This window comes from Streptomyces sp. ISL-36 (assembly GCF_018614205.1).
GTDB lineage: Bacteria > Actinomycetota > Actinomycetes > Streptomycetales > Streptomycetaceae > Streptomyces.
Map to the genome: position 1 here is coordinate 1 of NZ_JAGGOS010000138.1, position 53,987 is coordinate 53,987.

49 protein-coding genes and 1 pseudogene are annotated in these 53,987 nt (G+C 71.1%); 32 read left to right on the forward strand and 18 right to left on the reverse strand.

What is annotated here, in order from left to right:
- The 5 genes and pseudogenes from J7E93_RS30695 to J7E93_RS30715 form a co-directional block, all read left to right on the forward strand.
- Nucleotides 1-649 (forward strand): annotated as a pseudogene (locus J7E93_RS30695) (serine/threonine protein kinase); the annotation flags it as partial.
- Between the two features lie 111 nt (nt 650-760).
- Entirely contained in the window at nt 761-1,960 is a 1,200-nt protein-coding gene (mqnC, locus tag J7E93_RS30700; protein ID WP_215073288.1) for a cyclic dehypoxanthinyl futalosine synthase, read from the forward strand.
- A gap of 7 nt (nt 1,961-1,967) precedes the next feature.
- The gene (locus J7E93_RS30705; RefSeq protein ID WP_215073289.1) at nt 1,968-2,621 is read left to right on the forward strand and encodes a hypothetical protein; all 654 of its coding nucleotides are present in this window, start codon (nt 1,968-1,970) and stop codon (nt 2,619-2,621) included.
- Between the two features lie 18 nt (nt 2,622-2,639).
- On the forward strand, nt 2,640-2,975 hold the full coding sequence (locus tag J7E93_RS30710; protein ID WP_215073290.1) for a hypothetical protein: 336 nt from the start codon (nt 2,640-2,642) through the stop codon (nt 2,973-2,975).
- A gap of 57 nt (nt 2,976-3,032) precedes the next feature.
- Complete coding sequence (locus J7E93_RS30715; RefSeq protein WP_215073291.1) at nt 3,033-3,728, forward strand: demethylmenaquinone methyltransferase; 696 nt, start codon at nt 3,033-3,035, stop codon at nt 3,726-3,728.
- Between the two features lie 11 nt (nt 3,729-3,739).
- Here the strand turns inward: J7E93_RS30715 and J7E93_RS30720 are convergent, their stop codons facing one another.
- Together J7E93_RS30720 and J7E93_RS30725 are read right to left on the reverse strand one after the other, a co-directional pair.
- Nucleotides 3,740-5,236: a phosphodiester glycosidase family protein gene (locus tag J7E93_RS30720; RefSeq protein ID WP_215073292.1), complete on the reverse strand. Its 1,497-nt coding sequence runs from the start codon at nt 5,234-5,236 to the stop codon at nt 3,740-3,742.
- A complete protein-coding gene (locus tag J7E93_RS30725; RefSeq protein WP_215073293.1) occupies nt 5,233-5,955 on the reverse strand; it encodes a peptidase inhibitor family I36 protein in 723 nt (240 codons plus the stop codon). Before J7E93_RS30725 ends, J7E93_RS30720 begins: the two co-directional genes overlap by 4 nt.
- Before the next feature lie 116 nt (nt 5,956-6,071).
- Here J7E93_RS30725 and J7E93_RS30730 point away from each other — a divergent pair, with 116 nt between their 5' ends.
- Nucleotides 6,072-7,358, forward strand: coding sequence for a geranylgeranyl reductase family protein (locus J7E93_RS30730; RefSeq protein ID WP_215073294.1), 1,287 nt, complete (start codon nt 6,072-6,074; stop codon nt 7,356-7,358).
- On the opposite strand, the gene J7E93_RS30735 is transcribed toward J7E93_RS30730, so the two are convergent.
- Nucleotides 7,324-8,316 carry a helix-turn-helix domain-containing protein gene (locus J7E93_RS30735; RefSeq protein WP_215073295.1) on the reverse strand — a complete coding sequence of 331 codons (993 nt, stop codon included), beginning with the start codon at nt 8,314-8,316 and terminating at the stop codon, nt 7,324-7,326. The genes J7E93_RS30730 and J7E93_RS30735 overlap by 35 nt on opposite strands.
- An 85-nt stretch (nt 8,317-8,401) precedes the next feature.
- Between J7E93_RS30735 and J7E93_RS30740 the strand changes: the two genes are divergently transcribed.
- Nucleotides 8,402-9,277 (forward strand): NAD(P)-dependent oxidoreductase, encoded by an 876-nt coding sequence (locus tag J7E93_RS30740; protein ID WP_215073296.1) that lies wholly within the window; start codon nt 8,402-8,404, stop codon nt 9,275-9,277.
- Between the two features lie 79 nt (nt 9,278-9,356).
- Here the strand turns inward: J7E93_RS30740 and J7E93_RS30745 are convergent, their stop codons facing one another.
- Entirely contained in the window at nt 9,357-10,181 is an 825-nt protein-coding gene (locus J7E93_RS30745) for a C40 family peptidase (protein WP_215073297.1), read from the reverse strand.
- A gap of 690 nt (nt 10,182-10,871) precedes the next feature.
- Between J7E93_RS30745 and J7E93_RS30750 the strand changes: the two genes are divergently transcribed.
- The 14 genes from J7E93_RS30750 (at nt 10,872) to nuoN (ending at nt 26,803) form a co-directional block, all read left to right on the forward strand.
- A complete protein-coding gene (locus tag J7E93_RS30750; protein ID WP_215073298.1) occupies nt 10,872-11,231 on the forward strand; it encodes an NADH-quinone oxidoreductase subunit A in 360 nt (119 codons plus the stop codon).
- Between the two features lie 18 nt (nt 11,232-11,249).
- Nucleotides 11,250-11,804 carry an NADH-quinone oxidoreductase subunit B family protein gene (locus tag J7E93_RS30755; RefSeq protein WP_215073299.1) on the forward strand — a complete coding sequence of 185 codons (555 nt, stop codon included), beginning with the start codon at nt 11,250-11,252 and terminating at the stop codon, nt 11,802-11,804.
- Nucleotides 11,805-11,916: 112 nt separating this feature from the next.
- On the forward strand, nt 11,917-12,648 hold the full coding sequence (locus J7E93_RS30760) for an NADH-quinone oxidoreductase subunit C (protein WP_215073300.1): 732 nt from the start codon (nt 11,917-11,919) through the stop codon (nt 12,646-12,648).
- Nucleotides 12,645-13,967: an NADH-quinone oxidoreductase subunit D gene (locus tag J7E93_RS30765; protein WP_215073301.1), complete on the forward strand. Its 1,323-nt coding sequence runs from the start codon at nt 12,645-12,647 to the stop codon at nt 13,965-13,967. Before J7E93_RS30760 ends, J7E93_RS30765 begins: the two co-directional genes overlap by 4 nt.
- Nucleotides 13,964-14,707 (forward strand): NADH-quinone oxidoreductase subunit NuoE, encoded by a 744-nt coding sequence (gene nuoE / locus J7E93_RS30770; RefSeq protein WP_215073302.1) that lies wholly within the window; start codon nt 13,964-13,966, stop codon nt 14,705-14,707. The genes J7E93_RS30765 and nuoE overlap by 4 nt, the downstream gene beginning before the upstream one ends.
- Nucleotides 14,707-16,056 carry an NADH-quinone oxidoreductase subunit NuoF gene (gene nuoF / locus J7E93_RS30775; RefSeq protein ID WP_215073303.1) on the forward strand — a complete coding sequence of 450 codons (1,350 nt, stop codon included), beginning with the start codon at nt 14,707-14,709 and terminating at the stop codon, nt 16,054-16,056. The genes nuoE and nuoF overlap by 1 nt, the downstream gene beginning before the upstream one ends.
- Entirely contained in the window at nt 16,053-18,536 is a 2,484-nt protein-coding gene (locus J7E93_RS30780) for an NADH-quinone oxidoreductase subunit G (protein WP_215073304.1), read from the forward strand. Before nuoF ends, J7E93_RS30780 begins: the two co-directional genes overlap by 4 nt.
- Nucleotides 18,533-19,894, forward strand: coding sequence for an NADH-quinone oxidoreductase subunit NuoH (nuoH, locus tag J7E93_RS30785; protein WP_215073305.1), 1,362 nt, complete (start codon nt 18,533-18,535; stop codon nt 19,892-19,894). Before J7E93_RS30780 ends, nuoH begins: the two co-directional genes overlap by 4 nt.
- Nucleotides 19,869-20,465: an NADH-quinone oxidoreductase subunit NuoI gene (nuoI, locus tag J7E93_RS30790; protein ID WP_215073306.1), complete on the forward strand. Its 597-nt coding sequence runs from the start codon at nt 19,869-19,871 to the stop codon at nt 20,463-20,465. The genes nuoH and nuoI overlap by 26 nt, the downstream gene beginning before the upstream one ends.
- Nucleotides 20,462-21,304 carry an NADH-quinone oxidoreductase subunit J gene (locus J7E93_RS30795; protein ID WP_215073307.1) on the forward strand — a complete coding sequence of 281 codons (843 nt, stop codon included), beginning with the start codon at nt 20,462-20,464 and terminating at the stop codon, nt 21,302-21,304. The genes nuoI and J7E93_RS30795 overlap by 4 nt, the downstream gene beginning before the upstream one ends.
- Nucleotides 21,301-21,600: an NADH-quinone oxidoreductase subunit NuoK gene (gene nuoK, locus J7E93_RS30800; protein ID WP_069927518.1), complete on the forward strand. Its 300-nt coding sequence runs from the start codon at nt 21,301-21,303 to the stop codon at nt 21,598-21,600. Before J7E93_RS30795 ends, nuoK begins: the two co-directional genes overlap by 4 nt.
- Before the next feature lie 11 nt (nt 21,601-21,611).
- The gene (gene nuoL / locus J7E93_RS30805; protein ID WP_215073308.1) at nt 21,612-23,552 is read left to right on the forward strand and encodes an NADH-quinone oxidoreductase subunit L; all 1,941 of its coding nucleotides are present in this window, start codon (nt 21,612-21,614) and stop codon (nt 23,550-23,552) included.
- 3 nt (nt 23,553-23,555) lie between these two features.
- A complete protein-coding gene (locus tag J7E93_RS30810) occupies nt 23,556-25,145 on the forward strand; it encodes an NADH-quinone oxidoreductase subunit M (RefSeq protein ID WP_215073309.1) in 1,590 nt (529 codons plus the stop codon).
- The gene (gene nuoN, locus J7E93_RS30815) at nt 25,142-26,803 is read left to right on the forward strand and encodes an NADH-quinone oxidoreductase subunit NuoN (RefSeq protein WP_215073310.1); all 1,662 of its coding nucleotides are present in this window, start codon (nt 25,142-25,144) and stop codon (nt 26,801-26,803) included. Before J7E93_RS30810 ends, nuoN begins: the two co-directional genes overlap by 4 nt.
- A gap of 55 nt (nt 26,804-26,858) precedes the next feature.
- Here nuoN and J7E93_RS30820 read toward each other — a convergent pair whose 3' ends face one another.
- Both J7E93_RS30820 and fahA read right to left on the reverse strand, forming a co-directional pair.
- A complete protein-coding gene (locus tag J7E93_RS30820) occupies nt 26,859-27,392 on the reverse strand; it encodes a hypothetical protein (protein WP_215073311.1) in 534 nt (177 codons plus the stop codon).
- A gap of 141 nt (nt 27,393-27,533) precedes the next feature.
- The gene (gene fahA, locus J7E93_RS30825) at nt 27,534-28,766 is read right to left on the reverse strand and encodes a fumarylacetoacetase (RefSeq protein WP_215073312.1); all 1,233 of its coding nucleotides are present in this window, start codon (nt 28,764-28,766) and stop codon (nt 27,534-27,536) included.
- 285 nt (nt 28,767-29,051) lie between these two features.
- On the opposite strand from fahA, the gene J7E93_RS30830 reads away from it, so the two are divergent.
- Complete coding sequence (locus tag J7E93_RS30830; RefSeq protein ID WP_215073313.1) at nt 29,052-30,338, forward strand: peptidase; 1,287 nt, start codon at nt 29,052-29,054, stop codon at nt 30,336-30,338.
- Between the two features lie 47 nt (nt 30,339-30,385).
- On the opposite strand, the gene J7E93_RS30835 is transcribed toward J7E93_RS30830, so the two are convergent.
- Nucleotides 30,386-32,383 (reverse strand): CocE/NonD family hydrolase, encoded by a 1,998-nt coding sequence (locus tag J7E93_RS30835; RefSeq protein ID WP_215073314.1) that lies wholly within the window; start codon nt 32,381-32,383, stop codon nt 30,386-30,388.
- A 332-nt stretch (nt 32,384-32,715) separates the two neighbouring features.
- On the opposite strand from J7E93_RS30835, the gene J7E93_RS30840 reads away from it, so the two are divergent.
- Both J7E93_RS30840 and J7E93_RS30845 read left to right on the forward strand, forming a co-directional pair.
- Nucleotides 32,716-33,726 (forward strand): polyprenyl synthetase family protein, encoded by a 1,011-nt coding sequence (locus J7E93_RS30840; RefSeq protein ID WP_215073315.1) that lies wholly within the window; start codon nt 32,716-32,718, stop codon nt 33,724-33,726.
- 116 nt (nt 33,727-33,842) lie between these two features.
- Nucleotides 33,843-35,039 carry a sigma-E factor regulatory protein RseB domain-containing protein gene (locus tag J7E93_RS30845; protein ID WP_215073316.1) on the forward strand — a complete coding sequence of 399 codons (1,197 nt, stop codon included), beginning with the start codon at nt 33,843-33,845 and terminating at the stop codon, nt 35,037-35,039.
- 70 nt (nt 35,040-35,109) lie between these two features.
- On the opposite strand, the gene J7E93_RS30850 is transcribed toward J7E93_RS30845, so the two are convergent.
- Both J7E93_RS30850 and J7E93_RS30855 read right to left on the reverse strand, forming a co-directional pair.
- Complete coding sequence (locus J7E93_RS30850; RefSeq protein ID WP_215073317.1) at nt 35,110-36,417, reverse strand: M28 family peptidase; 1,308 nt, start codon at nt 36,415-36,417, stop codon at nt 35,110-35,112.
- A 239-nt stretch (nt 36,418-36,656) separates the two neighbouring features.
- On the reverse strand, nt 36,657-37,544 hold the full coding sequence (locus tag J7E93_RS30855) for an arginase family protein (RefSeq protein ID WP_215073318.1): 888 nt from the start codon (nt 37,542-37,544) through the stop codon (nt 36,657-36,659).
- 386 nt (nt 37,545-37,930) lie between these two features.
- Here J7E93_RS30855 and J7E93_RS30860 point away from each other — a divergent pair, with 386 nt between their 5' ends.
- A complete protein-coding gene (locus J7E93_RS30860; RefSeq protein ID WP_215073319.1) occupies nt 37,931-38,434 on the forward strand; it encodes a DUF1203 domain-containing protein in 504 nt (167 codons plus the stop codon).
- A 40-nt stretch (nt 38,435-38,474) separates the two neighbouring features.
- Here the strand turns inward: J7E93_RS30860 and J7E93_RS30865 are convergent, their stop codons facing one another.
- Nucleotides 38,475-38,927 carry a VOC family protein gene (locus tag J7E93_RS30865; RefSeq protein ID WP_215073320.1) on the reverse strand — a complete coding sequence of 151 codons (453 nt, stop codon included), beginning with the start codon at nt 38,925-38,927 and terminating at the stop codon, nt 38,475-38,477.
- 24 nt (nt 38,928-38,951) lie between these two features.
- On the opposite strand from J7E93_RS30865, the gene J7E93_RS30870 reads away from it, so the two are divergent.
- Nucleotides 38,952-39,560, forward strand: a complete 609-nt coding sequence (locus J7E93_RS30870) for an ABATE domain-containing protein (RefSeq protein WP_251067333.1) — start codon at nt 38,952-38,954, stop codon at nt 39,558-39,560.
- A gap of 17 nt (nt 39,561-39,577) precedes the next feature.
- Here J7E93_RS30870 and J7E93_RS30875 read toward each other — a convergent pair whose 3' ends face one another.
- Nucleotides 39,578-40,048, reverse strand: a complete 471-nt coding sequence (locus tag J7E93_RS30875; RefSeq protein ID WP_215073321.1) for a helix-turn-helix domain-containing protein — start codon at nt 40,046-40,048, stop codon at nt 39,578-39,580.
- A gap of 103 nt (nt 40,049-40,151) precedes the next feature.
- Between J7E93_RS30875 and J7E93_RS30880 the strand changes: the two genes are divergently transcribed.
- Complete coding sequence (locus J7E93_RS30880) at nt 40,152-41,552, forward strand: MFS transporter (RefSeq protein ID WP_308368843.1); 1,401 nt, start codon at nt 40,152-40,154, stop codon at nt 41,550-41,552.
- A gap of 26 nt (nt 41,553-41,578) precedes the next feature.
- Nucleotides 41,579-42,028, forward strand: a complete 450-nt coding sequence (locus J7E93_RS30885; RefSeq protein ID WP_215073323.1) for a DUF6401 family natural product biosynthesis protein — start codon at nt 41,579-41,581, stop codon at nt 42,026-42,028.
- Between the two features lie 192 nt (nt 42,029-42,220).
- On the opposite strand, the gene rarD is transcribed toward J7E93_RS30885, so the two are convergent.
- Nucleotides 42,221-43,312, reverse strand: a complete 1,092-nt coding sequence (gene rarD, locus J7E93_RS30890; protein WP_215073324.1) for an EamA family transporter RarD — start codon at nt 43,310-43,312, stop codon at nt 42,221-42,223.
- 104 nt (nt 43,313-43,416) lie between these two features.
- On the reverse strand, nt 43,417-44,325 hold the full coding sequence (locus J7E93_RS30895) for an NAD(P)H-binding protein (RefSeq protein ID WP_215073325.1): 909 nt from the start codon (nt 44,323-44,325) through the stop codon (nt 43,417-43,419).
- A gap of 97 nt (nt 44,326-44,422) precedes the next feature.
- On the opposite strand from J7E93_RS30895, the gene J7E93_RS30900 reads away from it, so the two are divergent.
- Nucleotides 44,423-44,836 (forward strand): helix-turn-helix domain-containing protein, encoded by a 414-nt coding sequence (locus J7E93_RS30900; protein WP_215073326.1) that lies wholly within the window; start codon nt 44,423-44,425, stop codon nt 44,834-44,836.
- Nucleotides 44,837-45,090: 254 nt separating this feature from the next.
- Here J7E93_RS30900 and J7E93_RS30905 read toward each other — a convergent pair whose 3' ends face one another.
- The 5 genes from J7E93_RS30905 to J7E93_RS30925 all read right to left on the reverse strand — a co-directional run bounded on the left by J7E93_RS30905 (nt 45,091) and on the right by J7E93_RS30925 (nt 51,958).
- The gene (locus J7E93_RS30905) at nt 45,091-46,143 is read right to left on the reverse strand and encodes a 2-oxoacid:ferredoxin oxidoreductase subunit beta (protein WP_215073327.1); all 1,053 of its coding nucleotides are present in this window, start codon (nt 46,141-46,143) and stop codon (nt 45,091-45,093) included.
- Nucleotides 46,136-48,073, reverse strand: a complete 1,938-nt coding sequence (locus tag J7E93_RS30910) for a 2-oxoacid:acceptor oxidoreductase subunit alpha (protein WP_215073328.1) — start codon at nt 48,071-48,073, stop codon at nt 46,136-46,138. The genes J7E93_RS30905 and J7E93_RS30910 overlap by 8 nt, the downstream gene beginning before the upstream one ends.
- Nucleotides 48,074-48,341: 268 nt before the next feature.
- A complete protein-coding gene (locus tag J7E93_RS30915; protein ID WP_308368844.1) occupies nt 48,342-49,013 on the reverse strand; it encodes a response regulator transcription factor in 672 nt (223 codons plus the stop codon).
- Nucleotides 49,014-49,350: 337 nt separating this feature from the next.
- Nucleotides 49,351-50,637 (reverse strand): sensor histidine kinase, encoded by a 1,287-nt coding sequence (locus J7E93_RS30920; RefSeq protein ID WP_215073330.1) that lies wholly within the window; start codon nt 50,635-50,637, stop codon nt 49,351-49,353.
- A 172-nt stretch (nt 50,638-50,809) separates the two neighbouring features.
- Entirely contained in the window at nt 50,810-51,958 is a 1,149-nt protein-coding gene (locus J7E93_RS30925; protein ID WP_215073331.1) for a sensor domain-containing protein, read from the reverse strand.
- Between the two features lie 393 nt (nt 51,959-52,351).
- Here J7E93_RS30925 and J7E93_RS30930 point away from each other — a divergent pair, with 393 nt between their 5' ends.
- From J7E93_RS30930 to J7E93_RS30940, 3 genes are all read left to right on the forward strand, one after another.
- Nucleotides 52,352-52,753 (forward strand): NADH-quinone oxidoreductase subunit A, encoded by a 402-nt coding sequence (locus J7E93_RS30930; RefSeq protein WP_215073332.1) that lies wholly within the window; start codon nt 52,352-52,354, stop codon nt 52,751-52,753.
- The gene (locus J7E93_RS30935) at nt 52,744-53,328 is read left to right on the forward strand and encodes an NADH-quinone oxidoreductase subunit B (protein WP_215073333.1); all 585 of its coding nucleotides are present in this window, start codon (nt 52,744-52,746) and stop codon (nt 53,326-53,328) included. Before J7E93_RS30930 ends, J7E93_RS30935 begins: the two co-directional genes overlap by 10 nt.
- A partial coding sequence (locus J7E93_RS30940; protein WP_215073334.1) for an NADH-quinone oxidoreductase subunit C occupies nt 53,325-53,987 on the forward strand: 663 nt, incomplete at its 3' end. The genes J7E93_RS30935 and J7E93_RS30940, both read left to right, overlap by 4 nt.

Consider the following 53,987-nt stretch of genomic DNA (forward strand, 5'->3'; position numbering starts at 1 on the left):
CCCCGGCGGGCCGCCGGCCGCGCCGGGCGCGCCCACGGAGACCGGCGTGCCCCAGCCCCGTACCACCCGGGAGGACGGCGGCGGCCGGAAGCTCTCCCTCTCCCTCGCCGCCGGGCGCCGGGTCAGCTGCACCGTCGCGCTCGCCGTCACCACCGCGCTCGCCGCCGTGACCCTCGGGGCCGGCTACCTCCTCGACCTGATGCCCGGCGGAGTCCGCGACGCCGAAGCCGACAAGACCGGCGCACGCCCCTCGACCCCTCCGGCGGCCACCGCACCCGCCGGATCCGTACCCGCCGCCTTCGTCGGCAGCTGGACCGGCCCCACCACCGAGCGCAACGGCTCCCCGCACGGCGACTTCACCGCCGTCATCGGCAAGGGGAAGATCGGTGAGGAGATCGTCCGCACCAGCCACGTCATCAGCGTCCTCGGCACCACCGTGAAGTGCCACGGCGTCGGCCGGCTCACCGCCGCCACCGCCACCGAGCTGCGCATCACGGAACGCACCGACCCCGCCCGCCCCAGCACCGCGGGCCTGTGCACGACCGGCACCTCCTCCTTCACCCTCACCCTCGGCACCGACGGCGCCCTCGCGTACCGCTCCGAGGAAGAGGCCGCAGGCCGCCCGACCGGCACCCTGCGAAAGTCCTGACATCCCCTGGCGTAGGCTGGTTCGGCCCGCCCACCCGCCTCCCACCAGCACCCCGGCCGAGGCGCTGCGCGGCACACCTTCAGATTCCACCCTCCGAAAGGGACTCACCCGGTGACCGAGAAGGCCGACCTTCAGTCCGTCCTCGACCGCGCCGCAGAGGGTGGCCGGATCACCCCCGAGGAGGCGCTCGACCTCTACCGCTCGGCGCCCCTGCACGCGCTGGGCGCCGCCGCCGACGCCGTACGACGCCGCCGGTACGCGGGTACGGAGCACATCGCGACGTACATCATCGAGCGCAACATCAACTACACCAACGTGTGCGTCACGGCCTGCAAGTTCTGCGCCTTCTACGCGCCGCCGAAGGACACCGCCAAGGGCTGGACCCGCGACCTCGACGACATCCTGCGCCGCTGCGCGGAGACCGTGGAGCTCGGCGGCACCCAGATCATGTTCCAGGGCGGCCACCACCCCGACTACGGCGTCGAGTACTACGAGAAGCACTTCGCCGCCATCAAGCAGGCGTTCCCGCAGCTGGTCATCCACTCCCTCGGCGCGTCCGAGGTCGAGCACATGGCCCGTATCTCCAAGGTGTCGGTGGAGGAGGCCGTCCAGCGCATCCACGCGGCCGGTCTCGACTCCTTCGCCGGCGCGGGCGCGGAGCTGCTGCCCGCGCGGCCGCGCAAGGCGATCGCCCCGCTCAAGGAGAGCGGCGAGCGGTGGCTGGAGATCATGGAGATCGCGCACGGTCTGGGCGTCGAGTCCACGTCCACGATGCTCATGGGCACCGGCGAGACGAACGCCGAGCGGATCGAGCACCTGCGGATGATCCGCGACGTGCAGGACCGGACGGGCGGCTTCCGGGCCTTCATCCCGTACACGTACCAGCCCGAGAACAACCACCTCAAGGGCCGTACGCAGGCCACGCTCTTCGAGTACCTGCGGATGATCGCGATCGCGCGGCTCTTCATGGACAACATCGCCCACATCCAGGGCTCGTGGCTCACCACGGGCAAGGAGGTCGGCCAGCTGTCGCTGCACTACGGCGCCGATGACCTGGGCTCGATCATGCTGGAGGAGAACGTGGTCTCCTCGGCCGGCGCGAAGCACCGCTCGAACCGCATGGAGATCATCGACCTGATCCGCAAGGCGGGCCGGGTGCCGGCGCAGCGCGCCACGACGTACGAGCACCTCGTCGTCCACGACGACCCGGCGAACGACCCGGTCGACGAGCGCGTCGCCTCGCACATCTCCTCCACGGCGATCGAGGGCGGCACCGCCCACCCCGAGCTGAAGCTCCTGAACGCCAACTGACGCTCCCTTGCTGACGATCCACGCGGCGGAGCTGCTGCTGCCCGGCGGCGGCCACGCGCCCGTGCCGGGCGGCGCCGTCGCCGTGCGGGGCGCGGAGATCGCCGCCCTCGGCCCGTACGAGGAGGTGGCGGCCCGTCACCCCGGCGCGCGGGTGCGCCGCTGGCCGGGCGTCCTGACGCCGGGGCTGCGCCAGTGGCACGGGCACTGGCTGCTCACCCGGGTCTACCACCCGGACCCGCGCGAGGCGGACGAACTGGGCACCGCCCCCCTCGTGGGGCCGGCCTTCGACGCCCTGGCACCCGACGCGGCCCGGATGGCGGGCAGCGTGCGGCGTGGCATCCAGCGGATGATGGCGCACGGCACGACCCATGTGGGCCTCGGGGCCGGGCCGGCCGAGGTGCGGCAGGCCGTGGCGAGGGCCGGGCTGCGGGAGGTGCCGAAGGCGTCGGTGCTCGCCCCGCCCGTCTGGGACGGGCCCGACCTCGACCCCTTCGTCGAGGGGTACGACCTGGCGGGCGCGGTGCACGGCCCGCTGACCGTGGGCGGCCTCGCCGATCTCGCCGCCTTCGACGTCGCCGACGAGACCGACCTCGTCGCCCGCGGCGCGGCCACCTGCGTGGCCACCGTGCTCGGCGGCCGCCTGGTCTACCGCGCCCGCTGACCGGCCGGGAACCTGCCGGTGCGGCCGCCCCGTTGCGGCGGCAGCTCGCTGTGGCCCTGTCGGCTCACCCGGTCCGGCGGCTCACCCGGTCCGGCGGGCCTGGGCCCGACCCGGGGTCGTACCGGCCTGCCCCGCACCGGCCTGCTCCGTACCGGCCTGCTCCGTACCGGCCTGCCCCGCACCGGCCCGCTCCGCACCGGCCTGTCCCGTACCGGCCCGCTCCGTACGGGCCTGCCCCGTACCGGCATGCCCCGCACCGGCCCGCTCCGCACCGGCCTGTCCCGTACCGGCCCGCTCCGTACGGGCCTGCCCCGTACCGGCATGCCCCGCACCGGACCCGTGGGGCCCGCCTGAGAGAATGGCCGGGTTGTCTCCGTACCGCCCGTACCGATTCTGCGAGGCCGAACGCCAGTGACCCGCGCAACCCTGGACAAGCAGCCGCACGAAGTCGCCTCGATGTTCGACGACGTGGCGGCGAACTACGACCTGACCAACGACGTGCTCTCGCTCGGCCAGGACCGGCGCTGGCGCAAGGAGGTCGCCAAGGCGGTCGACGCCCGCCCCGCGCAGAAGGTCCTCGACCTGGCCGCCGGGACCGGCACGTCGTCGCTGCCGTTCGCGGCCACCGGCGCGTACGTCGTCCCGTGCGACTTCTCGCTCGGGATGCTGCGCGAGGGCAAGAAGCGGCACGGCTGGCTGCCGCTGACGGCCGGCGACGGGACGAAGCTGCCCTTCCGCGACGACGTCTTCGACGCGGTGACGATCTCCTTCGGGCTGCGCAACATCCAGGACACCGAGGCGGCGCTGCGCGAGCTGTACCGGGTGACGAAGCCGGGCGGCCGGGTCGTCATCTGCGAGTTCTCGCACCCGACGTGGGCGCCGTTCCGCACGGTGTACGAGGAGTACCTGATGCGCGCGCTGCCGCCGGTGGCCCGCGCGGTCTCCTCCAACCCGGACGCGTACGTCTACCTCGCCGAGTCCATCCAGTCCTGGCCGGACCAGCCGACCCTCGCGCAGTTGCTGCAGAAGTCCGGCTGGTCCCAGGTGGCCTGGCGGAACCTGACCGGCGGGATCGTGGCGCTCCACCGGGGGTTCAAGCAGGCGTAAGGCGGCCGCGGCTACTTCTTGTACATGCCGTAGCCGCTGATCCCGGCGTACACCGCGTCGGAGACGGCCCGGTGCACGTACACGCCGTTCACCCGGTCCGTCGGCGGGGTGCGCACGGTGGTGCCGTTGATGGTGCCGGTGGTGCTGTCGGCGGTGGCGGTGATCAGGGTCGCCGAGCCGCCGCCGTCGAGGTTGAGCGCGTCGATCAGGCCGAGCTCCTCCGAGTCCAGGAGCTCGCCGAACGCGTGCAGCCACGCGCCGTCCTCGTGGGTCGTGGTGTTGTCCGCCTGGGGCTGTCCCGTCAGGGTGACGAGCACCGTGTGGCCGCGCACGTTCGTGCCGAGGGCGACCCGAGAGTCGGTGCAGATCGTGGTGCCCGGGGTGGCGCCGGGGCCCTGCTGGCCGCAGGTGTCGACGAGTTCGGGCACGATGGCGCCGTCGCGCAGGAGCTGGTGGAAGGAGCTCACGACGTCGACCGAGGGGTCCAGCGGGATCTCCCGGCCGAACCGGGTGTCGATCAGCTTCTGGGAGACCTCCAGGTGGGTGCCCACGAGCGCGTGGGTGCTCAGCCAGGTGGCACCGGTGCCGACGCCCTGCAGGATGCGGCCGCCGGACGGCACCCGGACCTGGACGGTGCTGCCCTTGCCGCCGCCCCGGCCCGCGTGGGCCGCCGTCACCTTGCCCGTGGAGTCGAGGACGACCTCGTAGCCGGGGTCGTCGTCGGTGGTGATGGTCGCGTCGAGGTCCGGCTTCGGCACCGGGTACTTGTAGTCCGAGGTGAACAGGACGATCTCGTCGGCGTCGGTGTAGACCCCCCTCTGGTGGGTGATCGACTCGTCGACGAGCCTGTCGTCCTTGTCGCGGCCGCAGCCGCGGGCGCGTCCGGGGTCCCGGTTGATGTCGTCGAAGGCCATGGCGGGGGAGCCGTCGGCCGCCTGCAGGCTGAGCTGCGTGCGCAGCTTGGTGATGTACGGGACGCCGTACTGGATCACGGCGCCTGACGTGCCCTGGCCCCCGCCGTAGCAACTGGAGCTGTGCAGGACGCCGTCGGTGACCGAGACGCCCATGTGCTGGAGGGTGAGGGGCAACGCCTCCCGCAGGTCCGGGTGCGACGGCTCCGACTTGAACAGGCTGCCGTTGACGCCGGCCACGGGGTGCCGGGAGGCCACCGAACTGACCCCGGCGAGCTGGTCGGCGACCGTCTCGGCCAGGCCGTCGCCCGCGCCGACGGTGCTCGACAGGTCGAGCGGGGCGGCGGTGGGGTCGATCTCGACGACCTGGAGGAGGCGGGGTCTGGTGCGGTTCTCCAGGTTCTTCTCGGTCCAGTTGGTGACCGTGATCCCGGCGGGAAGCTTGTCGGCGCCCGCCACCGGGGTCTGTACCCAGTTCGCGGCGAGCGGGCTCACCACGGCGTCCGCCGCGCTGGAGGCGGTGACGGTGGAGGTGGTCAGGACGAGGGCGGCGGTCAGGGCGGCGGCGGCGAGGGCCGGGCGCAGGGGCGTGGTCACTGGCACTCCGAGGTTCCGTTGACGAGCTCGTGGGAGCGGAACGTGCCCGCGAACGGAGCGGGGACGGTGACGCTCTGGCCGCGCAGCACGACGTACGCGCCGTAGGTCGTGGTGCCCTGGGTCCAGGTGCCGTTGTACTTGTCGGTCGGGTAGAAGCAGAGGTGCTTGGCCGTGCGGTTGAACACGGACGCGGAGGCGACCTCGGGGCCGTAGCTGTTGCCGTAGTTCTGGGTGAGGGCGTCGACCTGCGGGTTGTGGACCGTCATCGCGCCGCGCCCGTTGCGCTCGGCGAAGGTGCAGACCTTGCCGTCCGCGCAGCGCTCGTAGCCGGTGAAGCACAGCGCGCGGGTGGGCACCAGCTTGTACGAGCCGACGACCCAGCGGGTGCCGTTCTCGACATACTCGTCGCCGTTGCCCGGCTTGACGGTCTGGAGACCGCCGCCGTACTCGGGCTTGCCGTACATGCAGGCCCACATGCCGGTGTTGTTCTTGACGGAGAGGATGGTGCCGGCGTCCCGCTCGGCCTTGGCGCCCTCGGCGACGTCCGTGCGGGTGCCGGTGCCGCCGCTGCCGTCGTAGAGGCAGAACCGTCCCTGCGGGCAGTCTTCGAAGGGGAGCGCGTCGGCGTTCGCGGGCAGGACGAGGAACGCCGAGCAGAGGAGGGCGAGGACCGCTGTGATCAGCGATCCGCGCCGTATGTGTGTACGGGTGATGGTCACGCCTGATCATCTCGTACGGAGGGTGGCCCTCCGGACACTGCCCGACGGGCCCCCATAGACTGCCCCGGTACGTCCGTACCGCCCCCCTACCGCCCTAGTCTTCGGGAGTATCCGCCGTGACCGAGCAGCCCCTCTCCGAGCACAGCGCAGATGTGATCGTCGTCGGGGCGGGCCCGGCCGGCTCGACCACCGCGTACTACCTCGCCAAGGCCGGACTCGACGTTCTGCTCCTGGAGAAGACCGCGTTCCCCCGCGAGAAGGTCTGCGGCGACGGGCTCACCCCGCGCGCCACCAAGCAGCTCGTCTCCATGGGGATCGACATCTCCGAGGAGGCGGGCTGGCTGCGCAACAAGGGCCTGCGGATCATCGGCGGCGGCGTCCGGCTCCAGCTCGACTGGCCGGATCTCGCCTCGTACCCGGACTACGGACTCGTCCGCAAGCGGGACGACTTCGACGAGCAGCTCGCGCGGCAGGCGCAGAAGGCCGGCGCGCGGCTGTACGAGCGGTGCAACGTCGGCGCCCCGATCGTCGACGACCGCACCGGCCGGATCACCGGCGTGCACGCCAAGCTCGGCGAGGAGAAGCGCGAGGTCACCTTCCACGCGCCGCTCGTCGTCGCCGCCGACGGCAACTCGACCCGGCTGTCCCTCGCCATGGGCCTGCACCGGCGGGAGGACCGGCCGATGGGCGTGGCGGTACGGACGTACTTCACCAGCCCCCGCCACGACGACGACTACCTGGAGTCGTGGCTGGAGCTCTGGGACCGGCGCGGTCCGCAGGACCGGCTGCTCCCCGGCTACGGCTGGATCTTCGGCATGGGCGACGGCACGTCCAACGTCGGCCTCGGCATCCTGAACTCGTCCGCCGCCTTCAAGGAGCTGGACTGGCGCGAGGTCCTCAAGGCGTGGTGCGCCTCCATGCCGGAGGACTGGGGCTTCACCCCGGACAACATGACGATGCCGATCCGCGGCGCCGCCCTCCCGATGGCCTTCAACCGCCAGCCGCACTACACCAAGGGCCTGCTGCTCGTCGGCGACGCCGGCGGACTGGTCAACCCGTTCAACGGCGAGGGCATCGCGTACGCGATGGAGTCAGGCCAGATCGCGGCCGACGTCATCGTCCAGGCGCACGCCCGGGCGACCCCGGCCCAGCGCGAACTGGCGCTGCACCACTACCCGAAGATCCTGAAGGACACCTACGGCGGGTACTACACGCTCGGCCGGGCCTTCGTGAAGATCATCGGCAACCCGAAGATCATGAAGATCGCGACGCAGCGGGGTCTGTCCCACCCGGTGCTGATGAAGTTCACGCTGAAGATGCTGGCGAACCTGACCGACCCGACGGGCGGCGACGCGATGGACCGCATCATCAACGGCCTGTCGAAGGTGGCCCCGAAGGCCTGAACGCCCGGCGGTAGTCGCTCGGCGAGACCCCGACGGTACGGGTGAAGTGGCGCCGCAGGTTGGCCGCCGTACCGAGCCCGCTGTGATCGCCGATCTGCTCGACGGGCAGGTCGGTCGATTCGAGCAGCGTCTGTGCGCGGGCCACCCGCTGCTGGAGCAGCCACTGCAGCGGTGTGGTCCCGCAGGCCTCCTGGAGGCGGCGGTGGAAGGTGCGCGGGCTCATCCGGGCCCGCCGCGCCAGCTCCTCGACGGTCAGCGGCCGGGCGAGGTTCTCCGTGGCCCACTGGAGTACGGGGCCGAGGCGGTCGTCCTCGTTCGGGGGCAGCGGCGCCTCGATGAACTGGGCCTGGCCCCCGGCGCGGTGGGCGGGGACGACCAGACGCCGGGCCAGCTGTCCGGCGACCGTGGCGCCGAGGTCCTTCCGTACGAGATGCAGACAGAGATCGAGCGCGGCGGTGGCCCCGGCGCTCGTCGACACGCCTCCCTCGTCCGTGTAGAGCACGGAGTCGTCGACCAGGACCGCCGGGTGGCGGGCGGCGAGCTGGGCGGTGTGCTGCCAGTGGGCGGTGGCCCGGCGTCCGTCGAGGAGACCGGCCGCGGCGAGTGCGAACGCGCCCGTGCACAGCGACACCATCCGCGCCCCGGACGCGGCGGCCGCGCGCAAGGCGTCCACCAGCTCGGCCGGCACCTCCTCGCCGTCCTCCACGACCGCGTCGGGGACGGACGGCACGATGACCGTGTCCGCGCCGGCGAGCCCTTCGAGGCCGTACTCCGTCCGCAGCGAGAACACTCCCGGCCCCGCCTCCCCGCACAGCCGCAGCTCGTACCAGGGGTCGGCCAGGTCCGGTTGCGGGTTGCCGAAGACGGCGCAGGCGATGGCGATCTCGTACAGCTCCCACAGCGATGTCCCGATCCGCCGGTCCGGTACGACGGCGACGGCGACCACTCCCGCACTCATGATCGCGACCCTATGGCAGGAATGGTGCGGGCGCCGTCAGTCCTGCCACTGTCGGCCGGATTCCGCCGCTGCGAGCGTGGACCGCATGAACGAACAGAACGTCAGGACCCCCGTCAGCGTGATCGGCCTCGGGCAGATGGGCGCGGCGCTCGCCGCCGCCTTCCTGGAGGCCGGACACCCCACCACCGTCTGGAACCGGACCCCCGCCAAGGCCGACCCCCTCGTGGCCCGCGGCGCCACCCGCGCCGCCACGGTCGCCGAGGCGGTCGCCGCGAGCGGCCTGGTCGTCGTCTGCGTCCTCGACTACGCCGCCGTACGGACGCTCCTCGACCCGGTGGCCGGTTCGCTGCGCGGCAGGGTCCTCGTCAACCTCACGACCGGCTCGCCCGAACAGGCCCGCGCGGAGGCGCAGTGGGCGGCGGACCACGGCATCGGCTATCTCGACGGGGGCGTCATGACGACCCCGCCGGGGATCGGCGACAGCGCCCACATGATCCTCTACGCGGGCGGGCCTGAGCTGCTCGCCCGGCACCGCGCGACCCTGGCCGTGCTCGGCGACCCGGTCGACCTCGGCGCGGACGCGGGGCTCGCCTCGCTCTACGACGCCGGACTGCTCGGGCTCATGTGGTCGGTCTTCGGCGGCTGGCTGCACGCCACCGCTCTCACCGGCGCGGACGGGGTGGCGGCCCGGGACTTCACGGCGATCGCCACCCGCTGGCTGAAGACGGTCTCCTGGTTCATGACCGGGTACGCCGAGCAGATCGACGAGGGCGAGTATCCGGGCGCGGACGCCACCATCGACGTCCAGGTGGCGGCCATCGGGCATCTGCTGCACGCGGGGGAGGAGCGCGGTGTCGACGGGCGGCTGCCGCGGCTGCACCTGGAGCTGATGCGGGGCGCGGTCGAGGCGGGGCACGGTGGGGACAGCTACGCCCGGCTCATCGAGGCATTCCGGAAGTAATCACCCATAGGTGGATATACCGAAGGGCCGTCGCTCCCCCGAGGAGTGACGGCCCTTCACCGTGGAAGAGGTGCCGGGGTCAGAGGATCCGCACGGCGCCGGACGGGGTGTCCCAGTCCAGGGAGCGCTCGACGACGCCGGTGGACGAGTTCTGGGCGCCGACGTACATGCCGCCGCCCACGTAGATCGCCACGTGGTACGAGCCGCTGCGGCTGCCCCAGTAGAGGATGTCGCCCGGCTGGAGGTTGCTCAGCGAGACGGAGGTGCCCATGCTCGACTGCGAGCTGGAGACGCGGGGCAGGTCGATGTTGGCCTGGCGGTAGGCGGCCTGGACGAGACCGGAGCAGTCCCAGGAGTTGGGACCGGTGCCACCGGAGACGTAGGCGTCGCCGATCTGGGCGCGGGCGAAGGCGACGATCGCCGCGGCGGAGCCGGAGGGAGCCTGCGTGCTGCTGTCGCTGCTGAACGACGAGCCGCTGTCGTCGTCCGAGGCGGCGGAGAGCTGCGTGCGCGCCTGGGTGCGGGACGCGCGCTCCTGGGCCTCGGCGCGGGCCTTCTCGGCCCTCTCGGCCTCGGCCTTGCGGTCCGCCTCGGCCTTGGCCTTCCTGGCGTCCTGGGCGGCCTTGGCGATGGCGGCGTCCTCCTGGGCCCGCAGGCTCAGGTCGAGGGCCTCCTGCTGGGATGCCTCGGCGGAGGCGGAGACGGCGCTCGCCAGCTCGGTGTCGATCGAGCCGATCGTGGGCATCTCGATGGTCTCGGTCACCGGCTCGGCATTCGCCGGCCCGGCAGCACCGGCCACCGCGATGGTGCTGAGGACGCCACCGGCAACTCCGGCACGGAGCGCGAGCTTCGAGGCGCTGCGGCGGGGTTTCCGGTGGCTGGGTATGTGAGCGGTGTGGGACATGAGTACAACCGCTATCAGGGCTTCACGGTTCCCTTCAAGAAACGTGGGTTGCGCCACAGTTACGTCTGGAACCACTTAATCCGCTTTCCTGGCACCCTTATTGACGCCGTAACGGGCAATTCGGGCACCCGTCATCAGGCCCTTGATCACGGGTTTTCCGCGAAACGTCCGAATTGACCGGCGCTTACCACCTCTTCACGCGGTTGGCCAAGCCCCACACTTGACGGGGTGTGAGTGAAGTGGCGCAGGTCACACCGGACCAACTCCCGGGCTCCGCTCGGCGTTCGTGAACGCGCGAATGCGTCCACTTCGCTCCCCACGGCCCCCCGGCCGAGTGGGGTGAGCCCTCTATCACCCGTGCGAGTCCATCGCGAATTTGCCTGTAGTCACCATCGTTTGATAGGGCAAGGCGGCTCCGACCAGCGACAACCTGCCCGCATGTCACGGCTCGTGCTCACTTGACTACTTCTCGTATGAAGATCACCGTTCATCCGAATTCATGATCGTTCGCCTCGTGGTGGAGATCACAAAGTCCTTGTCGTACCCCGTGTCGCAGATCACAGATCGACGGGCATAGGATGCGTGGCAAACGGGCTTGTGAACTGCCTCACATGTACGCGATCTTCGAGGCGGCGAGACGAATGCCCGCTGCGGTCCAACGGTCAAGGACGACTGGAAGGAGCGAGGAGCGTGAATGCGTACGCGCCCATCCTCGTGCTCGGCTCCCTCGGGGCAGGGTTTGCGATCTTCTCCGTGGTCATGGCCACGCTAATCGGCCCAAAGCGGTACAACAGGGCCAAGCTTGAGGCGTACGAGTGCGGCATCGAGCCGACGCCCACTCCCGCCGGAGGCGGCCGCTTCCCGATCAAGTACTACCTCACGGCGATGCTCTTCATCGTCTTCGACATCGAGATCGTCTTCCTCTATCCCTGGGCCGTCACCTTCGACGCCCTGGGGCTTTTCGGGCTCGTGGAGATGCTGCTCTTCGTGCTCACCGTCTTCGTCGCCTACGCCTATGTGTGGCGGCGCGGCGGCCTGGAATGGGACTGAGGGGCTGGGAGCACAGTCATGGGAATCGAAGAGAAGCTGCCGAGCGGTTTCCTGCTGACGACGGTCGAACAGGCCGCGGGCTGGGTGCGCAAGTCGTCCGTCTTCCCCGCGACCTTCGGCCTCGCCTGCTGCGCCATCGAGATGATGACCACCGGCGCGGGCCGCTACGACCTCGCGCGCTTCGGCATGGAGGTCTTCCGCGGCTCACCGCGCCAGGCCGACCTGATGATCGTGGCCGGCCGGGTCAGCCAGAAGATGGCGCCCGTGCTGCGGCAGGTCTATGACCAGATGCCCAACCCCAAGTGGGTCATCTCCATGGGGGTCTGCGCGTCTTCGGGTGGGATGTTCAACAATTACGCGATTGTGCAGGGCGTTGATCACATTGTTCCGGTTGACATCTATTTGCCGGGCTGCCCGCCGCGCCCGGAGATGCTGATGGACGCGATCCTCAAGCTCCACCAGAAGATCCAGGGCTCCAAGCTCGGCGTGAACGCGGCGGAGGCGGCCCGCGAGGCGGAGGAGGCGGCGCTCAAGGCGCTGCCGACGATCGAGATGAAGGGTCTGCTGAGGTGACCGGCGCACGCCCGGCCGCCGGGCCGCAGACGACAGCGAAGGCCGCGCCTCTGCTCCCCCCACCTTCGGCGGGTGGTGCCCCCAGCGCGGGCGGAGAAGGGAACGGTCAGCAGTGAGTGACGAGACACCCAATCCTGACAAGGACCTCAGCGAACAGAACCTGCCCGGTCAGCGCGGGGACCACGGTGAGGAGGTCCGCGTCCAGCGCGGGATGTTCGGTGCCCAGAGCGGCGCCGACACCAGCGGCTACAGCGGACTCGTCCGCTCCGTCCGGCTGCCCGGCCCGGCCGTCCGCCCCTACGGCGGCTGGTTCGACGAGGTCGCCGACGAGCTCGAAGGCGCCCTCGACGAGCAGGGCCTCCTCCCCGAGAACGCCATCGAGAAGACGGTCGTCGACCGCGGCGAGCTCACCTTCCACATCGCCCGCGAGCACCTCGTCCGGGTCGCCCGCACCCTGCGCGACGACCCAGCGCTGCGCTTCGAGCTCTGTACGGGCGTCTCCGGCGTCCACTACCCGGGCGACAAGGGCCGCGAGCTGCACGCCGTGTACCACCTGCGCTCGCTCACCCACGGCCGGCTGATCCGCCTGGAGGTCGCCGCCCCCGACGCCGACCCGCACATCCCGTCCCTCGTCGCGGTCTACCCGACGAACGACTGGCACGAGCGCGAGACGTACGACTTCTTCGGCATCGTCTTCGACGGCCACCCCGCCCTCACCCGGATCATGATGCCGGACGACTGGCAGGGCTTCCCGCAGCGCAAGGACTACCCCCTCGGCGGAATCCCCGTCGAGTACAAGGGCGCCCAGATCCCGGCTCCGGACCAGCGGAGGTCGTACTCGTGACCACCCCATCTGCAAGCGCGCGCGAGACCACCGAGGGGACCGTCTACACGGTCACCGGCGGCGACTGGGAGGAGGTCGTCCAGTCCGCCGCCAAGGCCGACGACGAGCGGATCATCGTCAACATGGGCCCCCAGCACCCGTCCACGCACGGCGTGCTCCGGCTCATCCTGGAGATCGACGGCGAGACCGTCACTGAGGCCCGCTGCGGCATCGGCTACCTCCACACCGGCATCGAGAAGAACCTCGAGTACCGGACCTGGACGCAGGGCACCACCTTCGTCACGCGCATGGACTACCTCACCTCGTTCTACAACGAGACGGCGTACTGCCTGGGCGTCGAGAAGCTGCTCGGCATCACCGACCAGATCCCGGACCGGGCGAGCGTCGTCCGCGTCCTGCTCATGGAGCTCAACCGGCTCTCCTCCCACCTGGTGTGCATCGCCACCGGCGGTATGGAGCTGGGCGCGACCACGATCATGATCTACGGCTTCCGGGACCGCGAGATGATCCTGGACCTGTACGAGCTGATCACCGGCCTGCGCATGAACCACGCGTTCATCCGCCCCGGCGGCCTCGCCCAGGACCTCCCGCCCGGCGCGGTCGACGCCGTGCGCGAGTTCGTGAAGACCATGAAGAAGAACCTGCCGGAGTACGACAAGCTCGCCACCGGCAACCCCATCTTCAAGGCCCGGATGCAGGACGTCGGCTACCTCGACCTCGCCGGCTGCATGGCGCTGGGCGCCACCGGACCGATCCTGCGCGCGGCGGGCCTCCCGCACGACCTGCGCAAGACCGACCCGTACTGCGGCTACGAGAACTACGAGTTCGACGTCCCGACCGCCGACAGCTGCGACTCCTACGGGCGCTTCCTCATCCGCCTTGAGGAGATGCGGCAGTCCCTGCGGATCGTCGAACAGTGCCTGGACCGGCTGGCGCCCGGCCCGGTCATGGTCGCGGACAAGAAGATCGCCTGGCCCGCCCAGCTCGCGCTCGGCCCGGACGGACTCGGCAACTCCCTCGACCACATCAAGAAGATCATGGGCACCTCCATGGAGGCCCTGATCCACCACTTCAAGCTGGTGACCGAGGGATTCCGCGTCCCGGCCGGACAGGCCTACGCGGCCGTCGAGTCCCCCAAGGGCGAGCTCGGCGCACACGTCGTCAGCGACGGCGGCACCCGCCCCTACCGGGTCCACTTCCGCGACCCGTCCTTCACCAACCTGCAGGCCATGGCGGCGATGTGCGAGGGCGGCCAGGTCGCCGACGTCATCGTCGCCGTCGCGTCCATCGACCCCGTGATGGGAGGCGTCGACCGATGACGGACGGACAGACCAGTCTCGGGATGCCCCAGCTCCCCGCCCCCGACTACCCGGCCGAGGTACGCGCCCGGCTGGAGGCGGACGCCAAGGAGATCATCGCCCGCTACCCGGGGTCCCGCTCCGCGCTCCTGCCGATGCTGCACCTCGTGCAGTCGGAGGAGGGCCATGTGACGCGTACCGGCATGAAGTTCTGCGCCGAGCTCCTCGGCCTGACCACCGCCGAGGTCACGGCGGTGGCCACCTTCTACACGATGTACCGCCGCAAGCCGTCGGGCGACTACCAGGTCGGCGTGTGCACCAACACCCTCTGCGCCGTGATGGGCGGCGACGCCATCTTCGAGGAGCTGAAGCAGCACCTCGGCGTCGGCAACGAGGGGACGACACCCGACGGCAAGATCACGCTCGAGCACATCGAGTGCAACGCGGCCTGCGACTTCGCGCCCGTGGTGATGGTCAACTGGGAGTTCTTCGACAACCAGACGCCCGAGTCCGCCAAGAACATGGTCGACGACCTGCGGGCGGGCCGTCCCGTCGAGCCGACCCGCGGCGCCCCCCTGTGCACCTTCAAGGAGACCGCCCGCATCCTGGCCGGCTTCCCCGACGAGCGCGAGGGGGCCGTCCAGGCCACCGGGGGGGCCGGCCCGGCCTCGCTCGTCGGGCTGCGGCTGGCCAAGGGCGAGACCCCGCACCACACGATCGGCCACCCGCGCGGCGAAGCAGCCGGTGGGGAGGGGGAGTGATGACCTTGGCACCCGAGCTGAGCAACAGCAGCCCCGAGAAGCTTCTCGCCCCGGTCCTGTCGGCGTTCTGGGACCAGCCCGACTCCTGGACGCTGGACACCTACCGGAGGCACGAGGGGTACGAAGGGCTGAGGAAGGCCCTCGCGATGTCGCCCGACGACCTCATCGCGTACGTCAAGGACTCCGGCCTCCGCGGCAGGGGCGGCGCCGGCTTCCCCACCGGGATGAAGTGGCAGTTCATCCCGCAGGGCGACGGCAAGCCGCACTACCTCGTCGTCAACGCCGACGAGTCCGAGCCGGGGACCTGCAAGGACATCCCGCTCCTCTTCGCCAACCCGCACTCCCTCATCGAGGGCATCGTGATCGCCTGCTACGCGATCCGCTCGAACCACGCCTTCATCTATCTGCGCGGCGAGGTCGTCCCCGTCCTGCGCCGGCTCCACGAGGCCGTCCGCGAGGCCTACGAGGCCGGCTACCTCGGCGAGAACATCCTCGGCAGCGGACTCGACCTCGAACTCACCGTGCACGCGGGCGCCGGAGCGTACATCTGCGGCGAGGAGACCGCCCTGCTCGACTCGCTCGAAGGACGGCGCGGACAGCCCCGGCTGCGGCCCCCCTTCCCCGCGGTCGCCGGTCTGTACGCCTGCCCCACCGTGGTGAACAACGTCGAGTCCATCGCCTCCGTTCCCGCGATCCTCAACCGGGGCAAGGACTGGTTCAAGTCGATGGGCAGCGAGAAGTCCCCGGGCTTCACGCTGTACTCGCTGAGCGGGCACGTCGCCTCGCCCGGCCAGTACGAGGCCCCGCTCGGGATCACCCTGCGCCAGCTCCTCGACATGAGCGGCGGCATGCGGCGCGGCCACCGGCTGAAGTTCTGGACCCCCGGCGGCTCCTCCACCCCGATGTTCACCGACGAGCACCTCGACGTGCCCCTGGACTACGAGGGCGTCGGCGCGGCCGGCTCCATGCTCGGCACCAAGGCGCTCCAGTGCTTCGACGAGACCACCTGCGTGGTGCGGGCCGTGACCCGGTGGACCGAGTTCTACGCCCACGAGTCCTGCGGCAAGTGCACCCCGTGCCGTGAGGGCACCTACTGGCTGGTGCAGTTGCTCCGCGACATCGAGGCGGGCAAGGGCACGATGTCGGACCTCGACAAGCTGAACGACATCGCCGACAACATCAACGGCAAGTCGTTCTGCGCGCTCGGCGACGGCGCCGCCTCCCCGATCTTCTCCTCGCTGAAGTACTTCCGCGAGGAGTACGAGCAGCACATCACCGGCCGGGGCTGCCCCTTCGACCCGGCCAAGTCGACCGCCTGGGCGGACAACCACAAGGAGGTGACCGCATGACCGTCCCCGCGACCACGTCCGCCGGCGGCGGCAGCGCGGCGGTACCGCCGCCCGAGGACCTCGTCACGCTGACCATCGACGGCGCAGAGATCTCCGTCCCCAAGGGGACCCTGGTCATCCGCGCCGCCGAACAGCTCGGCATCGAGATCCCCCGCTTCTGCGACCACCCGCTCCTCGACCCGGCCGGCGCCTGCCGCCAGTGCATCGTCGAGGTCGAGGGCCAGCGCAAGCCGATGGCCTCCTGCACCATCACCTGCACCGACGGCATGGTGGTGAAGTCGCAGCTGACCAGTCCGGTCGCTGAGAAGGCCCAGCACGGCGTGATGGAGCTGCTGCTCATCAACCACCCGCTGGACTGCCCGGTCTGCGACAAGGGCGGCGAGTGCCCGCTGCAGAACCAGGCGATGTCCCACGGCCGGGCCGAGTCCCGCTTCGACGGACAGAAGCGGACCTACGAGAAGCCGGTGCCGATCTCCACCCAGGTGCTGCTCGACCGCGAGCGGTGCGTGCTGTGCGCGCGCTGCACCCGCTTCTCCAACCAGGTCGCCGGCGACCCGATGATCGAGCTGATCGAGCGCGGCGCGCTCCAGCAGGTCGGCACCGGCGAGGGCGACCCCTTCGAGTCGTACTTCTCCGGCAACACCATCCAGATCTGCCCGGTCGGCGCGCTCACCTCGGCGGCGTACCGCTTCCGCTCGCGCCCCTTCGACCTGGTGTCCTCGCCGAGCGTCTGCGAGCACTGCGCCGGCGGCTGCGCCACGCGCACCGACCACCGGCGCGGCAAGGTCATGCGGCGGCTCGCGGCCGAGGACCCCGAGGTCAACGAGGAGTGGGTGTGCGACAAGGGCCGGTTCGGCTTCCGGTACGCGCAGCAGCGCGACCGGTTCACCACGCCGCTCGTACGCAATGAGGAGGGGGTCCTCGAACCCGCCTCCTGGCCCGAGGCCCTGGAGGTGGCCGCCCGCGGCCTGGTCCGCGGCCGCACCGGCGTCCTGGCCGGCGGCCGGCTGACCGTCGAGGACTCCTACGCGTACGCCAAGTTCGCCCGGGTCGCCCTCCACACCAACGACGTCGACTTCCGGGCCCGCGTCCACTCCGGTGAGGAGGCCGACTTCCTGGCTTCCGCCGTGGCCGGGCACGGACGGGACCTGGACGGCAGCGGGGTCACGTACACCTCGCTGGAGGCCGCACCGGCCGTCCTGCTCGTCGGCTTCGAGTCCGAGGAGGAGGCGCCCGGTGTCTTCCTGCGGCTGCGCAAGGCGTGGCGCAAGAAGGGCCAGAAGACCTACGCGCTCGCCTCGCACGCCACCCGGGGCCTGGTGAAGGCGGGCGGCACGCTGCTGCCGGCCGCTCCCGGCACCGAGACCGAGTGGCTGGACGCGCTCACCTCACGGGTCGGCCTCGACGTGGCCGGCACGGACGCGGCCGAGGCGCTGCGGCAGGACGGCGCGGTCATCGTGGTCGGCGAGCGGCTCGCCGCCGTGCCGGGCGGGCTGACCGCGGCCGTCCGGACCGCGACGGCGACCGGAGCGACACTGGTGTGGATCCCGCGCCGGGCGGGCGAGCGCGGCGCGCTCGAAGCCGGCGCGATCCCCACGCTGCTGCCCGGCGGCCGCCCGGCGACCGACCCGCGCGCGCGGGAGGAGGTCGCGGCCGCCTGGGGCGTACGCGAACTGCCGCACGGCTACGGCCGCGACACCGGCCAGATCGTGGAGGCCGCCGCCACCGGCGAACTGGGCGCGCTGCTCGTCGGCGGCGTCGAGGTCCGCGACCTGCCGGACCCGGCACGCGCGCGTGAGGCCCTCGACGCGGCCTTCGTCGTCTCCCTGGAGCTGCGGCCGAGCGAGGTCACCGAGCGGGCCGACGTGGTCCTCCCGGTCGCCGCGGTCGCCGAGAAGGCGGGCACCTTCCTCAACTGGGAGGGCAGGGCGCGTCCCTTCGAGGCGGCGCTCAAGCCCGAGCAGATGACCCGGCGCCTCGCGCCCGCGGACGCCCGCGTGCTCCACATGCTCGCGGACGCCCTCGACGCCCACCTGGCGCTGCCCGATCTGAAGGCGGTACGACGGGAGATGGACCGGCTCGGCGGCTGGACCGGCGAGCGGGCCTCCGAGCCCGTGGAGCCCGCGCAGCCCGCGCCGCGGCCCGCCGAGGGCGAGGCCGTCCTCGCCGGACACCGGCTCCTGCTCGACCTCGGCAGGCTGCAGGAGGGCGACACGGCCCTGGCCGGCACCCGGCACGCGGCCCTCGCGCACCTCTCGGCCGCCACCGCCGCCGAGACGGGCGTGAAGGACGGCGACGTCCTCGCCGTGACCGGCCCGGCGGGCTCCGTCCGCTTCCCGCTCCAGGTCACCGAGATGCCCGACCGCGTGGTCTGGCTCCCGCTGAACTCGACCGGCGGCGGCGTCCTCTCCGACACCGGCGCCCACCCGGGCGACCTGGTCCGCATCGGTCCCGCGGCTTCGACGGAGGTGCAGGCATGACCACGCTGCTCGCCGCTGAAGACCTGTCCATGTTCGGCACGGACCCCTGGTGGCTCGTCGCGATCAAGGCCGTCTTCTGCTTCGCCTTCCTGATGATCACCGTGCTCTTCTCCATCGTGTGGGAGCGCAAGGTCGTCGCCTGGATGCAGCTGCGCATCGGCCCCAACCGGCACGGCCCCTGGGGTCTCCTCCAGTCCCTCGCGGACGGCATCAAGCTGATGCTGAAGGAGGACGTCGTCGTCAAGCGCGCCGACAAGGTCGTCTACATCCTCGCGCCGATCATCGCCGCGGCCCCGGCGTTCATGGCGATCGCCGTGATCCCCTTCGGCCCGGCCGGCAACGAGGTCTCGATCTTCGGCCACCGCACCACGATGCAGCTGACCGACCTGCCGATCGCCATGCTGTACGTCCTGGCCATCGCGTCCGTCGGTATCTACGGCATCGTGCTCGCCGGCTGGTCCTCCGGCTCGACGTACCCGCTCCTGGGCGGGCTGCGGTCCTGCGCGCAGATGATCTCGTACGAGATCGCCATGGGCGCCGCGTTCGCCTCCGTCTTCCTGTACTCCGGGTCGATGTCGACCTCGGCGATCGTGGAGGCGCAGGCGGACCGCTGGTTCATCATCCTGCTGCCGGTCTCCTTCATCATCTACGTGGTCACGATGGTCGGCGAGACCAACCGCGCCCCGTTCGACATGCCGGAGTCCGAGGGCGACCTGGTCGGCGGCTTCAACACCGAGTACTCCTCCATCAAGTTCGCGATGTTCATGCTCGCCGAGTACGTGAACATGGTGACGGTCTCGGCCGTGTCGGTGACGCTGTTCCTCGGCGGCTGGCGGGCCCCGTACCCGATCTCCACGTTCTGGGAGGGCGCGAACCACGGCTGGTGGCCGATGCTCTGGTTCGTCCTCAAGGTGCAGCTGCTGCTCTTCTTCTTCATCTGGCTGCGCGGCACGCTGCCCCGCGTCCGCTACGACCAGCTGATGAAGCTCGGCTGGAAGGTCCTCATCCCGGTCTCGGTGGTCTGGCTGATGCTGGTCGCCACCGTCCGCGCGCTGCGGAACGCGAACTACGACTTCCAGACGATCGTGCTCTATGTCGCCGGGGCGGTCCTAGCCGTGCTGCTCCTCTCCTTCATCGCGGACATGTTCCGCGACAAGAAGGCGAAGGGCGCGGCGGAACAGGCCGGGCCCGAGGCCCCGTTCGACCCGATGGCCGGCGGGTTCCCCGTACCGCCGCTGCCCGGACAGTCCCTGCCGCCGGTGCCACGGCGACGGCCCCGGCACGACCGGGACCTCGTTGTCAGTGGCGCCGCCGATACTGCTACTGAGAGTGATGGAAAGGAGACGGACGGTGTCTGATTTCCAGAATCCGGTGGCCGGCTTCGGCGTGACCTTCAAGGCCATGTTCAAGAAGCGGTTGACCGAGCAGTACCCGGAGCAGCAGAAGACGACGGCGCCGCGCTTCCATGGCCGGCACCAGCTCAACCGTCACCCCGACGGTCTCGAGAAGTGCGTCGGCTGCGAGCTGTGCGCCTGGGCCTGCCCCGCGGACGCCATCTACGTGGAGGGCGCGGACAACACCGACGAGGAGCGCTACTCCCCGGGCGAGCGGTACGGCGTGGTCTACCAGATCAACTACGCCCGCTGCATCCTGTGCGGGCTGTGCATCGAGGCCTGCCCGACGCGGGCGCTGACGATGACCAACGAGTTCGAACTGGCCGACTCCTCCCGCGAGAACCTGATCTACACCAAGGAGCAGCTCCTCGCGGGCCTGGAGGAGGGCATGGTCGACACGCCGCACGCCATCTACCCGGGCATGGACGAGCAGGACTACTACCGGGGTCTCGTCACCGAGGCCGCCCCCGGCACGGTCCGGCAGGTCGCCACGTCCAAGGGGGAGAAGGGCGAGCCGGAAGAGGTGGACGCATGAGCGCCGACCTCGCCGCGACGACTCTCGCGGCGTACACCACCTCGTCCGGCGAGGCCTTCCAGTTCTGGGTCCTCGGCACCGTCGCCGTCGTCGGCGCGCTGTGCACGGTCCTGATGAAGAAGGCCGTCCACAGCGCCCTCTGCCTCGCCGCCACCATGATCGTCCTGGCGGTCTTCTACCTCGCCAACGGCGCGTACTTCCTCGGCATCGTCCAGATCGTCGTCTACACCGGCGCGATCATGATGCTCTTCCTCTTCGTCGTCATGCTGGTCGGTGTCACGGCCGCGGACTCGCTGAAGGAGACCATCAAGGGGCAGCGCTGGTGGGCCGCGGTCTGCGGCCTCGGCTTCGGCGTCCTGCTCGTCGCCGGGATCGGCCGCGCCTCCCTGACGGAGTTCAACGGCCTCGGCGCGGCCAACGCGGCGTACGGCGGCAATGTCGAGGGCCTCGCCGCCCTCATCTTCACCAAGTACGTCTTCGCCTTCGAGATCACCGGCGCGCTGCTCATCACCGCGGCCGTCGGCGCGATGGTGCTCACCCACCGGGAGCGCACCGAGAAGGCCCGCACCCAGCGCGAGCTCTCCGAACAGCGGGTCCGCGAAGGCAAGCACGTACCGCCGCTGCCCGCGCCCGGCGTCTACGCCCGGCACAACGCGGTGGACATCGCCGGTCTGCTGCCCGACGGCACGCCCGCCGAGCTGACCGTGATGCAGACCCTGCGCAAGCGCGGCCAGATCCGTGACGTGTCCACCGAGGCGCTGGCCGACCTCAAGGCCCTTGAGCAGAGCTCCGAGGAGCGGCTCGGCCGGGACCGGGACGAAGAGGAGGCCACCCGGTGAATCCCGTCAACTATCTCTATCTCGCCGCCCTGTTGTTCACCATCGGCGCGGCCGGGGTGCTGATCCGGCGCAACGCGATCGTGGTCTTCATGTGCGTCGAGCTGATGCTCAACGCCTGCAACCTCGCGTTCGTCGCCTTCTCCCGGATGCACGGCAATCTCGACGGCCAGATCATCGCCTTCTTCACGATGGTCGTGGCCGCCGCGGAGGTCGTGGTCGGGCTCGCGATCATCGTGTCGCTGTTCCGTTCCCGCCACTCGGCCTCGGTCGACGACGCCAGCCTGATGAAGCTGTGAGGGGCTGAACCGTGGATAACCTGATTGCGCTGCTCGTCGCGGCACCCCTGCTCGGAGCGGCCGTGCTGCTGTGCGGCGGGCGGCGGCTCGACAAGACCGGGCACTGGCTCGGCACGCTGCTCGCGGCCGCCTCCTTCGTCGTCGGCGCCGTCCTCTTCGCCGACATGCTGGGCAAGGGTGCCGAGGACCGGGCGCTGCACCAGCGGCTGTTCAGCTGGGTCCCGGTCGAGGGCTTCCAGGCGGACATCGCCTTCCAGCTCGACCAGCTGTCGATGACGTTCGTGCTGCTGATCACCGGTGTCGGCACGCTCATCCACGTGTACTCGATCGGGTACATGGAGCACGACGAGCGCCGCCGCCGCTTCTTCGGCTACCTGAACCTCTTCCTCGCGGCGATGCTCCTGCTCGTCCTCGCCGACAACTACCTGCTGCTGTACTTCGGCTGGGAGGGCGTCGGTCTCGCCTCGTACCTCCTGATCGGCTTCTGGCAGCACAAGCCCACCGCGGCCACCGCCGCGAAGAAGGCCTTCCTGGTCAACCGGGTCGGCGACATGGGTCTGTCGATCGCGATCATGCTGATGTTCACCACCTTCGGGACCTTCGCCTTCGGGCCGGTGCTCTCGTCCACCGGTGAGAGCAGCGAGGGCATGATGACGGCGATCGGGCTGATGCTGCTGCTCGCCGCCTGCGGCAAGTCGGCCCAGGTGCCGCTGCAGTCCTGGCTCGGGGACGCGATGGAGGGCCCGACCCCGGTCTCGGCCCTGATCCACGCGGCCACGATGGTCACCGCGGGCGTCTATCTGATCGTCCGCTCCGCCGACATCTTCAACGCCGCCCCGGACGCGCAGCTCGCGGTCACCGTGGTCGGCGCGGTCACGCTCCTCTTCGGTGCGATCGTCGGTTGCGCCAAGGACGACATCAAGAAGGCGCTGGCCGGCTCGACGATGTCGCAGATCGGCTACATGATCATGGCGGCGGGCCTCGGCCCCATCGGTTACGCCTTCGCGATCATGCACCTGGTGACGCACGGCTTCTTCAAGGCCGGGCTCTTCCTCGGCGCCGGTTCGGTCATGCACGGCATGAACGACGAGGTCGACATGAGGAAGTACGGCGGGCTGCGGAAGTACATGCCGATCACCTTCGCCACCTTCGGCCTCGGCTACCTCGCCATCATCGGCTTCCCGGGCCTCTCCGGCTTCTTCTCCAAGGACAAGATCATCGAGGCCGCCTTCGCCAAGGGCGGCACCGAGGGGTGGATCCTCGGCGGCGTCGCCCTGCTGGGCGCGGCCATCACCGCGTACTACATGACCCGCGTGATGATCATGACGTTCTTCGGTGAGAAGCGCTGGCAGCCGGCCCCGGACGCGGACGCGGTGCCCAGCGCCGAACCGGCCGCCGAGGGCAGGGCCGGCGAGATGCCGCACCCGCACGAGTCCCCGAAGTCCATGACGATCCCGATGATCCTGCTGGCCTTCGGGTCCGTCTTCGCCGGCGGCTTCTTCGGCATCGGCGACCGCTTCGTGCAGTGGCTGGAGCCCGTGACGAAGTTCGAGCACGGGCACCCGCCGATCAGCGCCGGAGCCATCACCTCCGCCACCGTCGCCGTCATGGTCATCGGCGTCACGGTCGCCTATCTGCAGTACGGACGCAGGCCCGTCCCGGTCACCGCACCGCGCGGCTCGCTGCTCACCCGGGCCGCCCGCCGCGATCTGCTCCAGGACGACTTCAACCACATCGTCCTCGTCCGCGGCGGCGAGCACCTCACCCGCTCGCTGGTGTACGTCGACCACACCCTCGTCGACGGGGTGGTCAACGGCACCGCGGCCTCGGTCGGCGGCCTGTCCGGCCGGCTGCGCAAGCTGCAGAACGGCTACGCCCGCTCGTATGCGGTCTCCATGTTCGGAGGTACTGCGGTGCTGATCGCCGCGACCCTGCTGATGAGGGCGGTGTAACCGATGTCGCAAGTAGTGAACGCGGGCTTCCCGCTCCTGACGGCGACGGCGGCGGTACCGGCGGTCGGAGCGATCCTCACCGCCGCCGTCCCCGCCGCCCGCCGCACCGCCGCCAAGTGGCTGGCGCTGCTGGTCTCGCTCGTCACGCTCGTGCTGGCCGCGGTCGTGCTCGTCCGCTTCGAGCCCGGCGGCGACCGCTACCAGCTCGTCGAATCCCACTCCTGGATCAAGGACTTCGGGGTCCGCTACGAGCTGGGCGTGGACGGCATCGGGGTGGCGCTCATCGCGCTCACCGCGCTGCTGATCCCCTTCATCGTCCTGGCGGGCTGGCACGACGCCGACCCCCTGGAGACGAAGTCGTCGCGCTGGCGGCCGACGCAGGGCTTCTTCGCCCTGATCCTGGCGGTCGAGGCGATGGTGATCCTCTCCTTCGAGGCCACCGACGTCTTCCTCTTCTACATCCTGTTCGAAGCCATGCTCATCCCGATGTACTTCCTCATCGGCGGCTTCGGCGACCGGGCCCACACGGGCTCCGACGAGAACGCGGCCGCCCAGCGCTCCTACGCGGCGGTCAAGTTCCTGCTCTACAACCTGGTCGGCGGGCTGATCATGCTGGCCGCCGTCATCGGCCTGTACGTCGTCGCCGGGAACTTCTCGCTCACCGAGATCGCCGAGGCGCGGGCGAGCGGGCAGCTGAAGATGGCGACCGACACCGAGCGGCTGCTCTTCCTCGGTTTCTTCTTCGCCTTCGCGGTGAAGGCGCCGCTGTGGCCGCTGCACACCTGGCTGCCGAACGCGATGGGGGAGGCGACCGCCCCGGTCGCCGTCCTCATCACCGCGGTGGTCGACAAGGTCGGCACCTTCGCGATGCTCCGCTTCTGCCTCCAGCTCTTCCCTGAGGCCTCGAAGTGGGCGACCCCGGTGATCATCACCCTCGCCCTGATCAGCATCGTCTACGGCGCGCTGCTCGCCGTCGGGCAGCGGGACATCAAGCGCCTGGTCGCCTATGCCTCGATCTCGCACTTCGGCTTCATCATCATGGGCATCTTCGCGATGACCAGCCAGGGCCAGAGCGGTGCCACGCTCTACATGGTCAACCACGGGATCTCGACGGCCGCGCTGATGCTGGTGGCCGGCTTCCTGATCTCCCGGCGCGGCTCGCGGCTCATCGCCGACTACGGCGGCGTGCAGAAGGTCGCCCCGGTGCTCGCCGGCACCTTCCTGATCGGCGGTCTGGCCACCCTCTCGCTGCCGGGCCTCGCGCCCTTCGTGAGTGAATTCCTGGTCCTGGTCGGCACGTTCGCCCGGTACCCGGTGGCCGGCATCATCGCCACCACGGGCATCGTGCTCGCCGCGCTCTACACCCTCGTCCTGTACCAGCGGACGATGACGGGCCCGGTGAAGGAGGAGGTGCGGACGATGCCGGACCTGCGGGCGCGGGAACTGGCCGTCGTCGCACCGCTGATCGCCCTGCTGATCTTCCTCGGGGTGTTCCCGAAGCCGCTGACGGACATCGTCAACCCGGCCGTCACGCACACCATGTCCGACGTCCAGCAGAAGGACCCCGCACCTGAAGTGGAGGCGGCCAAGTGAGCGCATCTGCCGTCGCGCCAGCTGTCCACAGCCTGTGGACGACGGCTGCCGAGCCGTTGACCAAGATCCCGGCGCCCCACATCGAGTACGTCCAGCTCTCACCCGTCCTCATCGTGGTCGGCGCCGCGGTCCTCAGCGTCCTCGTCGAGGCCTTCGTGCCCCGCAAGGGCCGCTACTACAGCCAGGTGTTCCTCACCGTCCTGGCGCTCGTCGTCGCCTTCGCCGCCATCGTGGGCCTCGCGGCCGGCGGCTACGGCTCCACCAAGGCCCACATCGCGGCCATGGGCGCCATCGCCGTCGACGGCCCGGCGCTCTTCCTGCAGGGCACCATCCTGCTGGCCTCGATCGTCGCCGTCTTCACCTTCGCCGAGCGCAGGCTCGACCCGGCCCACCACGGCCACCGGGTCGACTCCTTCGCCGCCGAGGCCGCGGCCGTCCCCGGCAGCGAACAGGAAAGGGCCGCGATCAAGGCCGGGTTCACCACCACCGAGGTGTTTCCGCTGGCGCTGTTCGCCATCGCCGGCATGCTGGTCTTCCCCGCCGCCAACGACCTCCTGACGCTCTTCATCGCCCTGGAGGTCTTCTCCCTCCCGCTCTACCTGCTCTGCGCCGTCGCCCGCCGCAAGCGGCTGATGTCGCAGGAGGCCGCGGTCAAGTACTTCCTCCTCGGCGCCTTCTCCTCGGCGTTCCTGCTCTTCGGCATCGCCCTGCTCTACGGCTACGCGGGCTCCGTCTCGTACGCCACCATCGCCGACGTCGTCGACGGCTCGGTCGTCGCCGTCGACCCGGCGCTCGCCCAGACCATGGGCAACGACGTCCTGCTGCTCATCGGCTTCGCGATGATCCTGATGGGACTGCTCTTCAAGGTCGGCGCCGTGCCGTTCCACATGTGGACCCCGGACGTCTACCAGGGTGCGCCGACCCCCGTCACCGGCTTCATGGCCGCCGCCACGAAGGTCGCCGCGTTCGGCGCGCTGCTGCGCCTGCTGTACGTGGTGCTGCCGGGCCTCACCTGGGACTGGCGGCCGGTCATGTGGGGCGTCGCCATCGTCACCATGCTGGGCGGCGCGATCGTCGCGATCACCCAGACCGACATCAAGCGGCTCCTGGCGTACTCCTCCATCGCGCACGCCGGCTTCCTGCTCGCCGGTGTCATCGCGGCCACGCCGACCGGCATCTCGTCCGTGCTGTTCTACCTGGCCGCCTACTCCTTCGTGACGATCGGCGCCTTCGCCGTGGTCACGCTGGTACGGGACGCGGGCGGCGAGGCCACACACCTGTCGAAGTGGGCCGGTCTCGGCCGCCGTTCGCCGCTCGTGGCCGCGGTCTTCGCGGTCTTCCTGCTCGCCTTCGCCGGTATCCCGCTGACCTCCGGGTTCTCCGGGAAGTTCGCGGTCTTCAAGGCGGCGGCGGAGGGCGGCGCGGGTGCGCTGGTCGTCGTCGGTGTCGTCTCGTCCGCGGTCGCCGCGTTCTTCTACATCCGGGTGATCGTGCTGATGTTCTTCAGCGAGCCGAAGGCGGACGGCCCCACGGTCGCGGTGCCCTCGGCCTTCACGGCGCTCACCATCACGGCGGGCGTCGCGGTCACTCTCGTGCTCGGTCTCGCGCCGCAGTACTTCCTGGACCTGGCGGGCCAGGCGAGCGTGTTCGTGAGGTAGAGACCGCCGTCAGGGCCCGGCCGCCGCGCGAGCGGGGCCGGGCCCTGACGCGTCTCTACGACGTCGCCTCCGTCGGCGGGCAGTCGCACGTCACCCTCGGGTTGTACGGCGTGAACACGCCCCTCGGGTTCTTCTTGAAGATCCAGGCGTGCAGGGAGTAGTGGCTCCCCAGGTCGGGGAGGACAGCCGGCCCGTCGAAGTTCCGGTCGAACATCCGCGGGCGCGGCCGGTCCGTGTCGAGGACGACGTACTCGACCGCGACCAGCTGCCGCCTGCCGTTGTGGTCGTCCTCGTAGAGCAGGGCGGCGGGCTGGGCCGGGTCGGTGGAGCCGACGTGTGCGGGCTTCACGTAGTGATAGCCCATGCCGCCGAGCTTCGGGTCCTCGACGCACTCGTCCGTCCGGATGTAGCCGTCGTTCAGGGCGGCCTGCTCGGACCTGTACTTCACCGTGGCGTCGTAAGCCTTCTCCAGGTCCGGGTGGGACCAGTCGTCGCCTTTCGCGGCCGAGGCCGGAGCCGTCACCAGGGCCAGCGACGTGGCGGCGGCGAGGGCGAGCGTGGCTATGAGAGGACGGGTTCGTACGGGCATCGCGTTGCTCCTCGGGGCGGGATGCGCGCGCCCCTGAGCGGGGCGCCGGATTCGCGCGGGCTCTCCCCTGTTCCCACAGTGAGCAGCATGGGCGGCCCCGATGGGTCACCGCACGCCGGGTGACCCATTCGGGACGCGCGCTCAGACGCCCGGCGCGGCCACGATCCGTCCGGTGACCTCGCCGAGCGCGACCCGTGTGCCGTCCGGGCCCGGGGCCCAGGCGGTCAGGGTGACCTCGTCGCCGTCCTCGAGGAACGTCCGCTTCCCGGTGGGCAGTTCAATCGGATCGCGGCCGTTCCAGGTCAGTTCGAGAAGCGAGCCGCGCTGGTGCACCTCGGGTCCGGAGACCGTGCCGGAGCCGTACAGGTCACCGGTCCGGAGCGACGCCCCGTTGACCGTCATATGGGCGAGCTGCTGGGCGGCCGTCCAGTACATGGTGGCGAACGGCGGCTCGGAGATCACCTCGCCGTTGATCTTGACCGTGATCCGCAGGTCGAAGGCGCCGGGCTCCTCGTCGGCGGAGTCGTCGAGGTACGGCAGCAGGTCGAAGTCCCGGGTCGGCGGGTCGACGCGCGCGGCGTCCAGGGCCTCCAGCGGGGTGACCCAGGCCGAGACGGAGGTCGTGAACGACTTCCCGAGGAACGGGCCGAGCGGCACGTACTCCCAGGCCTGGATGTCGCGGGCCGACCAGTCGTTGAGCAGGGTCAGACCGAAGACGTGCTCGCGGAAGTCGCCGAGCGGGACCGGCGTACCGAGCGTGGAGGGGGTACCGACGACGAAGCCGACCTCCGCCTCGATGTCGAGCTTGACGGACGGACCGAAGACCGGCGCGGGATCGGTGGGCGCCTTGCGCTGGCCCGAGGGCCGTACGACATCGGTGCCGGAGACGACCACCGTGCCGGCGCGCCCGTGGTAACCGATGGGCAGGTGCTTCCAGTTGGGGGTGAGCGCGTCGCCGTCGGGGCGGAAGATCCGGCCCACGTTGGTGGCGTGGTGCTCGCTCGCGTAGAAGTCGACGTAGTCCGCGACCTCGTACGGCAGATGCAGCGTGACGGAGTCCAGCGGGTGCAGCAGCGGCTCTATGTCGGGCCGGTGCGCGGGCACCGTCACCCAGGCGGTCAGCGCGCGGCGCACGTCGCGCCAGGCGGTGCGGCCGGCGGCGAGCAGCGCGTTGAGGCTGGGCTGCGCGAGCAGCGCGGCGTAGGGGGAGCCGAGGGCGTGCGCCGCGGCCCCCGCGTCGAGGACATGACCGCCGATGCGGACGCCGACCCTCCGCCGGTCGGGCTCGTCGGCGGTGGAGAAGACGCCGTACGGAAGGTTGTGCGGGCCGAAGGGATCGCCCTCGGCCAGGTCGAGCGGGGACTGCTCGGGCATCGGTGCTTGCCTCGCTTTCCACGGGTGTGGGGGACACGTTACGGGTCGGGGCGCGGGGCGCGGATGACATGGGTCACACAAAAAGTGGGCCCCATGTGCACAACTGTCCATGTTCGGTTGCTTTATGCCTCCTGTGAGGTCCCTGTGGCTGAGCCGGCGTTCCAATAGGGCTATTCCGCGGGGTTATTCGGGTCATACGATCGCGTGAGCGTCGTGCCGCGTGAAGTCCCCGCAGGCGCGAACCCCTTTCTTTTCTTCTTTCCACGACCAGAAAAAGGGTCAGACTTGAAGATCCGCCGCATTCTCGCGACCGCCGTGGCCGCCGCCGTGACCACGCCCGTCGTTCTCCTCTCGGCCGCGCCCGCCTTCGCGGACACCAAGCCGGCTCCCGCGCAGACGCAGGAGCAGAAGCAGAAGCCGACGATCGAGCAGCTGAAGCTCGCCGTCGCCGCCGCGCAGAACGCGTACGACGCGGCCGTGGTCGCGTACGACGACTCCCAGAAGGCCATCGACGCCCTCGACAAGCCCGACCACCCGCTCCAGGTGGCTCTCGCCGCGGCGAAGACGGCCGCGGCGACGGCCGATGGAGAGAAGACGGCGGCCGACCAGGCCGTGGTGGACGCCCAGGCCAAGCTGGACGGCGCCACCACCGACGAGGAGAAGGCCGCCGCGCAGACGGCCCTCGACGAGGCGAAGAGGAAGGCCGAGGCCGCCGCCACCGCCAAGACGACCGCCGACGGGAACCTCGCCGGCGCGAACAAGGCCGTGGAGAACGAGCGCGTCGCACTCCTGAGGAAGACCGGCGAAGCCCTGACGGCCAAGGAGGAGGCCAAGACGGCCCTCGACGCCGCCAAGAAGGCGCTCGCCGACGCCGAGAAGGAGGCCGAGGAGCCGGGTGAGGAGCCCGGTGAGGAGCCGCCTCACGAGGACTGCGCCCCGGAGCCCGCGTTCACCTCCGTCGTGCAGGGTCTGCCCGAGAAGGTCGTGGCCGGTACGACCGTCGACTTCACGCTGCGCCTCACCAACGGCACCGACCGGCAGATGGACGAGGCGTACGTCTTCGCCGCCGTCCACGCCTTCGACGAGAAGGGGCTCAAGCCCCTCGACAGGTACCTGGACCTGGAGTGGTCCACGGCCGCGAACCCCGAGTGGGTGGACGTTCCCGTCGCCGAGGAGCTGTTCGTCGGCGCCCTGAAGGCCAAGTCCTCCGTCGACGTCAAGCTCCGTCTGAAGGTGGACGCGGACACGCCGGCCGGCCAGGGCGTCACCTTCGTCGCGGGCGACTTCTGGAACGAGGACGAGTCCTGCGGCGGCACGCCGGACCTGACCGAGTACGAGTTCGACATCCTGGCCAAGGGCAGCGACCCGGGCAAGGTCGACGACGCCACGGGCAAGCCCGGGGGCACCCACACCACCACCCCGGTGACCAACACCACCACCCACGGTGTGCTGGCCGCCACCGGTTCCAGCGACGCCGTGCCGCAGATCGCCCTCGCGGGTGGCGCGGCTCTCGTCCTCGGTGCCGGTGCGATGGTCGTCGCCCGCCGCCGCAGGGCCGACGCCGACGGGTAACCCTTGGCAAAGGGCCCGCACCCGAAAGGGTGCGGGCCCCTTTCTGTTCACCCCGCCGTACGCGGAATTCGCTTTTCCCACGTCCGGTGGAAGACGACTTCTTCGCCGTCCTTGCACACCACCTCGTTCGACGTGACGAATGCGTCCGCCTCGCAGGCGATTTCCGAACGTGTGTCGATCCTGACGTCCCACGCCATCTCCGGCCGGTGCAGCCGGATCGACCAGTCGGAGCGGGTACGGGCCGACAGGGGATCGTCCTCCGTGATCGTGTACGTCTCCAGGGCCTCCTCGGTGCGTTCCAGTCCGTCCGGATGGACCCGCGTACCGCCGTAGCGGGGGTCGACCTCGAGGCGCCACTCGCCCTTGGCCACGTCGCGCACCACCAGCCGCTCCGGGCGGGGCTCCTCCAGCGTCGCGGGGTGGCTCACGCCGAGCGGCTCCGACTGTTCCGGCTCCTGCCACTGGACCGCGTCCCGCGTGGGGCGGCGGACCGGGAGGGTCAGGTGCGAGGCCGCCGGGTCGAGGGTGAAGCCCCCCGTGTCCGGCCGGGGCCAGATCCAGGGCCAGTACGCGGAGGAGACCGCGAGACGGACGCGGTGGCCGGGCGGGAAGGCGTGGCCGATGCCGTTCAGTTCGAAGACGACGTCCTCGCTCTCGCCGACCCGGGCCTCCACCGCCCGGTCCGGGCCGTGGCGGGCGGAGAGGTTGAGCGCCCCGCCGGTGACGAGCGTGGAGGAGCCGTCCGGAGCGACGTCGCAGAGGCGGGCGATCGCCTGGCCGGTGGGGGCCGCGGCGCGCAGCGAGAGGCTCACCCGGGGCCGGCCCAGGATCTCGATGGGCGGGCCGTCCTCGGGGACCACGAAGTCGAAGCAGGCCGAGTGGGCGTCCTCGTCACGCTGGTCGGGCGGCAGGTCGGCGTCGTTGCCGACGGGGCGGAAACGCCCGGCGTCCAGGCCGGTCCGCTGCGGGGAGTCGACCAGGACCGGGTCGCCCTGGAAGGCGTACCTCACCGGGGTGACGTGCGGGGAGGGCCAGGCGGGGTCGGCGACCCAGCGGCCCGGCAGCTCGTCGTACACGGTGGCGGGCGGGTGGGACGCGCTGATCCAGGAGCGCAGCAGCGGCGCGGCCATCACGTCGTTGTCCGCGCCCTTGAGATGGAAGTCCCACCATCTGAGCGTCTCCTGGAGGAAGCCGATCGCCGGCCCCGGCGCCAGCCCGTGGTCCGGGTACTGGTGCGACCAGGGCCCGATGATCCCGCGGACCCGGTCCGGGGGAAGGTGTTCGACGAGCCGCAGGACGGTGTCCCGGTACGGGTCGTGCCAGCCGCCCACGGCCAGGACGGCCGCCCGGACGGCGCCGTAGTCCTCGCGGACGCTGCCGTGCCGCCAGTAGTCGTCGCGGGTCTGGTGGGCCAGCCAGGTGTGGACGCAGGGTTCCACCGCCTCCAGGCGCCGCAGCCACATCGCGAGCCACTCGTCCCCCACGTACCGGGGGTCCGGCGGGCGCGAGACGCGGGCGAGCAGGGTCGCGGCCCAGGCGTGCATGTCCACGGCGAGGACGGAGCCGCCCCGGTAGTGGACGTCGTTGTCGTAGCGGTCGTCGGTCGAGCAGACGGTGACGATCGCCTTCAGCGGCTCGGGGGCGAGCGCGGCGATCCGGAGCGCGTCGAAGCCGCCCCGGCCGAGGCCGAACATGCCCACCGCGCCGGTGCACCAGGGCTGCTCGGCGAGCCAGTCCACCACCGCCACGCCGTCGGCCGGCTCCGTCGCGTCGCAGACGTCTCCCGGCAGGCCCTCGCTGTTGCCGTGCCCGCGGGCGTCGACGCGTACGGAGGTGTAGCCGTGGCCGGCGTACCAGGGGTGGCGCTGCCGGTCGCGGGGTGCGGTCCCGTCGGTGAGGCGGTCCGGCAGGTACTCCAGGAGAGCGGGGACGGGGACGTCGGTGACCGGCCGCCAGACCCGGGCGTACAGCCGGGTGCCGTCCGCCATCGGGATGCGGATGTCCTCGTGGACGGTCTCGTACGGGAACTCGGTACGGATCTTCATGGTTCGGACACCTCGTGGGCCGGCGCGGGGCGTCGGGGGCGGGGGCGGACTCCGCGGAGCGCTTGCGTCCGGCCGAAGAAGGCATGATCGTCTTCGGGTGGCGGCTGCTCGCCGTTCGCGTCGCGGTCGATCACTGTTCGGGACAAAGCGCCCACTCCTGGTCGTATCAGCTGATCACGAACATACCGGGGGTGGCGGGAAGGCGCCCATGGTGATCGAAACGGGACCGGATACGCTGACTTGAGTGAATCGAGCGACACATCGACAATCCGTGTGATCGTCGGCAGGTAACACCAGGCATCAGCAGGCGTCAGCAGACAGGAGATCCCCTCGTGACCGTCGTCGGGCCGTTCGGTCTTAGCGTGCGGGACCAGGCTCTCGAGGCCGATGTCCAGACCGGGTTGGCGGCCGTGGAGGCAGGTCTCCTCGACGCCACCAAGAGCGAGATCCCGTTCATCACGGAGGCCGCTCAGCATCTCGTCCTGGCCGGCGGCAAGCGCTTCAGGCCGCTGCTCGTGATGCTCGCCGCCCAGTTCGGTGACCCGTACGCGCCGGGTGTCGTGCCCTCGGCCGTCGTCGTCGAGCTCACCCACCTGGCCACGCTCTACCACGACGACGTCATGGACGAGGCGGACGTGCGGCGCGGTGTCCCGAGCGCGAACGCCCGCTGGGACAACTCCATCGCCGTCCTCACGGGTGACTTCCTCTTCGCCCGCGCCTCGCACACACTGGCGGACCTCGGACCCGAGGCCGTACGGATCCAGTCGGAGGCGTTCGAACGCCTGGTCACCGGCCAGATCCTGGAGACCGCGGGCCCGCAGGGCGGCCGCGACCCGGTCGACCACTACCTCGACGTCCTCGGCGGCAAGACCGGCTCGCTCGTGGCCGTCTCCTGCCGCTTCGGCGCGATGATGTCCGGCGCGGACGAGAGCGTCGTCGACATCCTCACCCAGTACGGCGAGCGGCTCGGCGTCGCCTTCCAGCTCGCCGACGACGTCCTCGACATCGCCTCCGACTCCCACGAGTCCGGCAAGACCCCCGGCACCGACCTCCGTGAGGGCATCCCCACCCTCCCCGTACTCCATCTGCGGGCCGCCGCTGCGGCCCACGGGCGCCCGGAGGACGTGGAGCTGGTCGAGCTCATCGACGGCGGCCTCGGCGACGACGCACGGCACGCGGAGGCCCTGCGGCGGCTGCGGGTCCACCCGGCCCTGGAGCAGGCCCGGCGCGACACCGTGCGCTACGCCGAGGAGGCGCGCGCGATGCTGGCGCCGTTGCCCGAGGGGTACGCCAAGTCGGCCCTGGAGGAGCTGTGCGACGCGGTGGTCCACCGCGCGGGCTAGGGGGCCTCAGGGTTCCGTCATCCCGTAGCAGTACGTGAGGTTGAGCCCGGAGTCTGACGATTCCTTACCGCCGCTTTGGTCTGATGGAGTCATCGACCACGGAGGTAGGACAGACCATGGCACCGAACGACAGCACGGACAGCACGCAGACGACCCGACGCAAGGCGAGCCGCTACGTCGTCCCGGTCGCGGTGGCCGGAGTGGCCGCCGCGACGATCGGGCTCGTCCCGGCCCTGGCGGCGTCCGGTGACCCGGAGCTGCCGAAGATCACGGCCCAGCAGCTCATCGAGAAGATCGCCGCTTCGGACACCCAGACGCTCTCCGGCACGGTGAAGATCAGCACGGACCTCGGGCTGCCGTCGCTGGCCGGCCTCGCGGGCGGCCTCGGCGGGGATTCCTCGACCTCCTCGGCCGACCCGCAGGACAAGCTGACGGAGCTGGTCTCCGGCACGCACACGCTGCGCGTCGCCGCCGACGGCCCGGAGAAGCAGAAGTTGACCATCCTGGACGGCTCGGACGAGTACAGCCTGATCCACAACGGCGACGACGTCTGGGGCTACGACAGCAAGTCGAACGAGGCCTTCCACGAGAAGGCGGACGAGGCCGACGGGCCGAAGGGCGAGAAGCGCGAGAAGCCCGAGAAGCTTCCGAGCACCCCGAAGGAGATGGCGGACGAGATCCTGAAGGCCGCCGGCGACACGACGTCGATCACGGTGGGCGGGACCGCGCGGGTCGCGGGCAGGGACGCGTACCAGCTCGTCATCGAGCCGAAGCAGAGCGGCTCGACCGTCGAGTCGGTGAAGGTGGCGGTGGACGCCGAGAACGGCGTGCCGCTGAAGTTCACCCTGTCCTCGACGGCGGGCGGGAAGCCCGTGGTCGACGCCGGCTTCACGAAGGTCGACTTCGGCAGGCCCGCGGCGTCCACGTTCGACTTCACGGCGCCCAAGGGCGCGAAGGTGACCGAGGGCGCGGCGGAGGAGAAGGCCCCCGAGGACTTCGAGAAGGCCCCCGAGAACTTCGAGAAGGAGTTCGGCCAGGGGCTGGAGGGCTTCGGCGGCCTGAACGTCATCGGCGAGGGCTGGACGACGATCGCGAAGCTGGACACCGGCGCCCCGGCCCCGAAGACCGACGAGGCCCCGGCGGAGGTCAAGGGCTTCCTGGACTCGCTCGGCGACAAGGTCAGCGGAAAGTTCGGCTCGGGCACGGTCTTCAAGACCAAGCTCGTCAACGCCCTGCTGACGGACGACGGCAAGGTCTACGTCGGCGCGGTCACCCAGGACGCTCTGGTGGACGCGGCGAACGCCGGCAAGTAGGTGGGTGCCCGGGTGGGTCGGGGCTGGATGTCACCGACCCACCCGGGAGTTCTTCGCGCGGTCTCCAGGCTCAGAACGTGAGCTTGAAGCCGCTGATGTAGCCGGTGTCCTGGGCGGCCTTGTCCTGGGCCCGCAGCTTCCAGGCGCCGTTGGCGACCTCGCTGGATGCGTTCACCGTGTAGGTCGTCTGGATGTTGTCGGCCGAGTCGGAGGACGAGAACGGCTTCAGGTTGTAGACCGAGCCGTCCGGGGCCACCAGGTCGACGACCACGTCACCGCGCCAGGTGTGGACGATGTCCACGCCCACCTTGAGGGTGGCGGGCGCGTTGCCGGGGATGCCGGTGACGTTGACCGTGGAGGTCACCGCGGCGCCGTTGTCCGGGATGGACACGTCGGCGGTGTTCTCGAAGACCTGGCCGGGCGGCGTCGTCGTACCGGCCGACAGGCTCCAGATCGCGTGGGCGACGGCGTCGCTGTTGCGGTCCAGGGCGGTGTCGTTGATGTTCGCGGTCGTGTCGCAGGAGGAGTGGTAGCAGCGGTCGAAGGCCGTGGCCGTGCCGCCCCACTTCTGGACCTGCGCACTGGTCTTCACCCGGCTGGCGCCGGTGAACAGGCCGCCGACCGGTATGCCGACGTTCTTGAACGAGGCGTGGTCGGATCGGCCGTCGCCCTCGGTCTCGATCTCGGTGGGCACGCCGATGCCGGCGAAGTAGCTCTTGAAGGTCTGCTCGATCGTGGGGTCGTCGTCGTAGACGAAGTAACCGGGGTTCGGCGACCCGATCATGTCGAAGTTCAGATAGCCGGAGAACTTCGCCCGCTCGGTGGTGGGCAGTTGGCTGACGTAGTACTTCGATCCGACGAGCCCGAGCTCCTCGGCACCCCACCACCCGAAGCGCAGGTGCTTGGCGGGCTGGAGGCCGGCCCGGGAGACGGCGAGCGCGGTCTCCAGAACGGCAGCCGAACCGGAGCCGTTGTCGTTGATGCCGGCGCCCGAGGAGACGGAGTCGAGGTGGGCGCCCGCCATGAGGACCTGGTTGGGGTCGCCGCCGGGCCAGTCGGCTATCAGGTTGTAGCCGGTGGCGCCGCTGGAGGTGAACTGCTGGACGGAGGTGGTGAACCCGGCCGCGTCCAGCTTGGCCTTCACGAAGTCGATGGACGCCTTGTAGCCGGGGCGTCCGTGGGCGCGGTTGCCGCCGTTGGCGTTGGCGATCGCCTGAAGGTCGGTCAAGTGCTGCTTGACGTTGGCCAGCGGGATGTCGGGCGCGGCGGCCGCGGCCGACTGCGGCTGCGCGGTGGCGGCGGGCGCGACACCGGCCAGGAGTCCGGCGAGTGCGATACCGGCGACCGCGGTGGCGCGTCTGGGAACGGAGAGCTTCATGTGGGGGCTCCGGATTCCGAACTGGGGATGGGACGGAACGTGCGAGACGCCCCGCGGCGTGGGTGCCACGAGGCGCTGGAGCTGTGCGTGGTGCGATGGTGCGACGAACGGTTGTGCGTGCTGAATGTTCAGCGAGAGTTTGATTCCCCGTCAAGAGCGGAAACCGGTCAGGCGCGTTCGCTCACCGGACGCGTTCGGCCGGTCATCCCTCGGTCGTGCCCCGGTTCCCCGCTCGTTCCTCAGTCGTCCCCACCGCTCATTCCCCGGCCGAGGCACTCGACCAGACGGGTGGCCATCGCCCCTTCGGGGTCGAGACGGGGGTTGAAGATGGTGACATCGAGACCCCGGGCCCGTTCGTCGGCCAGTGCCGTCCGCAGGACGCTCTCCAGTTCCTCCCAGGTCAGCCCGCCGGGCAGGCGGTAGTCGACGGCCGGCATGAGGGCGGCGTCCAGGATGTCGACATCGAGATGGACCCAGAACCCGGCGCTGCCGTCGGCGGTGAGATGACCGACCGCCCGGCGCGCCGCCGCGGCGGCACCCACCGCGCGCACCGCGTCGAGGCCGATGGCGCGCAGCCGCGGCGGCAGGGGCTGCATCCCGGCCTCGGCCGACTCGGCGGTGTCGCGGAAGCCGAAGGCGACGACGTCCTCGTCGCGCAGCAGCGGGCCGCGGCCTTCGAGGTCGGTCAGGAGCCGCGGGCCACGGCCCGTGGCGAGTGCGAGTTCCATCGAGGCCGCCTCGCCGGTCGGCTCCGCCGACGGCTGGTAGAAGTCGGTGTGTCCGTCGAGGAACAGCAGGCCGTGGCGTCCGCGGCGGCGCAGGGCGAGGAGGCTGCCGAGCAGGATGCTGCAGTCACCGCCCAGGACCACGGGGAACCGGCCACGGCCGAGGACGCCGTCCACCACGTCGGCCAGATCGACGGAGTACCGCGCGATGCCCTCGGGGTTGAGGATCCCGGTCTCCTCGTCGCGCCGCGGATCGTAGGCGGGCGCTTCCACCCGGCCGGCCCGCACCGCCCCGAGACGCGCCGCCAGTCCGGCGTCGAGCAGAGCCGTCGGCAGCTCCTGGACGCCCGACGGCCGCAGCCCGAGCACGGACGGCGCCTCGATGATCGCCGGTTCCCGCACGCCACCACCACCTCTTCGGACGATCGCGGATCCCCGGGTGCGCGGTCCCGCGGAGCGGACGATACGCGGCGTCGAGGACGGGTCCGAGCGCCGCGGTGGGGCGGCGCCCGATTGCCACGTCCGATCACCATGTCCGATCAGCCGGCGCCGATCACCACGTCCGAACACCGGCGTCGATCGCCGGCGCCCGTCACCGGCTCCGACCAGCACCGGCTCCGACCGGCACCGGCTCCGACCGGCACCGGCTCCGACCAGCACCGGCTCCGACCGGCACGTCCGATCAGCGCGTCCGTTCGCGATGTCCGGTCACCAATCCGATCACCCCGTCCGATCGCCATGTCCGAATCCCGCCAGCGGCGCCGTCGCGCGCGCGTGAGCCTGGGGGCATGACCACGTACACCGCACGCGCCATCGACCCCGCCGCGCTCGCCGAGCTCCGCCTCCGCGACGACGCGGGCCGCCCCTGTCTCCCGTACGTCGACGACGAGGGCGGAGACCCGCTGCGCTGCTGTCTGCGGCCCGTCCGCCCCGGAGAGCGGATCGCTCTCGTCTCGTACGCCCCGCTGCGCCGCTGGGCGGCCGCGACCGGTGCCGAGCCGGGCGCGTACGACGAGCAGGGGCCGGTCTTCATCCACGCGGAGGAGTGCGAGGGGCCGGCGGACCCGGAGTCGTACCCCTTCGCGCGACCCGGCGCCCTGCGGGTCCTGCGCCGTTACAGCGCCGAGGGCCGCATCGTCGGCGGCCGCCTGCTGGAGATCCCGGAGGCGGCGACCGAGGGGTTCGACACGGCGTTCGCGGAGGCCTTCACCGATCCCGAGGTGGCCCTGGTGCACGTCAGGGCGGTCGGGTACGGCTGCTTCCACTACGAGGTCCGCCGGAACGGGAGCTGAGCCGGGCACGGCGGGGCAGGGCTCAGCAGCCGGGCACGGCTCACTGCACGCAGAACTCGTTGCCCTCCGGGTCCGTCATGACCACCCACTCGCCGCCTTGTTCGGCGACCCGGCGCAGGACGGAGGCGCCCAGAGTCTCCAGCCGCTCCACCTCCGCCTCGCGCTCGCCCGGCGCGGCGTGGACGTCCAGATGGAGGCGGTTCTTGACCGTCTTCTTCTCCGGGACGCGCTGGAAGAGGAGCCGGCGGCCGAGCCCCATGCCGGTCTCCTCCTGGTACGGGTCGTCCGGATGGCGGACGGCGGCCAGATCGCGCCAGGCGAGCCGGTCGGAGACCGTCAGGGTCGCCTCCGGCGGAGCGGCCCCGAGCCCGAGGAGGCGCTCGATCAGCGCGCTGTGGTCCTCCTCCTCGTAGCCGAGGGCCCGGGCCCAGAAGGCGGCCTGGGCGTGCGGGTCGGTGCAGTCGATCACGAGCTTCCAATGGAGCGGTGTCATGTAACCACTTATACTGGTTGCGTGATGCGGGACACAACGGGAATGGCCCTGAAGCACCTGGACGGGCAGTCGTTCCGCTTCGACGCGGGCGCCCTCTGCCTGGAGTTGCTCCTCACCGGCGGCCCTGGACCGGTGGCCTCGCGCTACGAAGTCCTCGATGCGGCCGAGGGCCTCCTCGACTGGGTCCGGCGGTGCCGGCTCGCGCCCGGGCTCGACATCACCGTCACGGCGGCCGAGCTCACGCGGGTCCGGGAGGTCCGGGACGCGCTGTGGCGGCTGGCGTCCGCCCGGGCGTACGGGCGGGCCCTCGCGCCGGAGGACGTCGAGACCGTCAACGAGGCCGCCGCCCACCCGCCGCTCGTGGGCCGGTTCACCGTGGCCGGCGCGCGGGCCTGGGCGCCGGGTGCCACCGCGACCGCCCTGCTCTCGACCGTCGCCCGCGACGCGATCGAGCTGTTCACCGGCGCGTACGCCGACCGGATCCGCGTCTGCGGCTCCGACCACTGCGCGCTGCTGTTCGTGGACACCTCCCGCCCCGGGCGCCGCCGCTGGTGCTCCATGGAGAGGTGCGGCAACCGCCACAAGGTGCGGGCGCACCGGGCCCGTACGCACACGGAGCGGGAAGCCCCCTGACCCGCGGGCGGCGGCGGTCAGGTCGTCAGAGCCGCCTCCGACTCCGCCCTCTCGCGGGCGTCGTACGCCTCCCGTGCCGCCGCGATCTCGTTCTGGTGCCGCTCCGTCCAGGTCACCAGCGAACGGATCGTCGTGTGCAAGGTCCCGCCCAGCGGCGTCAGTTCGTAATCCACCCGCGGCGGCACCACCGGATGCACCGTCCGCTTCACCAGGCCGTCCCGCTCCAGCTGCCGCAGCGTGACCGTCAGCATCCGCTGGCTGATCCCGTCGATCTCCCGCCGCAGCTCCGAGAAGCGCAGCTTGCGCCGGTCGAGCAGGGCGATGACCAGCAGCGACCACTTGTCGGCGACCCGGTCGAGGATCTGCCGTACCTCGCAGTCCTCCCGGGTGTCCCACTGGAAGGGGTCCGTGTCCCCACCGTCTCCGTCGTGCCCGGCGCCGTAGGTCACTTCGCAGTGACTCGGTGACTTCGAAGTGCCTTCTTCCATGGCACCCGATGCTGCCGCAGGATGCAGGTGGTTACAAGAGGGAACCGACCCTCCGGCCGGTAACCGCCCTTCGCTCTTCGCCCTTCTTGCCCTGGAGACAGCTGTGTCCTTACGCGCCTGGAGCCTGCTCCTCGTCCTCTGCGGGACGATCTTCCTCGAAGGCATCGACGTCGCCATGCTCGCCGTCGCCGTGCCCTCCGTCCGAGCCGACCTGGACCTGTCCACCGGCACCGCGGCCTGGGTGATGTCCGCGTACGTCCTCGGCTACGCCGGCTTCACCCTCCTCGGCGGCCGCGCGGCCGACCTCCTCGGCCGCCGCCGGATGTTCCTCGGCTGGCTCACCGTCTTCCTGCTCTTCTCCGGCCTCGGCGGCTTCGCGAGCGAGGGCTGGATGCTGATCCTGGCCCGCTTCGTGACCGGTGTCGCCGCCGCCTTCATGACCCCGGCCGCGATGTCGATCATCACCACCTCCTACGCGGAGGGCCCGCAGCGCAACCAGGCCCTGCTGGTCTTCGCCGGTACGGCGGCGGGCGGCTTCTCGCTCGGTCTCGTCATGGGCGGGCTGCTCACCCAGCTCGGCTGGCGCTGGGTCTTCTTCGCGCCCGTCCTGCTCGCCGCGGCGATCCTGCTCGCCGCACTCCGGCTGATCCCGAAGGAGGCGCGGCCCGAGAAGACGGCGGGCGGATTCGATCTGGGCGGAGCGCTGACGGCCGCCGGCGCCATGCTGCTGTCGGCGTTCGCGATCGTCCGGCTGGAGCACGGCTTCGACGGCTGGGCGGTGACCGCGCTCGCCCTCGCCGGCGGCCTCGCCCTCGCCGGGGTCTTCGTCGCCGTCGAACGCCGGGCCGCCACCCCGCTCGTACGGCTCGGGCTGCTCCGCAAGGCGTCCATGGTCCGCGCCGACCTGGGGGCGCTGCTGTTCGTCGGGTCGTTCTTCGGGTTCCAGTTCGTGGCCACCCTCTACCTGCAGGAGCTGCGCGGCTGGTCCTCGCTGGAAACGGCGCTCGCCCTGGTCGTCATGGGCGTCGACGCGGTCCTCGCCCCGACGCTGACGCCCCGGCTCGTGACGCGCTGCGGCAACGGCCGGGTGATTCTCGGCGGCTTCGTGCTCGCGGTCGTGTCGTACGCCCTGTTCCTGCCGGTCGGCCCGGACTGGTCGTACGCGGCGATGTTCCCGACCCTGCTGCTGACCGGTCTCGCCTTCGCCCTCGCGTACGGACCGCTGACGATCGCGGCGACCGACGGCGTCGCGGAGGAGGAGCAGGGGCTCGCGAGCGGACTGCTGACCACGGCGACCCAGTTCGGCTCGGCGGTCGGCATCTCGGCGGTGACGGCGGTGTACGGGATCTCCGGCGGCGGTCTCGACGGATTCCGCGCGGCGCTGATCGTGCCGGTGGTGATGGTGACGCTCGGCGCGCTGGTCACCGCGACCGGGCTGCGGTCGAGGGCGTCCGGCCGCGAGGTCCACGGCGGGACGGCTGCGACCAAGGTCACGGTCTCGTAGGCGAGAAGCGCCCTCAGTGTGGGGGAATGAACGATTCGCCCGGCTGCCCGCTGGTGGGCGTCGCCGCCACGTACATGCCCCGGCTCTCGGAGTTCCCCTTCGAGCCGGGGCTTGTGGCCGCCGTCGACCAGCACGCCGCCGAGGTCCGCGACGCCCTGATCCCCGCCCAGCGGGGCCCGGCGCGCCAGGCTGCGAGCCGGACGGAGGGCCAGGAGGGGAACCGAACCGAGGCCTGGGCCGAGAGCGGGAGCGAGAGGCCGGCGGAGAGCTGGGCCGAGAGCGTGGGGGAGAGGCCGGCGGACAGCTGGGCCGAGCGCCGGACCCTGCGACGCGAGGACCTTTCCGACTACGTCCTCGGCTTCACCGACTGGCTGGCGGAGGCCGACTGGGTCGAGCCGGTGGGGTACGACTTCGCGACGCTGCGGCTGACGGCCGTGTGCTGGCTGATCCGGGAACACGACCTGCTCGGCGCCTGAACCGGAGCCCCGGCCCCGGGGCGCCGGGCAGGCGGTGGCGCTCCGTCACATCGGGGTCCGTCACATCGGGTCCATCGGGGGCTCGCCGCGGCCCGGCTGCGACTGACGCCATCACTCCGCTCGGGAGGGGCCCCACGGACAGCGGGCCCGGTACTCCCGACGTAACACCGCAGTGTGCGTGGCTGCCTGCGGTCAGCGCCCCGGCTGCGCCGAAGGAGTGGAAGCGGCCGCGGTTCCGGTCGGCGACCCGGCTGTCCCCGGCGGCTCGGCCGTGGCCGGCAGCTCAGCCGGCTCGGCCACGGTCGCCGTCGCCACGGTCGCCGTCGCCACGGCCGTCGCCACGACCGCCGTCGCCTCGGCCGCCGTAGCCTCCGCCGTCGCCGCCACGACCGCCGCGCGGCTGCGCCGGGCCGTCCGCAGCGCGTCCCACGTCAGGATCGTCAGCGCCAGCCAGACCAGGGAGAAGCCTGCCCACCGCTCCGGCGGCATCGCCTCGTGGAAGTAGACGACCCCGAGGAGGAACTGGAAGACGGGCGCCAGATACTGCAGCAGCCCCAGCGTCGACAGCGGAACCCGGATCGCCGCCGCCCCGAAGCAGACCAGCGGCACGGCCGTCACGACGCCGGTCGCGGCGAGCAGGGCCGCGTGCCCGGCGCCCTCGGCGCCGAAGGCGGCCGATCCCCGGGACCCCAGCCACACCAGATAGACGAGGGCCGGCAGGAACTGGATCGCGGTCTCGGCGGCCAGTGACTCCAGTCCGCCGATGTTCACCTTCTTCTTCACCAGGCCGTAGACGGCGAAGGAGAACGCCAGCATCAGCGAGAGCCAGGGCGGCCGCCCGTAACCGATCGCGAGGACGAGCACGGCCGCGAAACCGACGCCGACCGCCGCCCACTGCGCGGGCCGCAGCCGCTCCTTCAGGAGCAGGACCCCCATGGCGATGGTGACCAGGGGGTTGATGAAGTAGCCGAGCGAGGCCTCGACCACCTGGCCCGAGTTGACGGCCCAGATGTAGCCGCCCCAGTTGACGCTGATCACGGCCGCGGCGACGGTGATGAGACCCAGCTTGCGCGGGCTGCGCACCAGCTCCCGTATCCAGCCCCAGCGGCGCAGCGCGAGGAGCGCGAGACCGACGACGGCCAGCGACCACACCATCCGGTGGGCGAGGATCTCGACGGCGCCGGCCGGCTTCAGGAGCGGCCAGAAGAGCGGGACCAGCCCCCACATGCCGTAGGCGCCGATCCCGTACAAGAGGCCTGCTCGGCCCTCGGTGCTTTCCTTCATCGAAACTCCCGCCCTCCGCCGCGCCGTCCTGTCGACGGTAGCGCCGCGCGGGGCGGCCTGTCATGTCCGTACCGCGATACGGTCATGACCTTCCGGGTGAGGGCTCAGGCGTTCGACTCGGAGATCGGCTCGGACGCGGGCTCGGCCATCGCGTCGGCCATCGCGTCGGCGATCGTCTCGGCGATCGGCGTGGTCGGGCGGCCGATCAGGCGGGAGAGGTCGCCGTTACGCCGCGCGAGCGCCCCGCGCTCCACGGCCCGGTCCACGTCCACGAGGATCTCGGCGAAGGGCTGCGGCACGCCCGCGCCGGTGAGGATCGCCAGGTGGGTCTCGGCGGGCACGGGGGTGTACGCGATCTCCTTGCCGGACCGGGCCGAGACCTCGGCCGCGTACTCGGCGAGCGACCAGGCGACGTCACCGCTCAGCTCGTACGCCCTGTTCAGGTGCTCCTCGACCGGGCCGGTCAGGACGGCGGCGGCGGCCGCCGCGTAGTCGGCGCGGGTGGCGGAGGCGATCCGGCCCTCGCCGGCGTTGGCGACGACCGCGCCGTGCGCGAGCACGGCGGCGAGGCTGGCCGTGTAATTCTCGGTGTACCAGCCGTTGCGGAGGAAGGTGTACGGCAGACCCGATTCGAGGATCAGCCGCTCGGTCGCCTTGTGCTCGGCGGCCAGGTCGAAGTCCGCCTCCGGGCCACCGAGGATGCCGGTATACGCGAGCTGGGCGACGCCGGCGGCCTTCGCCGCGGCGATCACGGCGGCGTGCTGCGGCACGCGCCGCCCGACCTCGCTGCCGGAGATCAGGAGCACGCGGTCACCGGCCTCGAAGGTCTCGGCGAGGGTCTCCGGCTTGCTGTAGTCGGCGACCCGCAGCTCGACACCGCGCTCGGCGAGGTCGGCGGCCTTCTCCTTGTCGCGGACGACCGCGGCGACGGAGGGGGCGGGGACCCTCGTCAGCAGCTCGGCGACGACAAGACGACCGAGCTGTCCGGTGGCTCCGGTGACGACGATGCTCATGGCGTTCTCTCTCTGGAGGGGGTCTGTCGGGGTGTTCACTCACCGTACGACCGGCGCCAACTATTCGAAAGTACCCACTTTGAAGTAAGGTACTGGTATGGGAGTAAGTACAGAGGGCGGCGCGAGCCCGAAGCCGGACCTCAACGACCCGATGTGCCCCTCGCGGCTCGTCTTGGAGCACGTCACCAGCCGCTGGGGCGTCCTCATCCTGATCGCGCTCCTGGAGCGCTCGTACCGCTTCAGCGAGCTGCGCCGGGAGATCGGCGGCGTCAGCGAGAAGATGCTCACCCAGACGCTCCAGACCCTGGAGCGCGACGGCTTCGTCCACCGCGACGCCAAGCCGGTGATCCCGCCCCGCGTCGACTACAGCCTCACCGAACTGGGCACGGAGGCCGCCCGCCAGGTGTCGGAGCTGGGGCGCTGGACGGAGCGGCGGGTGCCGGATGTGGAGAGGGCACGGCAGGCGTACGACGAGGCGCGTCGCGAGCGGGCAACCGGTCGGTCCCAATGACGTTGTAACCGCCCCGGGGTGACGGGCGGTCGCCTCGGCCGAGGAGTTCACCGCCGCCTGCCGGGCGGGCTGGGGCCTCGGGCCGTGGCGCCGGGTCGAACGGTTCGCGGTGGAGGCGTAGAGGCGTACGACGCCGTCCTCGCCGCAGCCGAGGCGATGCGGCTGGTCGCCGAGGAGACGTGAGGGGCGCGGCGTCGCGCGCCGCGCCCCTCATCCGTGCCGGGAGGCCGTGCCCCTCACGCGGGGCGCCGGGGCTACCCGACCACCGTCCAGGTGTCGCTGCCCGCCAGCAGCTGTCCCAGGTCGCCCTTGCCGTGCTGCTCGATCGCCGTGTCCAGCTGGTCGGCCATCAGCGTGTCGTACACCGGCCGCTCCACGGACCGGAACACCCCGATCGGCGTCTGGTGCAGCGTGTCCGGGTCCGCGAGGCGGGACAGCGCGAACGCGGTCGTCGGAGAGGCGGCGTGGGCGTCGTGGACGAGGACGCTGCTCTCGTTCTCGGCGGTCACGGTGACGACCTTCAGGTCGCCGGTGACGTTGTCCCGTACGACGCCCTTGGCCAGGTCGGTGCCGAAGCGGATCGGCCGGCCGTGCTCCAGGCGGATCACGGCCTCCTGGGCCTGGTCCTTGTCCTTGAGGGCCTCGAAGGCGCCGTCGTTGAAGATGTTGCAGTTCTGGTAGATCTCCACGAGCGCCGTGCCGGGGTGATCGGCGGCCTGGCGCAGCACCTCGGTGAGGTGCTTGCGGTCGGAGTCCACCGTCCGCGCGACGAAGGAGGCCTCCGCGCCGATCGCGAGCGAGACCGGGTTGAAGGGCGCGTCGAGCGAGCCCATCGGCGTCGACTTGGTGATCTTGCCGATCTCGCTGGTGGGGCTGTACTGGCCCTTGGTCAGGCCGTAGATCCGGTTGTTGAAGAGCAGGATCTTGAGGTTGACGTTGCGGCGCAGCGCGTGGATCAGGTGGTTGCCGCCGATGGAGAGCGCGTCGCCGTCACCCGTGACGACCCAGACGGACAGGTCGCGGCGCGAGGTGGCGAGGCCGGTCGCGATGGCGGGGGCGCGGCCGTGGATGGAGTGCATCCCGTACGTGTTCATGTAGTACGGGAAGCGTGAGGAGCAGCCGATGCCGGAGACGAAGACGATGTTCTCCTTCGCCAGACCGAGTTCGGGCATGAAGCCCTGCACGGCGGCGAGGACGGCGTAGTCACCGCACCCCGGGCACCAGCGCACCTCCTGGTCGGACTTGAAGTCCTTCATCGACTGGGCGGCTTCGGCCTTGGGCACGAGGTTCAGGAGCGACTCAGGCATCGATGGCCTCCTTGAGTGCCGCGGCGAGCTGCTCGGCCTTGAACGGCATGCCGTTGACCTGTGTGTACGACTGCACGTCGACGAGGTACTTCGCGCGGACGAGGGTGGCGAGCTGGCCCAGGTTCATCTCCGGGAGAACCACCTTCTCGTACCGCTTCAGCACCTCCCCGAGGTTCTTCGGGAAGGGGTTGATGTGGCGCAGGTGCGTCTGGGCGATCGGGAGCCCCGCGGCCCGCAGCCGGCGGACGGCGGCCGTGATCGGCCCGTAGGTCGAGCCCCAGCCGAGGACGAGCGTCTTCGCGCCGTCCGGGTCGTCGACCTCGACGTCCGGCACCTCGATGCCGTCGATCTTGGCCTGGCGGGTGCGGACCATGAAGTCGTGGTTCGCGGGGTCGTACGAGATGTTGCCCGTGCCGTCCTGCTTCTCGATCCCGCCGATGCGGTGTTCGAGTCCCGGGGTGCCGGGCAGGGCCCAGGGCCGTGCCAGGGTCCGCGGGTCGCGCTTGTACGGCCAGAAGACCTCCGTGCCGTCCGCCAGCTCGTGGTTGGGGCCGGTGGCGAACCGCGTGGCGAGGTCGGGGAGTTCGTCGAGGTCCGGGATGCGCCAGGGTTCGGACCCGTTGGCGAGGTAGCCGTCGGAGAGCAGGAAGACCGGAGTGCGGTAGGTGAGCGCGATCCGGGCCGCGTCGAGGGCCGCGTCGAAGCAGTCGGCGGGTGTCCTGGGAGCCACGACCGGGACGGGCGCCTCGCCGTTGCGGCCGTACATGGCCTGCAGCAGGTCGGCCTGCTCGGTCTTGGTCGGCAGACCGGTGGACGGCCCGCCGCGCTGGATGTCGACGATCAGCAGCGGCAGCTCCAGGGAGACCGCGAGACCGATCGTCTCGGACTTCAGCGCCACCCCGGGGCCCGAGGTGGTGGTTACGGCGAGCGAGCCGCCGAAGGCCGCGCCGAGCGCGGCACCGATCCCGGCGATCTCGTCCTCCGCCTGGAAGGTGCGGACGCCGAAGTTCTTGTGCTTGGACAGCTCGTGCAGGATGTCCGAGGCGGGGGTGATCGGGTACGAGCCCAGGTAGAGCGGGAGGTCCGCCTGGCGGGAGGCGGCGATCAGTCCGTACGACAGGGCCAGGTTCCCGGAGATGTTCCGGTACGTGCCCGTCGGGAAGGCCTTGGTCGCCGGGGCGACCTCGTAGCTGACCGCGAAGTCCTCGGTCGTCTCGCCGAAGTTCCAGCCGGCCCGGAACGCGGCCACGTTCGCCTCGGCGATCTGCGGCTTCTTGGCGAACTTCTGCCGCAGGAAGGTCTCGGTGCCCTCGGTCGGCCGGTGGTACATCCAGGACAGCAGACCCAGCGCGAACATGTTCTTGGAGCGCTCGGCCTCCTTCCTCGGCAGGCCGAAGTCCTTCAGCGCCTCGACCGTCAGCGTCGTCAGCGGGACCGGGTGGACCCGGTAGCCGGCCAGCGAGCCGTCCTCCAGCGGGGAGGTCTCGTAGCCGACCTTCGCCATGGCGCGCTTGGCGAACTCGTCCGTGTTGACGATCACCTCGCCGCCGCGCGGCACATCGCCGATGTTGGCCTTGAGGGCGGCGGGGTTCATCGCCACCAGCACGTTCGGTGCGTCACCCGGGGTCAGGATGTCGTGGTCGGCGAAGTGCAGCTGGAACGAGGAGACGCCCGGCAGCGTGCCCGCCGGGGCCCGGATCTCGGCGGGGAAGTTCGGCAGCGTCGACAGGTCGTTCCCGAAGGACGCCGTCTCGGAGGTGAACCGGTCACCCGTCAGCTGCATACCGTCACCGGAGTCACCCGCGAATCGGATGATCACCCGATCCAGGCGGCGGACTTCCTTCTCTTCGCCGTGGTGGGACCCGGCGGGGACGCTGCGCTGTTCCCCGACCAGGGCCTCACCGGCCTCGCTACTGACCTGGCTGGTCACTGAACTGGACCTCCCTCGCGGCAAGGGGTCTCTCCGCCGGAGGCGGGAGAGGGCTCGGAAGACGCTCGGCGGACCGACCGTCCCGTGGCCCACCCTACGACGGTGAGGGGGGCCTTCCCGGGACTTCTCGCATCCTGGACGTCGTTTTGAGATGCCCGATCGCCATGAATTGTCACGTTCTGTCGCCCCTCGGATTCTTCCGGAAAGCCCCATTCCGCTCGTTCTTCGGTCCTAGGCCCCGATCTCGCCCTGACAGGGTGTCAGGCCATCAGGACTTCAGGTAGGTCAACACCGCGAGTACCCGACGATGATCCCCGTCACTCGGTGACAGGCCCAGTTTCAGGAAGATGTTGCTGACGTGCTTCTCCACCGCGCCGTCGCTCACCACCAGCTGTTTCGCGACCGCCGAGTTCGTCCGGCCCTCGGCCATCAGGCCCAGGACCTCCCGTTCCCGGGGGGTCAGGTTCGCCAGCACGTCCTGCTTGCGGCTGCGGCCCAGGAGCTGCTGCACGACCTCCGGGTCCAGCGCGGTACCGCCCCGGGCCACCCGGACCACCGCGTCGACGAACTCCCGGACCTCCGCGACACGGTCCTTCAGCAGGTAGCCCACGCCCCGGCTGGAGCCGGCCAGCAGCTCGGTGGCGTACTGCTCCTCCACGTACTGCGAAAGGACCAGGACCCCTATCCCCGGGTACTCCTTGCGCAGCCGCACCGCCGCCCGTACGCCCTCGTCCGTATGGGTCGGCGGCATCCGTACGTCCGCGACCACCACGTCCGGCAGCGCGTTCTCACCGGCGAGACCGGCCACGGTCTTGACCAGCGCCTCTCCGTCCCCCACACCGGCGACGACCTCGTGCCCCCGGTCGGTCAGCAACCGGGTCAACCCCTCCCGGAGCAGCACCGAGTCCTCGGCGATGACCACCCGTACGCTGTCCGCCACGTCTTCCACGCCCACGACCCTGAAGCCCCCGTGTCCCGATGTCCTGTGTCCGGTGTTCCGGTGTCCGGATTCCCGGATTCCCGGTGTCCCGGTGTCCCGGTGTTCGATGCGGTCCCAGCATCGCAGCAAGAGGGACGCGAGGGGGCCGGACGGGGTTCAGGGGGTGTGGTGGTTCCCCGAGGGGCATGGCATGAGCGGCGCATACGGGGGAGTGGGCGCGGAGAGGCCTCGGGGAGCCTCGGGAGGCCTTGGGAGAGTCCGCGGGGGAGGCCTGGTGGAAGGCCTCGGGGGAAGGCCTGGGGGAAGGCCTCGGGGAGGCCTCGGGGGAGCGCACGGCTCAGGCGCGCCAGGGCAGCTCCGCCGTGACCGTCGTCGGGCCGCCCGCCGGCGAGTCGACGGCCAGGATGCCGTCGACCGCGTCCAGCCGCTCCGTCAGGCCGGCCAGTCCGCTGGCTGCCGCCGTGTCCGCCCCGCCCCGGCCGTCGTCCCTCACCTGCAGCATCAGCCGGTCGCCCGCCCGCCATACATCCACCCAGGCACGGCGTGCCTCGGCGTGCTTGGAGACGTTCTGGAGCAGCTCGGAGACCGTGAAGTAGGCGATGCCCTCGATCGCCGGCACCGGCCGGGCCGGCAGATCCACCTCCACCGACACCGGGACCGTGCACCGTGCCGCGATCGAGGACAGCGCGGCGTCGAGCCCCCGGTCGGTCAGGACCGCCGGGTGGATCCCCCGGGCCAGGTCGCGCAGCTCCTGCAGCGCGGTCTTCACCTCGCCGTGCGCCTCCTCGACCATCCGCGCCGCCGCCCGCGGGTCCTCGGCCAGCTTCTCCTTCGCGAGCCCCAGATCCATGGCGAGGGCGACGAGCCGGGCCTGGGCGCCGTCGTGCAGATCGCGCTCGATGCGGCGCAGGTCGGCGGCGGCGGTGTCCACCACCACCCCGCGGTCCGTCTCCAGCTCCGTGACCCGGGTGGCCAGCCGCGAGGGGCCCAGCAGCCCGCCGACCATCAGCCGGTCCACGGCGACCAGTGACCGGATGATCCACGGCCCGGCGAGGACGAAGAGCAGACCGACGCCGCTGGTGACGGCCAGCTCGAAGGGGGAGTCCAGATAGAGGTCGTGCGTCCCGTCGCCGTACAGCTGGAGGCCGTCCTGGCCCGCGTACATCGGGAAGACCCACTGCCACAGGGGGTACGTGAAGAGGGCCCAGCCCCAGGCCCAGAAGGTCACCGCCACGGAGAAGGCGAAGACGGCCCACGGCATGTGGAGGATCGCGTACAGCAGGTGGCGCCAGGACGCGCCGCTCTTCAGCATCGCCCCCATCCAGGACATGGCCCCGCCCGTACGGCCCCGCACCGGCTCGGGCGCGGACACGTCCAGGCCGAGCAGGCCGCGCGCCCGGGCCCGCTCCACCGCGCCGAAGCCGCGGCACATCGCCAGAGCGCCGGCCAGCACCGGGATGCCGAGGAAGGTGATCAGCAGACCGGCGCCGGCCGAGACCATGGCGATGGAGAGGGCGAAGTAGACGCAGCTCAGCGGCAGCCCGAGCAGGAGATGGCCGAACTCGCGCCAGGTGCGTGCCTCGAACGGCGCGCGGATCGCGACGGGAAGGCGGTGGGTGGCCATCGCTGATGTCCGTTTCTGCTCGGAGGTGGTGGTGGAGGTGGTGGTGGAGGAGGTGGTGGAGGAGGAGGAGGTGGAGGGGTGAAGCGGGTGGAGGGGGGTACTGCCTCAAGGCTCCCGGGCGGGGCCGTCCCGCACCATGAGGAGGGTGGGCGTCTGCGACCGGGGGTTTCCCCTACCCCCGGGCCCGCCACGGGAGCTCCGCCGTGACCGTCGTCGGGCCGCCCTCGGGCGAGTCGAGGACGAACAGCCCGTCGACCGCGCCAAGGCGCTCCGAGAGCCCCGCCATCCCCGTACCGCCGTCGAGGCGCGCCCCGCCGCGGCCGTCGTCCCGTACCTGAAGGAGCAGCCGGTCCTCCCTGCGCCACACCTCCACCGAGGCGGAACGGGCCCGGGCGTGCTTGGAGACGTTCTGGAGCAGCTCGGAGACCGTGAAGTAGGCGATGCCCTCGATGGCCTCGGCCGGCCGCTCGGTCAGGTCGACCGTCACCTTCACCGGGACCGTGCACCGTGCCGCGATCGAGGACAGCGCGGCGTCGAGCCCCCGGTCGGTCAGGACCGCCGGGTGGATGCCCCGGGCCAGGTCGCGCAGCTCCTGCAGCGCGGTCTTCACCTCGCCGTGCGCCTCCTCGACCATCCGCGCCGCCGCCTCCGGGTCCTCGAGCAGCTTCTCCTTCGCCAGGCCGAGCCCCATCGCGAGGGCGACGAGCCGGGCCTGGGCGCCGTCGTGCAGATCGCGCTCGATGCGGCGCAGGTCGGCGGCGGCGGTGTCCACCACCACCCCGCGGTCGGTTTCCAGCTCGGCGATGCGCCGCTCCAGCTCGTCGGAGGGCGAGAGCAGACCGCGGACCATGGCCCGGTCGGCGTTGCCCAGGCCACGGGCGACGAACGGCAGCACCGGCCAGAGCACGATCAGCGAGACCAGGGTGACCGTGAAGGTCACGATCCCCCAGGGCAGCCGGATGAACATGTACAGCACCGTCCGCCACGCGACCGGGTCCTTCAGCGCCGTCCACAGCCAGGGGAAGAAGCCGTGCCGGCGGGGCAGCGGGCTCGGCTCGTCCACCCGCACCCCGAGCAGGGCCCGGGCGCGGGAGCGCTCGGCCCGCCCCAGACCGCGCGACCCGGCCAGACCGAAGGCGAGGAGCGGCAGACCGATCACCGTGACCGAGAGGCCGACGCCGAGGAGGACCGAGACCACCACGTACACGAACCCGACCAGCGCGATCGGCAGATTGGCGAGAAGGAAGGAGACCTCCTTCCAGGTGTGCCGGCCGTAGGCGAGGCGCGCGGGCGGTGGCGGGGTTTCGGTGTCGACGCTCATGGGGCCAAGCCTGCCGGTCGGCGCGCTCCGCACGCCATGGGGTTCGTGGGTGAGCCGGAGTAGGGATATCCCCCCTGTCTCCAGGGCTGCCGCGCCTCCGCCGTGGCCCGCCCCGCGCCCCGTCCGTGCGTCTGTCGTGCCCTGCTCGCGGCTCCCGCCCACGCCCCGTCCGCGGCCCCGTCCGTGCGTCTGTCGTGCCCTGCTCGCGGCTCCCGCCGACGCCCCGTCCGTGTCCCGCCCGCTCGCCGTCCCGGGCCTCTGGCCGCGTGTGGGCGCGCGCGGCAGTCCGCCGCGCTCGCTCACTAGCTGACACAGCCGCTTACAGCCCCTTTAACAAGGCCTAGACTCGCCTCCGTACAGATCTCCGAAACGGGCAGGAAGCGAGGGGTGGACGTGCCGGAACCGACCGTACGGGCGGGACTCGCGGCGGACTACTTCCAGACGTACTCGGTCGTCGGGCTGCTCGCCGTTATCGGGATGCTCTTCGTCGCCATCGCCTTCGGCGCGGGCCGACTGCTGCGGCCCGTCGTGCCGACGCCGGAGAAGCTGCTGACGTACGAGTGCGGTGTCGACCCGGTGGGGGAGGGCTGGGCCCACACCCAGGTCCGCTACTACGTGTACGCCTTCCTCTACGTGATCTTCGCCGTCGACTCGATCTTCCTCTTCCCCTGGGCGACCGTCTTCGCCGCACCCGGCTACGGCGCGGCGACCCTGGTCGAGATGTTCATCTTCCTCGGCTTCCTGGCCGTGGGACTGCTCTACGCGTACAAGAAGGGCGTCCTGTCATGGACGTGACCCCGACCCCGCCTCCGACTCCCCTGCCGGCCCCCACGCTGGGCCCCCTCGCCCGACTGGCACCCGAGCCGATGAAGGTGGTCCTGAACTGGGGCCGCCGCTACAGCCTCTGGGTCTTCAACTTCGGGCTCGCCTGCTGCGCGATCGAGTTCATCGCCGCGTCGATGGCCCGCCACGACTTCATCCGTCTCGGCGTGATCCCCTTCGCGCCCGGACCGCGCCAGGCCGACCTCATGATCGTCTCCGGCACGGTGACGGACAAGATGGCACCTGCGGTGAAGCGGCTGTACGAGCAGATGCCCGAGCCCAAGTACGTCATCTCCTTCGGCGCCTGCTCCAACTGCGGCGGGCCCTACTGGGACTCGTACTCCGTGACGAAGGGCGTCGACCAGATCATCCCCGTCGACGTCTACGTCCCCGGCTGCCCGCCGCGGCCCGAGGCGCTGCTCCAGGGAATCCTGAAGCTGCAGGAGAAGATCGCCCGGGAGAGCCTGGGGGAGCGCTACTCGGGCCCCTCGGTCGGCCAGCTGACCAGCGGCCTGGTCACCCCGCCGCCGCCCGGAGGTGACGCGTGAACGCCTACGACACCCTTCCGGACGCCGTCACCGAGATCTTCGGCGAGGAGGCGACGGCGGAGCGGGCGTACGACCTGCTGACCGTCGACGTACCGGCCGGCTCCTGGATCGCCGCGCTCGAAACCGCTCGCTCCACGCTGGGCTGCACGTACTTCGACTGGCTGAGCGCGGTCGACGAGCCGGGCACGGGCTTCCGGGTCTGCGCGCACGTGGTGGCGCTGGAGGGCCGCGTGGTCCGCCGCCTGCTGGTCCGCACGACGGTTCCGCACTCCGCGGCGGTGCTGCCGTCGGCGGTCGGCGTCTACGCGGGCGCCGCGTGGCACGAGCGCGAGACGCACGAGATGTTCGGCGTCGAGTTCACCGGCCACCCGAACCTCGTCCCGCTGCTCCTCCCCGAGAACTTCGAGGGCCACCCGCTCCGCAAGGACTTCGTGCTTGCCGCCCGCGTCGTGAAGGCGTGGCCGGGCGCGAAGGAGCCGGGCGAATCCGAGCACGGCGGCCCCAAGCGGCGCCAGATGCTCCCCCCGGGTGTCCCGGACCCCAACGAATGGGGCCCCCTCAAGGGCCAGCTTCCCCCTGCCCCGGCCCGCCCCGCCCGCGCGGCGGCAGGCGCCGCGGGCGAGCGCCCCGCCCGCACCCCTCGGGCAGCGGGCGCAGCC

What these genes read in the sequence shown, in the direction of transcription:
- J7E93_RS30735 (WP_215073295.1), bottom strand. Translation starts at nt 8,316, where the DNA reads ATGAGTGCGGGAGTGGTCGCCGTCGCCGTCGTACCGGACCGGCGGATC.
- J7E93_RS30740 (WP_215073296.1), top strand. Translation starts at nt 8,402, where the DNA reads ATGAACGAACAGAACGTCAGGACCCCCGTCAGCGTGATCGGCCTCGGG.
- J7E93_RS30745 (WP_215073297.1), bottom strand. Translation starts at nt 10,181, where the DNA reads ATGTCCCACACCGCTCACATACCCAGCCACCGGAAACCCCGCCGCAGC.
- J7E93_RS30755 (WP_215073299.1), top strand. Translation starts at nt 11,250, where the DNA reads ATGGGAATCGAAGAGAAGCTGCCGAGCGGTTTCCTGCTGACGACGGTC.
- nuoE (WP_215073302.1), top strand. Translation starts at nt 13,964, where the DNA reads ATGACGGACGGACAGACCAGTCTCGGGATGCCCCAGCTCCCCGCCCCC.
- nuoF (WP_215073303.1), top strand. Translation starts at nt 14,707, where the DNA reads ATGACCTTGGCACCCGAGCTGAGCAACAGCAGCCCCGAGAAGCTTCTC.
- J7E93_RS30780 (WP_215073304.1), top strand. Translation starts at nt 16,053, where the DNA reads ATGACCGTCCCCGCGACCACGTCCGCCGGCGGCGGCAGCGCGGCGGTA.
- nuoH (WP_215073305.1), top strand. Translation starts at nt 18,533, where the DNA reads ATGACCACGCTGCTCGCCGCTGAAGACCTGTCCATGTTCGGCACGGAC.
- nuoI (WP_215073306.1), top strand. Translation starts at nt 19,869, where the DNA reads ATGGAAAGGAGACGGACGGTGTCTGATTTCCAGAATCCGGTGGCCGGC.
- J7E93_RS30795 (WP_215073307.1), top strand. Translation starts at nt 20,462, where the DNA reads ATGAGCGCCGACCTCGCCGCGACGACTCTCGCGGCGTACACCACCTCG.
- J7E93_RS30810 (WP_215073309.1), top strand. Translation starts at nt 23,556, where the DNA reads ATGTCGCAAGTAGTGAACGCGGGCTTCCCGCTCCTGACGGCGACGGCG.
- J7E93_RS30820 (WP_215073311.1), bottom strand. Translation starts at nt 27,392, where the DNA reads ATGCCCGTACGAACCCGTCCTCTCATAGCCACGCTCGCCCTCGCCGCC.
- fahA (WP_215073312.1), bottom strand. Translation starts at nt 28,766, where the DNA reads ATGCCCGAGCAGTCCCCGCTCGACCTGGCCGAGGGCGATCCCTTCGGC.
- J7E93_RS30835 (WP_215073314.1), bottom strand. Translation starts at nt 32,383, where the DNA reads ATGAAGATCCGTACCGAGTTCCCGTACGAGACCGTCCACGAGGACATC.
- J7E93_RS30845 (WP_215073316.1), top strand. Translation starts at nt 33,843, where the DNA reads ATGGCACCGAACGACAGCACGGACAGCACGCAGACGACCCGACGCAAG.
- J7E93_RS30850 (WP_215073317.1), bottom strand. Translation starts at nt 36,417, where the DNA reads ATGAAGCTCTCCGTTCCCAGACGCGCCACCGCGGTCGCCGGTATCGCA.
- J7E93_RS30860 (WP_215073319.1), top strand. Translation starts at nt 37,931, where the DNA reads ATGACCACGTACACCGCACGCGCCATCGACCCCGCCGCGCTCGCCGAG.
- J7E93_RS30865 (WP_215073320.1), bottom strand. Translation starts at nt 38,927, where the DNA reads ATGACACCGCTCCATTGGAAGCTCGTGATCGACTGCACCGACCCGCAC.
- J7E93_RS30870 (WP_251067333.1), top strand. Translation starts at nt 38,952, where the DNA reads ATGCGGGACACAACGGGAATGGCCCTGAAGCACCTGGACGGGCAGTCG.
- J7E93_RS30875 (WP_215073321.1), bottom strand. Translation starts at nt 40,048, where the DNA reads ATGGAAGAAGGCACTTCGAAGTCACCGAGTCACTGCGAAGTGACCTAC.
- J7E93_RS30885 (WP_215073323.1), top strand. Translation starts at nt 41,579, where the DNA reads ATGAACGATTCGCCCGGCTGCCCGCTGGTGGGCGTCGCCGCCACGTAC.
- rarD (WP_215073324.1), bottom strand. Translation starts at nt 43,312, where the DNA reads ATGAAGGAAAGCACCGAGGGCCGAGCAGGCCTCTTGTACGGGATCGGC.
- J7E93_RS30895 (WP_215073325.1), bottom strand. Translation starts at nt 44,325, where the DNA reads ATGAGCATCGTCGTCACCGGAGCCACCGGACAGCTCGGTCGTCTTGTC.
- J7E93_RS30900 (WP_215073326.1), top strand. Translation starts at nt 44,423, where the DNA reads ATGGGAGTAAGTACAGAGGGCGGCGCGAGCCCGAAGCCGGACCTCAAC.
- J7E93_RS30905 (WP_215073327.1), bottom strand. Translation starts at nt 46,143, where the DNA reads ATGCCTGAGTCGCTCCTGAACCTCGTGCCCAAGGCCGAAGCCGCCCAG.
- J7E93_RS30920 (WP_215073330.1), bottom strand. Translation starts at nt 50,637, where the DNA reads ATGGCCACCCACCGCCTTCCCGTCGCGATCCGCGCGCCGTTCGAGGCA.
- J7E93_RS30925 (WP_215073331.1), bottom strand. Translation starts at nt 51,958, where the DNA reads ATGAGCGTCGACACCGAAACCCCGCCACCGCCCGCGCGCCTCGCCTAC.
- J7E93_RS30935 (WP_215073333.1), top strand. Translation starts at nt 52,744, where the DNA reads ATGGACGTGACCCCGACCCCGCCTCCGACTCCCCTGCCGGCCCCCACG.